The organism is Adlercreutzia sp. ZJ138 (genome assembly GCF_011038935.1).
Taxonomy (GTDB): domain Bacteria; phylum Actinomycetota; class Coriobacteriia; order Coriobacteriales; family Eggerthellaceae; genus ZJ141.
In genome coordinates this window covers 1-54,204 of record NZ_JAAKEA010000019.1, presented here as the reverse complement: position 1 = coordinate 54,204, position 54,204 = coordinate 1, and the positions used below count along the sequence as shown (strand labels likewise).

Annotated in this window: 50 protein-coding genes, 1 tRNA gene and 1 other RNA gene; 18 read left to right on the top strand and 34 right to left on the bottom strand. The window is 54.1% G+C overall.

Features of this window, described 5'->3' with window-relative positions; translation table 11 throughout:
* Positions 1-517: hypothetical protein (locus tag G7Y43_RS08455; protein WP_206215108.1), on the top strand; the 517-nt coding region annotated here is incomplete at its 5' end.
* A 302-nt stretch (positions 518-819) separates the two neighbouring features.
* Here the strand turns inward: G7Y43_RS08455 and G7Y43_RS08450 are convergent.
* Positions 820-1,038: a hypothetical protein gene (locus G7Y43_RS08450; RefSeq protein WP_165045968.1), complete on the bottom strand. Its 219-nt coding sequence runs from the start codon at positions 1,036-1,038 to the stop codon at positions 820-822.
* Between the two features lie 134 nt (positions 1,039-1,172).
* On the opposite strand from G7Y43_RS08450, the gene G7Y43_RS08445 reads away from it, so the two are divergent.
* The gene (locus G7Y43_RS08445) at positions 1,173-2,732 is read left to right on the top strand and encodes an IS1634 family transposase (RefSeq protein ID WP_165045967.1); all 1,560 of its coding nucleotides are present in this window, start codon (positions 1,173-1,175) and stop codon (positions 2,730-2,732) included.
* Here G7Y43_RS08445 and G7Y43_RS08440 read toward each other — a convergent pair.
* The 3 genes from G7Y43_RS08440 to G7Y43_RS08430 all read right to left on the bottom strand — a co-directional run bounded on the left by G7Y43_RS08440 (position 2,708) and on the right by G7Y43_RS08430 (position 6,408).
* Complete coding sequence (locus tag G7Y43_RS08440) at positions 2,708-4,303, bottom strand: FAD-binding protein (RefSeq protein WP_165045966.1); 1,596 nt, start codon at positions 4,301-4,303, stop codon at positions 2,708-2,710. The genes G7Y43_RS08445 and G7Y43_RS08440 overlap by 25 nt on opposite strands.
* A gap of 174 nt (positions 4,304-4,477) precedes the next feature.
* Positions 4,478-5,407, bottom strand: a complete 930-nt coding sequence (locus G7Y43_RS08435) for a LysR family transcriptional regulator (protein WP_165045965.1) — start codon at positions 5,405-5,407, stop codon at positions 4,478-4,480.
* A 44-nt stretch (positions 5,408-5,451) separates the two neighbouring features.
* On the bottom strand, positions 5,452-6,408 hold the full coding sequence (locus G7Y43_RS08430; RefSeq protein WP_165045964.1) for a hypothetical protein: 957 nt from the start codon (positions 6,406-6,408) through the stop codon (positions 5,452-5,454).
* Between the two features lie 862 nt (positions 6,409-7,270).
* Between G7Y43_RS08430 and G7Y43_RS08425 the strand changes: the two genes are divergently transcribed.
* Positions 7,271-7,636 carry a hypothetical protein gene (locus G7Y43_RS08425; protein ID WP_165045963.1) on the top strand — a complete coding sequence of 122 codons (366 nt, stop codon included), beginning with the start codon at positions 7,271-7,273 and terminating at the stop codon, positions 7,634-7,636.
* Positions 7,626-8,024 carry a hypothetical protein gene (locus tag G7Y43_RS08420; protein ID WP_165045962.1) on the top strand — a complete coding sequence of 133 codons (399 nt, stop codon included), beginning with the start codon at positions 7,626-7,628 and terminating at the stop codon, positions 8,022-8,024. Before G7Y43_RS08425 ends, G7Y43_RS08420 begins: the two co-directional genes overlap by 11 nt.
* A gap of 7 nt (positions 8,025-8,031) precedes the next feature.
* Here the strand turns inward: G7Y43_RS08420 and G7Y43_RS08415 are convergent, their stop codons facing one another.
* The 6 genes from G7Y43_RS08415 to def all read right to left on the bottom strand — a co-directional run bounded on the left by G7Y43_RS08415 (position 8,032) and on the right by def (position 13,534).
* Complete coding sequence (locus tag G7Y43_RS08415; protein ID WP_165045961.1) at positions 8,032-9,240, bottom strand: PD-(D/E)XK nuclease family protein; 1,209 nt, start codon at positions 9,238-9,240, stop codon at positions 8,032-8,034.
* A 296-nt stretch (positions 9,241-9,536) separates the two neighbouring features.
* Complete coding sequence (locus G7Y43_RS08410) at positions 9,537-10,007, bottom strand: PIN domain-containing protein (RefSeq protein ID WP_165045960.1); 471 nt, start codon at positions 10,005-10,007, stop codon at positions 9,537-9,539.
* Complete coding sequence (locus G7Y43_RS08405) at positions 9,988-10,287, bottom strand: AbrB/MazE/SpoVT family DNA-binding domain-containing protein (RefSeq protein WP_165045959.1); 300 nt, start codon at positions 10,285-10,287, stop codon at positions 9,988-9,990. Before G7Y43_RS08405 ends, G7Y43_RS08410 begins: the two co-directional genes overlap by 20 nt.
* Positions 10,288-10,505: 218 nt before the next feature.
* The gene (locus tag G7Y43_RS08400; RefSeq protein ID WP_165045958.1) at positions 10,506-12,065 is read right to left on the bottom strand and encodes an RsmB/NOP family class I SAM-dependent RNA methyltransferase; all 1,560 of its coding nucleotides are present in this window, start codon (positions 12,063-12,065) and stop codon (positions 10,506-10,508) included.
* Entirely contained in the window at positions 12,058-12,996 is a 939-nt protein-coding gene (gene fmt, locus G7Y43_RS08395; protein WP_165045957.1) for a methionyl-tRNA formyltransferase, read from the bottom strand. Before fmt ends, G7Y43_RS08400 begins: the two co-directional genes overlap by 8 nt.
* A gap of 1 nt (position 12,997) precedes the next feature.
* On the bottom strand, positions 12,998-13,534 hold the full coding sequence (gene def, locus G7Y43_RS08390) for a peptide deformylase (protein ID WP_165045956.1): 537 nt from the start codon (positions 13,532-13,534) through the stop codon (positions 12,998-13,000).
* A gap of 226 nt (positions 13,535-13,760) precedes the next feature.
* Here def and G7Y43_RS08385 point away from each other — a divergent pair, with 226 nt between their 5' ends.
* From G7Y43_RS08385 to G7Y43_RS08370, 4 genes are read left to right on the top strand one after another with little or no spacing between them, the layout of a single operon-like run.
* Positions 13,761-14,042 carry a hypothetical protein gene (locus G7Y43_RS08385; protein ID WP_165045955.1) on the top strand — a complete coding sequence of 94 codons (282 nt, stop codon included), beginning with the start codon at positions 13,761-13,763 and terminating at the stop codon, positions 14,040-14,042.
* The gene (locus G7Y43_RS08380; protein ID WP_165045954.1) at positions 14,042-15,124 is read left to right on the top strand and encodes a M42 family metallopeptidase; all 1,083 of its coding nucleotides are present in this window, start codon (positions 14,042-14,044) and stop codon (positions 15,122-15,124) included. Before G7Y43_RS08385 ends, G7Y43_RS08380 begins: the two co-directional genes overlap by 1 nt.
* A 4-nt stretch (positions 15,125-15,128) precedes the next feature.
* Entirely contained in the window at positions 15,129-15,593 is a 465-nt protein-coding gene (gene smpB / locus G7Y43_RS08375; protein WP_165045953.1) for an SsrA-binding protein SmpB, read from the top strand.
* A gap of 30 nt (positions 15,594-15,623) precedes the next feature.
* On the top strand, positions 15,624-16,079 hold the full coding sequence (locus tag G7Y43_RS08370) for a hypothetical protein (protein WP_165045952.1): 456 nt from the start codon (positions 15,624-15,626) through the stop codon (positions 16,077-16,079).
* A 64-nt stretch (positions 16,080-16,143) separates the two neighbouring features.
* On the opposite strand, the gene G7Y43_RS08365 is transcribed toward G7Y43_RS08370, so the two are convergent.
* The 3 genes from G7Y43_RS08365 to mfd all read right to left on the bottom strand — a co-directional run bounded on the left by G7Y43_RS08365 (position 16,144) and on the right by mfd (position 20,739).
* The gene (locus G7Y43_RS08365; RefSeq protein ID WP_165045951.1) at positions 16,144-16,545 is read right to left on the bottom strand and encodes a PaaI family thioesterase; all 402 of its coding nucleotides are present in this window, start codon (positions 16,543-16,545) and stop codon (positions 16,144-16,146) included.
* Between the two features lie 141 nt (positions 16,546-16,686).
* Positions 16,687-17,058, bottom strand: a transfer-messenger RNA (tmRNA) gene (gene ssrA / locus G7Y43_RS08360).
* Positions 17,059-17,241: 183 nt separating this feature from the next.
* Complete coding sequence (gene mfd / locus G7Y43_RS08355) at positions 17,242-20,739, bottom strand: transcription-repair coupling factor (RefSeq protein WP_165045950.1); 3,498 nt, start codon at positions 20,737-20,739, stop codon at positions 17,242-17,244.
* A 569-nt stretch (positions 20,740-21,308) separates the two neighbouring features.
* Here mfd and G7Y43_RS08350 point away from each other — a divergent pair.
* From G7Y43_RS08350 to G7Y43_RS08325, 6 genes are all read left to right on the top strand, one after another.
* Entirely contained in the window at positions 21,309-22,580 is a 1,272-nt protein-coding gene (locus G7Y43_RS08350; protein WP_165045949.1) for a double-cubane-cluster-containing anaerobic reductase, read from the top strand.
* A gap of 7 nt (positions 22,581-22,587) precedes the next feature.
* The gene (locus G7Y43_RS08345; RefSeq protein ID WP_165045948.1) at positions 22,588-22,863 is read left to right on the top strand and encodes a DUF3343 domain-containing protein; all 276 of its coding nucleotides are present in this window, start codon (positions 22,588-22,590) and stop codon (positions 22,861-22,863) included.
* Positions 22,864-22,994: 131 nt separating this feature from the next.
* Positions 22,995-23,606, top strand: a complete 612-nt coding sequence (gene yedF / locus G7Y43_RS08340; protein ID WP_165045947.1) for a sulfurtransferase-like selenium metabolism protein YedF — start codon at positions 22,995-22,997, stop codon at positions 23,604-23,606.
* 60 nt (positions 23,607-23,666) lie between these two features.
* Positions 23,667-24,800, top strand: a complete 1,134-nt coding sequence (locus G7Y43_RS08335) for an aminotransferase class V-fold PLP-dependent enzyme (protein WP_165045946.1) — start codon at positions 23,667-23,669, stop codon at positions 24,798-24,800.
* A gap of 3 nt (positions 24,801-24,803) precedes the next feature.
* On the top strand, positions 24,804-25,049 hold the full coding sequence (locus tag G7Y43_RS08330; RefSeq protein WP_241158214.1) for a DUF3343 domain-containing protein: 246 nt from the start codon (positions 24,804-24,806) through the stop codon (positions 25,047-25,049).
* Positions 25,050-25,077: 28 nt separating this feature from the next.
* Positions 25,078-25,824 carry an acyl-CoA dehydratase activase gene (locus tag G7Y43_RS08325; protein WP_165045945.1) on the top strand — a complete coding sequence of 249 codons (747 nt, stop codon included), beginning with the start codon at positions 25,078-25,080 and terminating at the stop codon, positions 25,822-25,824.
* Positions 25,825-26,072: 248 nt separating this feature from the next.
* Here the strand turns inward: G7Y43_RS08325 and G7Y43_RS08320 are convergent, their stop codons facing one another.
* The 10 genes from G7Y43_RS08320 to G7Y43_RS08275 form a co-directional block, all read right to left on the bottom strand.
* Entirely contained in the window at positions 26,073-27,227 is a 1,155-nt protein-coding gene (locus tag G7Y43_RS08320) for a double-cubane-cluster-containing anaerobic reductase (protein ID WP_165045944.1), read from the bottom strand.
* Between the two features lie 284 nt (positions 27,228-27,511).
* Positions 27,512-28,405 carry a DMT family transporter gene (locus G7Y43_RS08315; protein WP_165045943.1) on the bottom strand — a complete coding sequence of 298 codons (894 nt, stop codon included), beginning with the start codon at positions 28,403-28,405 and terminating at the stop codon, positions 27,512-27,514.
* A 218-nt stretch (positions 28,406-28,623) separates the two neighbouring features.
* Positions 28,624-29,220 (bottom strand): hydrogenase maturation protease, encoded by a 597-nt coding sequence (locus G7Y43_RS08310; RefSeq protein WP_241158213.1) that lies wholly within the window; start codon positions 29,218-29,220, stop codon positions 28,624-28,626.
* A gap of 358 nt (positions 29,221-29,578) precedes the next feature.
* Positions 29,579-30,271, bottom strand: a complete 693-nt coding sequence (locus G7Y43_RS08305; RefSeq protein ID WP_165045942.1) for a cytochrome b/b6 domain-containing protein — start codon at positions 30,269-30,271, stop codon at positions 29,579-29,581.
* A gap of 1 nt (position 30,272) precedes the next feature.
* Positions 30,273-31,919 (bottom strand): nickel-dependent hydrogenase large subunit, encoded by a 1,647-nt coding sequence (locus tag G7Y43_RS08300; protein WP_165045941.1) that lies wholly within the window; start codon positions 31,917-31,919, stop codon positions 30,273-30,275.
* Positions 31,920-31,925: 6 nt separating this feature from the next.
* On the bottom strand, positions 31,926-33,194 hold the full coding sequence (locus G7Y43_RS08295; protein ID WP_165045940.1) for a hydrogenase small subunit: 1,269 nt from the start codon (positions 33,192-33,194) through the stop codon (positions 31,926-31,928).
* A 202-nt stretch (positions 33,195-33,396) separates the two neighbouring features.
* Positions 33,397-34,275 carry a formate dehydrogenase accessory protein FdhE gene (locus G7Y43_RS08290; RefSeq protein WP_165045939.1) on the bottom strand — a complete coding sequence of 293 codons (879 nt, stop codon included), beginning with the start codon at positions 34,273-34,275 and terminating at the stop codon, positions 33,397-33,399.
* A gap of 121 nt (positions 34,276-34,396) precedes the next feature.
* Complete coding sequence (locus tag G7Y43_RS08285) at positions 34,397-35,158, bottom strand: cytochrome b/b6 domain-containing protein (protein WP_165045938.1); 762 nt, start codon at positions 35,156-35,158, stop codon at positions 34,397-34,399.
* Positions 35,151-36,086 (bottom strand): 4Fe-4S dicluster domain-containing protein, encoded by a 936-nt coding sequence (locus G7Y43_RS08280; protein ID WP_165045937.1) that lies wholly within the window; start codon positions 36,084-36,086, stop codon positions 35,151-35,153. Before G7Y43_RS08280 ends, G7Y43_RS08285 begins: the two co-directional genes overlap by 8 nt.
* Positions 36,086-39,292, bottom strand: coding sequence for a molybdopterin-dependent oxidoreductase (locus tag G7Y43_RS08275; RefSeq protein WP_370514675.1), 3,207 nt, complete (start codon positions 39,290-39,292; stop codon positions 36,086-36,088). The genes G7Y43_RS08280 and G7Y43_RS08275 overlap by 1 nt, the downstream gene beginning before the upstream one ends.
* Positions 39,293-39,773: 481 nt before the next feature.
* Between G7Y43_RS08275 and pheA the strand changes: the two genes are divergently transcribed.
* Complete coding sequence (gene pheA, locus G7Y43_RS08265; protein ID WP_165045934.1) at positions 39,774-40,625, top strand: prephenate dehydratase; 852 nt, start codon at positions 39,774-39,776, stop codon at positions 40,623-40,625.
* Between the two features lie 324 nt (positions 40,626-40,949).
* Here the strand turns inward: pheA and G7Y43_RS08260 are convergent, their stop codons facing one another.
* The 7 genes from G7Y43_RS08260 to G7Y43_RS08230 form a co-directional block, all read right to left on the bottom strand.
* A complete protein-coding gene (locus G7Y43_RS08260; protein WP_165045933.1) occupies positions 40,950-41,528 on the bottom strand; it encodes a manganese efflux pump MntP family protein in 579 nt (192 codons plus the stop codon).
* Between the two features lie 3 nt (positions 41,529-41,531).
* Positions 41,532-42,416 (bottom strand): adenine glycosylase, encoded by an 885-nt coding sequence (locus tag G7Y43_RS08255; RefSeq protein ID WP_165045932.1) that lies wholly within the window; start codon positions 42,414-42,416, stop codon positions 41,532-41,534.
* Positions 42,417-42,441: 25 nt separating this feature from the next.
* On the bottom strand, positions 42,442-42,978 hold the full coding sequence (locus G7Y43_RS08250) for an Rrf2 family transcriptional regulator (RefSeq protein WP_165045931.1): 537 nt from the start codon (positions 42,976-42,978) through the stop codon (positions 42,442-42,444).
* Positions 42,979-42,980: 2 nt separating this feature from the next.
* Positions 42,981-44,576, bottom strand: coding sequence for a ribonucleotide reductase subunit alpha (locus G7Y43_RS08245; protein ID WP_165045930.1), 1,596 nt, complete (start codon positions 44,574-44,576; stop codon positions 42,981-42,983).
* A 344-nt stretch (positions 44,577-44,920) separates the two neighbouring features.
* A complete protein-coding gene (locus G7Y43_RS08240; protein ID WP_165045929.1) occupies positions 44,921-45,601 on the bottom strand; it encodes an HAD family phosphatase in 681 nt (226 codons plus the stop codon).
* A gap of 42 nt (positions 45,602-45,643) precedes the next feature.
* The gene (locus tag G7Y43_RS08235; protein ID WP_165045927.1) at positions 45,644-47,509 is read right to left on the bottom strand and encodes an ABC transporter ATP-binding protein; all 1,866 of its coding nucleotides are present in this window, start codon (positions 47,507-47,509) and stop codon (positions 45,644-45,646) included.
* Entirely contained in the window at positions 47,506-49,701 is a 2,196-nt protein-coding gene (locus G7Y43_RS08230) for an ABC transporter ATP-binding protein (protein WP_165045926.1), read from the bottom strand. The genes G7Y43_RS08235 and G7Y43_RS08230 overlap by 4 nt, the downstream gene beginning before the upstream one ends.
* A gap of 293 nt (positions 49,702-49,994) precedes the next feature.
* On the opposite strand from G7Y43_RS08230, the gene G7Y43_RS08225 reads away from it, so the two are divergent.
* A tRNA-Asp gene (locus G7Y43_RS08225) sits at positions 49,995-50,071 on the top strand.
* Between the two features lie 478 nt (positions 50,072-50,549).
* On the opposite strand, the gene G7Y43_RS08220 is transcribed toward G7Y43_RS08225, so the two are convergent.
* The 4 genes from G7Y43_RS08220 to G7Y43_RS08205 form a co-directional block, all read right to left on the bottom strand.
* Positions 50,550-51,032, bottom strand: coding sequence for a GNAT family N-acetyltransferase (locus G7Y43_RS08220; RefSeq protein ID WP_165045924.1), 483 nt, complete (start codon positions 51,030-51,032; stop codon positions 50,550-50,552).
* Positions 51,029-51,301, bottom strand: a complete 273-nt coding sequence (locus G7Y43_RS08215) for a DUF1778 domain-containing protein (RefSeq protein ID WP_165045922.1) — start codon at positions 51,299-51,301, stop codon at positions 51,029-51,031. Before G7Y43_RS08215 ends, G7Y43_RS08220 begins: the two co-directional genes overlap by 4 nt.
* 382 nt (positions 51,302-51,683) lie before the next feature.
* Entirely contained in the window at positions 51,684-51,974 is a 291-nt protein-coding gene (locus G7Y43_RS08210; RefSeq protein WP_255464369.1) for a type II toxin-antitoxin system RelE/ParE family toxin, read from the bottom strand.
* Positions 51,940-52,176: a ribbon-helix-helix domain-containing protein gene (locus G7Y43_RS08205; protein WP_165045918.1), complete on the bottom strand. Its 237-nt coding sequence runs from the start codon at positions 52,174-52,176 to the stop codon at positions 51,940-51,942. Before G7Y43_RS08205 ends, G7Y43_RS08210 begins: the two co-directional genes overlap by 35 nt.
* Positions 52,177-52,715: 539 nt before the next feature.
* Here G7Y43_RS08205 and G7Y43_RS08200 point away from each other — a divergent pair.
* Entirely contained in the window at positions 52,716-54,062 is a 1,347-nt protein-coding gene (locus G7Y43_RS08200; protein WP_165045916.1) for an ATP/GTP-binding protein, read from the top strand.
* On the top strand, positions 54,055-54,189 hold the full coding sequence (locus G7Y43_RS10735) for a hypothetical protein (RefSeq protein WP_255464368.1): 135 nt from the start codon (positions 54,055-54,057) through the stop codon (positions 54,187-54,189). The genes G7Y43_RS08200 and G7Y43_RS10735 overlap by 8 nt, the downstream gene beginning before the upstream one ends.
* Positions 54,190-54,204 lie beyond the last annotated feature (15 nt).

Below are 54,204 nucleotides of genomic sequence, written 5' to 3'. Positions count from 1 at the left end.
TGACCGTTATCGGGGAATGCCCACTGGTCACGTAGAGGTCAATTGCAGCTTGCTTTTCCTCTTGGGTGTGATGGTGATACATGGCCATCTCCTTGTCTCAGATGTCCAAGTTTTTGTCCACACCCCCCTTGAAGAGATGTATCCTGGAAGACATTTCACGCCAGACGGTCATATGGTGGGCAGTTTAGGTGAAGCAATTACTTCGGAGTGGTATGGGCTAAGGCTATTTAAGGCTGCTTATCCTATACATGACGGTGTTGCTCCTGATGGGCGTCTTGTTCAAGTGAAAGCTACTCAAGGCAACAAGATTGGCATTAACGAGAAGCCTGATTACCTTATCGTCCTCAAAATGCACAGGGATGGTACCTTTGAGGAAATATACAATGGCCCCGGTGAGCCTGCTTGGGATGCAGCCGGAGAAGCCTTGAAAACCGGGCAAAGACCACTATCACTCACCAAGCTTCGAGGGCTGAACTCAGAGGTATTGCCGGAACAGCGCATTCCGACGCTGGACTGAAGTGTCATCCGATATTTGTCACAGATCATCTAATGGTACAGCATGTGACTCTTTATCACAGTCCCCCTTACCCGCATAGGTACAGCGTGGAGACCTGTTTCTCGCCAACTTGCTTCACATCCACGTCGAATACGCGGTGGTAAACGATACCCTTGAAACAGTGGATCGCATAGCCTAGTTCGAGATTACTACTACAGGCTTGTATCACGAGCGTTGAAAGACGAGACACAAGCCTGTTTGTACATAGTTCACTAAATCCTAAAACGATGACAAGGGCAAGGGAGATATAGCTTCTACGATTGTCAGATCTCGCCTTTCGCTAGAGCTTTTCCGGTGAGATATCCATAGGTAAAGCAGAAATACCCCATATTTGCTCCGGTGTAGAGGAATGTGTAGCGTGATTGATAAACATCACCCATCATGCTGCCTACTTCATATAATCCTTCAATCACTTCATCGTTCTTGTCTAAAACGCGTGCATTGACGTCACAGCGAGGACCCATGAATTCCCGCTTTTCCATGACGTGATTTGATTCCTGCCACATGATCTTGTGGTAATTCCTCCGATATGGGGCACTGTGCCCCATATTTTGTGCAAGAAACAACGTCATAGGATATAATTATGACATTGTTTAGGCAGTGCAGGAGACAGAAAATGGCTCAGATAAGGCAGACCGACAAGGCTACAGGCATCGTTTACGTGTATGAAGCCGAAGCAAAATGGGATCCTGTAAAGAAGCAGTCGCGCTATGGGAAGCGCAAACTGGTGGGACATGTCGACCCGCAGACCGGTGAGGTTGTGCCAAACAGGCCAACACGGGCGTCAGTTTCGTCCCCTGTATCGCGGCGCGAGTTTTTTGGTACGTGCGCGCTGCTTGATGCTGTGGCCGAGGAGTCGGGAGTTCTGCCTGCCTTAAGGTGTGCGTTGCCTCACACTTGGGATCAGGTTTTGTCGCTTGCATACTACATGATCTGCGAGGGCTCATCTCCGCTGTCGCGTTTTCCTAGATTTGCGGCAACACACACAACACCCCACGGTAAGCCCATCGTCTCGCAACGATCCTCAGAACTTTTGGCCTCAATCGGTGAGGCTGAACGTGACGCATTTAGCGAATCGCTTGCACGTCGGCATGGAGAGGGCGATAGGCTCTTCTACGACACGACATCGATCTCGTCATATTCCGAAGTGCTGTCCCAGGTCAGATGGGGACGCAACAAAGATTGCGTCCCGTTGCCCCAAATCAATCTTGCTATGCTTGTTGGACGCGAAAGCGGTGTGCCTCTTTACTACCGTAAAGTTGCAGGAAATATCGCTGATGTCACAACCGTAAAGACACTGGTGCGTGACATGGAGCCTGCTTTCACAGGCAAGGTGCGGCTTGTTATGGATCGCGGCTTTTGGTCGGCTGCCAACATCAACGCCATGATGTACGAGCACTTCAAATTCCTCATCGGTGTGCCAACATCGCTAAAACTATTCAAAGATGCCGTTGATACACACATTACAAAGCTTCGCAGCTGGGAGAACTTCGATGACGCCACAGGCTTATACGGTATGCGGCTGACTTGTCAGTGGGACTACGAAAAGACTCGCCCTCGCAAAGGGGACGTGATTAAAGAGAAGCGCCGCAGCTACGTGTATTTGTTCTTCGATGCATCACGTGCTGCCGAAGCAGAGCGCGACCTTGCCTCACTTTTGCGGGCATGCTCACGAGAGCTTAAAACAGGCAATCGCATTGAGGCTCACGAGCGCTACTACGACGAGTACTTTGACATCGTGCGTGGCAGGCCAGTAGGCAAAGACGACAGAATCGCGGCTGCGACAGCTCGTGTGGGCTACTTCGCATTGTTTTCTAACGAAGTTATGGAGCCCTTTGAAGCATTGGCAATCTATCACGATAAGGATGCCATCGAAAAGCGCTTTGGTGATGTCAAGGGGCTGCTTAACTTCCGCACACCACACGTCTCAACTGAAGAGACTCTAGCTGGCAAGCTATTTGTTGTGTTTGTGGCTTTGGTGATAGCTTCCTGGCTGCGAAAGCGCATGAAGCAGACCGGACTCGACGAGGAGTACACGCTTGAGGGTATGCTTGACGAAGTGGAGACAATCGAGCGCTACACACAGGAGGGACACCGTCCACGCATCTGCGAGATCACCGGTAAGCAGAGGGCAATCTTTGAGCGACTAGGCTACGACCTGCCCACCACGTCATAACTTGTCGGGAATTCAGGAGGACCACCAAACATTGACATCAAAGCCGGTGTGTATTTCATGACGTAATAAGGACCTTCTTCCTCAATAGGAATCAAGCGACCAGGACGTTTACCGAATTCATCATCGTAGCCTTGTGCGCATTTTTCATTGTAGGTTGTAATGGTTTTCGTGAGTTCCTCGAGAGGCAACTCAAAGTGTTCAGCTAACTCTTCAATAGTATCAAAGCGATTGCATTCTAGTGGGGTTTCGCCTACTCCCTCGGAACCTGCGTATTGATCCCACTTCGCAATCATTTCTTCGCCAGTGTACTGGTTTACCGAGAGGTCTTGATAGTATTGACCGAATAGACACCAAGGCTCAAGCGCAGTAGCGAAGTTTTTGGTCCATATGGTAAAAGCAGTCATGTCGGGTTGCTTTGTAAGCGGCGAAACGGCCATGCAGCACGATATGTCTTCGTTCATGAAACGTATCCCTGCTTTGTTGACAGCAAGCCCAGGCATCGTGTTTTGATAAGTGGGACCTGTTGATACGAAATCAAAAGTATTAGGATCCACAGCGTAGAAAAGTGGCGTATACAAAGCAGCAGCCCATGGCCAGTTCTTTTGAGGGGCTGCTCCAACCCAGAAAGCCATGCAGGTACCTTCACCACTGTTCGGCGACTGAGGAATACCATATTGAGTTACCTCGTAAGCTTCAGGCGCAAATTTCTGAAGCATCTCGGGGTTCTGTGTGATGCAGCCGGTAGCCAATATAATGCCTTTTGAAGCAACATATTTAACGTACTTTCCGTCAACTTTAGCAATGGCTGCTGTCACTCGCCCTGTATTATTGTTTTCGCGTACGAGCTGCTCAACGGTGGTATCGTAATGAATCTGGCCGCCCTTTTCCTTGATTGCATCCTCCATTACACCGAGAGCTGCCCCGACGCCTACACCAGCCATAGGAATACCGTTACCTATGAAACCGTGGGTACCAATAGGCCCCTTATATACATTGTCGGGCTCATTCGGGGCTACCTCAATGACCGTTTGGAAACCTGCTGCTTCGGTATAGCTTGAAAGCCAGTCCATCATCTCGCCACTTGCTAATGCTGCACGCATCCATTTTGCTGTATCGCCAGCGTTACTCATAAGTTTTAGCTCTTCGCGGATATCGTGCGAAATGGTCTCAACATCACATTCGTATCCAATTTCCTTACACTGCTTACTATTGACAGCATGAATAGATCCGCCAAGCGCATTAAATGAGCTTGCTTTAGATACTATAATGACATCTTTTTCACCGGCATCAAGGGCAGAAAGGGCTGAAGCAAAACCACTAGGACCAGCACCAATAACGAGAATGGAGGTTTCGCGAACTTCAGAGATATCCTCATCGGCTATGGGCGGTGGTGCAACTTCAAAAGACCATGTACTTGTTTTACTTGTTTCCGAAAGAGTCTCCGTAGAATCTGATGTCTGTATATTGCTCTGCGACCCACAACCAGTGACCATTCCGGATGCAGCAGCACCAAGCGCTACTACTGATGCTCCCGTAAGAAAACTTCTGCGTGAAACAGTTGTACCCTTCATAATTATCCTTCCTTCTACTATTGCGATGTTCTATGTGCATCGCTTAAGGCGCATTATAGGAAGAACGCTTTTCTATGATGATCACAGGTGTTAAACCAAAAGGTGTAAGTGATTCAACAAATTGTGCTTCAGCTTAGTGAATAACCATTATTATGAATTACTGGGAAGTGTGTCCTATAGAAAGATCGAAAACGTATCTCGGTCTTGAAATTGTTTTGCACTCTCAATAATGAAAGCCGCTGCTTGTTTTTCCGCTTCAGTGAGCACATACCCTTTACGATAAGAAAGACCGTATTCCCAAAGAGCAAAATTATTGCTTAAAGGGATGCAGACAGCTTCGTCTATTCTTTCTAGAAATTTACCAAGGGGCGCTACTGTAATGCCAATACTATTCTTACGTACAGATGAAGCGAAAATGCCCACCATTTCATTAAGATAACGAATGGCTGATGGTCGAACGTGATGGGAAAAAAGAGTGGTAACTATTTCTTCTGATGCTTTTGAATCACGGAGTAAAAAGAGATCTCTGTCGCGCAGATCATGTGGAGTGATGACTGCTTTACCCGCTAATTCATCGCGTGCGTTTATCCAAGCGTAGGGTATAGCCCGCCCTAAACGAAGAGTTTGTTGCTTTTTGTCAAATGGAGCAACCGTCAAAGCAAGATTGTATACACTTTCATTTAAAACTCGATCAACGATATTGTCAGGGTATTCATCAACTTTAAGACGCAATGACGAAGTCTGTTCTAGTGTCTCAAAAAAGAAAAAATCAAAAAACCACATTACACCAAAAGAAGCAGCAAGTGGAATAACTTGTCTTGAAGAATAACTAGTCTCTTCCAGTTGGGAGCTGAGTAACAACATGTCATTACGCCATTTCTCAGCATACTCATGCAGCACATTCGCTTGCTGGGTGCAGATTAGGTTTCCTTGCGAGTCTGTCTCGAATAGCGTGTAACCAATTTCGGCTTCAATTTTAGCAATAGCCTTGCGCAATCCTTGATAAGACATTGGAATCGCTTTTGCGGCATACGAGTAACTTTTGAGACGATAGACTGCTTCGAAATAATCAAGATTTGCGAGGGTAAGGGGAAATCCGCTCATGTTGACCTGTCTCTCGCTGCATAACAAAATGTATGACACCCGTTTTAGAAAACGATCTCATAAGTCATCTTCTGCCTCGACTCATCAAGAATCTGCCCTGCGAATGAGAAGTTCATTGCTGCCTTATTCTTCTTTAATGCTGCATCGATCTTCGCAGCTGCGCTTTCTGTGACAAAAGAACTCGCAGAACATTCAACTGTGATGCAATAGGAAGATGTGACGTTGAGTTTGCTTCCCGTAAGTCGCGACTCAATGAGCGAAAGGATCTCTTTGTTCTGGGAATACCAATGAAGCTCAGGTTGCTGGGGAACTGCATTACCCTCGAACTTCTGCTGAAAGAGCATTGTGCGCTTTCGGGTATGTGAATTCTCCTGATCGAAAGCAGCTTCTGCCGAGCCATCAACGCGTCCGGCATCAGTTAAGATACGAACGTTGCCCTTCGCCTTCTTATTACGTATGATGACTAACTTTGACTCTTCAACGCTCTCAAGTCGACACTCGCGAGCACCAAGTTTATGGGCAATTTGTTTGAGCTCCGACATCATCTCTTCACGCACGGTATCAAGGTAGCGATCAAGACGCAAGTAGCGATTATCATTCCCGAATCCATTGCAATAGTAGACAGCACCATACGAGGGAAGCGGACAGAATGATATACCGCTATTCTCTACCGCCACACCAAAAAGATGGAGTACTTCCATACCAGCATCTGTCGTTAACCAGCCAATCGTGCCTTCAAAGATGTCAACGCCCTTTTTCTCATCTTCATCCTCGATAACGATAAGTCGCGGGAGATCGAATTCAGGGTCAAAGAATTCCTCGGGGGAAAGTGGATTGTAGTACTTTTTACGGAGCTCGAAACTAGTCTCTTGTGCCTTGTCGGCAACGTGAAAAGCACCTTCTTTTGCTACTACAACCGCCTTTCCGCCTTGCTCCTTCGCCTTCTCAATCGCGTTGCCAGCAGCGCTTCCAAGTCTATTTCGGACCTTCCCAAAAGCCATTTTCACTTGCCCCTTTCAGAACCTTTTCCCCACAAAATAACTGACCACAAGATGACTGAATTACAAACTATCAACTCAATCGCCAGAATCATAGTAAGCACAATTGTACCCCCTCTATCCCCGCTCATAGCCTAACCGATAACCGCAAGTTCATACTATTCGCGGGCTATAGGAGCACACTACCAACCCAGCATTGCTGAGATTCCCTTAAGCCTTGTTGACGAATGCTGCGAAGGCATAGCCCAGACGAGCACACTACCCTTCGCAGCTACTTCTACAGGTTAGCCAGTCAAAACAAGCGATCATGATGTACGTGAGGGAATGTTCCTTCAACCATTGCGACAGCACACTATCCGTTGCTACCTGACGTGCAGCTTATTCGCGTAATTTGCAACTTGGTATCCCCTTAATGCATCTGGGTTCATCGTCATAAAAAGATTTCGGCTGATATGTAGTGTGTGACTCGTTGAAAGGATTACAAGGATCGGAGTTTGTTCATTCTTTCGAACATGGCACGCCCCACTTCACCGTCATTTAAGGTGTACTCGATTATTTCACCATCAACACTCCCGTTCCAACAACTAAGATCATGTGAGAAATCAGATAACTCACTCGCTGAGCTGAATGAATTGACAAAGCTCACAACTTCATCGATGAGTATAGTTTCCTCTGCATTGAAAGGCTGTGTGCTTAACTGAAGGGGAACAAGTATCTCTCCCCAACCGCATTCTCTAAAACCAATCATCCCGCGACTGACAAGTATGTATCGCACCTCGTCTTTTTGATGGGGAAATACTGATTAGATAAATACGTAGTTAACTATGTTATTATATGTGTAGATAACAGCAACGAAGGGAGCATAATGGCACCAATGGAGCTTTTGGAAAGGGCCGCTAAGGTGAGTAACCAGGTATCACGTGGCTCACGGATTAGCGTCACCGAGTTGTCCCGAGGCACCGACTGGCGCAAACGCCTCCCCGACACAGGCATTATTGAGGTGACTGATCGGGGTGATACCGCTGCATGGCTCGTCTCCGACAAGAACATGCAGGCACTCGTCGAATATTACATTTTCTTGGAGCAGGAACTCGAACGCTCGCAGATTGAAACGATTTTTAAGACGCGCGAAGATGCGAAACTAAAAACCGGGATCGAGCTGAAGCAAGCAGCTCACGCCGCTTTCGCCAAGCGCAAGCAAGAGCTTTCGGAGATCATAGATGGCGATTAGCGAAGATATCCTTCTAGCGGCAGTAGATGCCATTGCTTGTTTGGACGGGTTATCCATGGATGCCGACCACCTTGTGGAGGACGTCTACCTCCTTGCCTATGCCTTCCCAGAAGAAAGCGATTTCAAGGCCGCTGTAGCTAGCACCTGTAAAGCTGTAGCTTTCCTCGTGCGGGGGCAAGTAAGTTCAAGCTCGCTGAAATATGGGCTTAACCAGTGGTTCTCCTACCACTACCAGCACCGCGTAGCCCAAGGTGCAAAGGCCGACTGTCGTGTCATCTACCGTCCCTTAGAAAACGGGATTGAGGTAAAGGGGTTCGGACATCGCAGGATTCCCGAGGACTTCTACCGTAGGATGAGCGCGGGACGTATCCAGGGAAACACTCATTAAAACCATCCTACCGCGTGTCTTCAATAACAAGCGGTGCGATTCTCGCTTCGAACTTCATGAGCTTTTCGAGCTGCTTGTCGAGTTCTTGAAATATCTCATCCTCAGACATTTCCTCATCAACAATACAGTCAGCTGTACTGAACGGTACGTGGTAAGCCCAGTTTGCCCTGTTGGGATATGAGGAGGCGTGCTTGAACAGCGACTCAAATCTGCTCAAAAGCGCTGCATCTGCGCCTTTGTGACTCAGAGAAATCCAACTATTAAACCGCTCGCCTTCGTTGTTCACTACCTCGTAGAAGTAGTGGTTACGAGTACTCCAGGCGCTGTTTGGTTCGTTGGCGTTGGGAAGTGCCGCCGTCATGCCAGGTGTAGTGAAACGCGTATAGGTCTTATTACACTTGCTTCTGTCAAGGATGATCTGACCTGCGGAATCGCGCTGTTCGGCCCATGCACGGATGATGGCTGTAAGCGAAGATGCCTTATCGGGGCGATGTTCGTAGATCAGGTCGAGCGCCCTGCGGTGCTTGGAGTAGATTTCCTCACAAATCTGTTCAAGCCGTTCGTCGCCCACGACATCCCTCCTGATTGTCTCGATGTAATTGTCAATGAGAAGCTCCACGTCGGGGAGCAATCGGTTCTTTGTTTTTGCTACCTCTATGATATCGAGAACAACGCGGTAGCTCATAGCACACCAGTGTTGCGGGTCGCTCGGTGCAACCCCATTAGGCGATAGGTATATATAAGCATGGCGATACTGGGGGTATTGCGACTCGACAATTCTGCGATATCGGTTCAGTTGATCGTCGTGTTCACTTGTGCCAATTTTGTTTTCGATACACATAACATAACGCTCTTTAGCGGAAACGACCAAAATATCGATACTGCGCCACTCACGCCACACTGTAAAATCTTGGCAGTCTAAAAGAAGAGCATCAAATATGTCTACGCTATCGTAGCCAGCAGTGGCAATGTAGGTGAGAAACCCCCGTACAACCGCATCCCCAAGCCCATGGTTTTCATTGGGATTTAAAAGCCACCCGAGAACGTTGCTGTGTCGTATCTCGGTGCGAGCAATACCAAGAACGTCGAAGAGGTTGAAGTGATCAGCCCATTCATCAAGGGGATTGAGACAGTCAATATCGAGAAGAAACTCCTTTAAAGCACGGGTATCGTCGTTTTCAGAAACATCCTCAGAAACAGATAGTTCTTCATTCATTGCGCCCTCAGTCTGTAAAGCGTTGGTCAAGCTGCTTATCTACAATGCCGATGAAGTTCTTGCAGCTATTAAGCCATTGTATCAAAACGATAAAAATACCCCAGGGAACTCGTGCGGGTCGAATGGTAACAATAGATGCAACCCTTTGCCACTATTCACGCTTTGACACAATCAAATGAATTGCAGTTATGCTCGTTTTTTTAGCTTCACGCAGAAGTGGGCGTCGGTGACGCGTGCTGTATCCCCAAGGGTCATGCCTAATAACATGGTATTGCAGGTCTTGCTGCTGTGAGGTGCTACGTAACATTTGGTGTGATTCTACTGGGCTTAGGCGTCAAGGTCTGCGGAACTCTGAAGAAAGTCTCCAGTGCTTCTCGGGCCGTCATCTTCGGAATGAAGGATGATTTGAAGGCAGCCTTGTCGTAGCTGATAATGGCGTTAACTTGAAGCTCTTCAGCAGCAACTCGGATAAGGCCGTCCTCGTAGTCGGGTTCATCGGAATCGATGGACTCAAATACGAACAGTCCCGTAAGGTCAACAAGATCGAATGTTTCTGCTATATCGCGAATAGCGGATCGCGCATCAGGTTCACTCAGATAGTGCCGACAAAGGACGTAGTAAACATCATTAAGAGATGATGCTAAAGCATAAATACAGCCATTTGACGCGAGCGTAGACCTGAGTAGTTGCTGGACATCTTCGTGATACTGCGCAGAAGTGCAAACACTGTAGATAAGGGCGTTGGTATCAAAGAGCAAGGAATGCACGGTAGCGCTCCTCTCGCGTCTCAGCAATGAGATCTTCCGCTGTGGCTCCTTCGGGCCAAGACCGAGCGCAGCGCTCCCGTTCGATATTACGGCGCTCAAACGTTTCAAGCCGCTCTAGACGATCGTCGTCGGAGAGAACGGACGTGATAACCACCACTCCCTTCCTCGGTGAGGCAATGCGTAAGGGTGTCTCTGGTTCTATGCAGGCTTCTTGCCGCAATGCCTTGGGAAGCAGAACGGCCATACTGTTCCCAACTTTGGTGAGTGTTGCTGTAGCCATAGAGAACTCCTTTCGTTGAATGCATTATAACACGTTATAACGTCAATCCTTGGAGTCCTGAGGTAGGTGTGCGAAGAGGCGTGTTTGAATAGCGACTCGAAGTGGCTCATAAGTTCAGAATCTGCGCCTTTGTGACTCAGAGAAATCCAACTCTTGAAACCCTCACCTTCGTTGTTCACTACATCGTGACACCTTGTCACACCCAGAATGAAATGCAGTTACATGCGCTTTATCAGCTTCACGCAGAAGTGGGCGTCAGGTGAGCCCGGTGTGAGCTTTGGAGCGAACAGACCCTGTGGGGCAACATCGAACACTGAACCTTCGTCGCTTGCAAGGAAGCTCTTCACCACGTCGATGTTCTCCCGCTTAAGCACGGTGCAGGTGGCATACGCGAGCACCCCGCCGGGCTTCACATGCGAAGCAGCCGAGCGGAGCATGGCAAGCCCCACTTCAGCCATCTGCTCAGACGCTTCTGGTTTTAAGCGCCAACGAATCTCAGGATGACGACGAAGTGTTCCTACCCCCGTGCAGGGAGCATCAATAAACACCACGTCGAACACCGCTTCGCCCAAAGACTCGTCCAAACATGTCGCATCTGCAGTAAGTGCATCGGAAAGCTGCACACCACAGCGATCGGCGCGCTCGCGAACAAGCTCAGTCTTGTATTTCAAGTTATCAAGCGCCACGTACTGATCGATCTGACGGCCGTATTTCCGCTGTGCCGCACTCTGAATCAAGATGGTTTTCGTTCCCCTACCCGCACCAATCTCAAGAAAGCTTTTCGGAAGCTCGTCGGGCAACACCATGTTCGCCACTGTTTGAGACGACGCATCAGAAACGATCAGCTTACCCTGCCCGAGTATGCGATCAATGCGCCCATCAACCAGCACTCGCCCGCTCTTAATCCGGTAGCATCCAGGAATAGCCTCATCACCGAACACGACTGGTTGCGGCTCACCTTTTGCCGCAGTCAGCTCGGACACAACCTCGTCATCTTCAGTACGTGCTGCATTTACCGCAACGAAAACCGGTGCGGGTTCGTTCGACGCTGCCATGAAGTCGCGTGCGGCTTGCGGCTCAAGATCGCGAACGAGTGCTTCGGCAAGCCACAGCGGGAAAGCATGTAAGCGCGCGAACACGCTCAAGTCAGTGCGCGGATCGCCGTAAGGGAACGACCGCTTTTCAGCCACTACCTTACGTAGCACCGCATTAGCAAGCCCAGTCGCCTTTGGTTCAAAGGAGCGAACAAGCTCAACCCCCTGATCAACAGCCGTATAAGGTTCCTTCTCGAGGAAGATTATCTCGTAGGTGCTAATGCGCAAAGCATCGCGAACATCGGGCTGAATGTCCGTCGGATTGTTAAGCGCACGGTTGAGAACCTCATCGACAGTACCAACAGAACCTACCACGCCCAGCACAAGCTTCGTAGCAAACGCACGGTCTTCAATACTCATGGACGACCGGTCAATGTGCTTGGCTATTACATCCTGCGCGAATGCATCGCGTTCACGGACGATACGAAGCACCTGCAATGCTGCCTTTCGGCCTGGCGTCGCCTTACTAGCACTTGTGCCCGTCGCGCGCGTTGGGGGGTTGTTGTCTCGGTTGCCATGACGATCGTTGTGGACGCCGCGGCGTCCACGTTCACTGCGTTCACCGCGCTCATCGCGACGCCCGCGATCGTTATGACCCGATCGGTACTGCCCACGATCCTCGCGAGCCCCACGATCCCTGTTTTTGCCGTCAAAGCGCCTATTCCCCTGCACGTTCTCAGTCACGCAATGCCTCCCATGCGATTCGTCCCGATTTAATATCCTGCACGCCAGCTGCAAAGGCTCGCGCTTCCATAGTTTTCTTTCCGTCGGGTTTCAGCTCAGTGACCTCGATCGCCCCATCCGAGCAGCCCAGATATAGCCGCTTGGTCACAAACGCCACTTGTCCCAGCGACACGTCGGGTGTCTCATGTACCCGCCGCGCAATAAGCACGCGAACGCTCTTCCCGGCAATCAAGCACTTCGAAGGATGGGCGTCACTTGACGCACGCACCTTCCGCAGCGCAACCTCCGCCGAATCAGTAGGCGCGAGGTTCAGCTCGCCTGGCTCCACCTTATTCGCATATTCAAGGCCGCTATCGCCTTGGTCCTTCCAAATAACCTTATCCTGTTCAAGCAGATCCAGGGCCTCAAGCAGTGCCTGTGCGCCGAATTCCGCCATCTCACGCGTCAATTCGCAAGCTGTTTTCTCCCCCACCGGTGTTGCGCGGTGCACACAATACGGACCGGTGTCGAGCCCTTCCTCCATACGCATAATACACACGCCCGCTTGTTCGTCACCAGCGAGGATAGCCCTCTCAATTGGAGCGGCACCGCGCCAACGCGGAAGCAATGACGCATGCACGTTCACACACCCGAAGCGCGGCAGTTCAAGAATACGAGCGGGAAGAATGGCTCCGTACGCGGCAACGCACACGATATCGGGCTGAAGTTCGGCAAGTTCACGAACAGCTTCATCGCTGCGAAGCGAATTCGGCGTGAAAACCGGGATCCGCAGCTCCTGTGCCACTTTCTTCACCGGCGACGCAATAAGCGCACGGCCCCGCCCGCGCACGGCGTCGGGGCGCGTGTATACACCCACTACGTCGTGGTGAGCGGCCAGCGATTCAAGAATACACGCTGAGAACTCAGGTGTTCCCATAAACACAACGCGCATGCTAGCGTACCTTCGAAACGGAGGTTTCGCCGGGCACTGCACCCGCCGCTTTCGCCTGCTCATACTCTTTCAGCACCTGCAAGCGCACCAACGGATCGCAGCTTTCAAACAGCGTGCGCCCCTCAAGATGATCAATCTCGTGCTGAAGGCAGCGCCCCAAAAGCCCGTCGCCTTCGATCTCCCACAGCTCGCCGTCCAGATCGTAATAGCGAACGCGTGCCCACGGCTTGCGCGCGACGGGTACCGACACGCCAGGACATGACAGGCAACCTTCTTCATCGGTAACCGGCTCACCCTGAAGCTCTTCAATGGTGGGGTTCACTAACACAATGGGATTACGCTCAGTTTCTTGGTCGCAGTCAATGACGATCAGTCGCTTCAGTACGCCCACCTGAGGCGCAGCGATGCCGCAACCGTCGTTGGCATACATTGCGTACTCCATCTGCTTCGCAAGGCGTTTCAGACTCTTATCCGACAGATCACAGGGTTCGCAAACTTGGTTTAGCAGTGGATCGGGTGATTGAACAATGGAAAGCATAACCGCGCGCCTTTCATGCCACAGGAACGTTTTTCTCGAGGTGCGAGTATACCACCTCACACACATGCTTTACGCCCTTTCCTTTTACCCTCCTTCGCCTGTTCATTTCCCTGTTCATTTCCAAAGCGTTTCGAATGCGACGGGTGCGCGCGAGGTAGGCGTGCTAGAATCACGATCGATCAAGAAGCCGCAGTCCGGGAAAGTCCCGAGGAAGCTCAAACTGTTCATGCAAACGTACATCGCACACTACTCTTCCCCCAAGGCGTCGGACAACCGCGCGAAGGGCCTATTCGAATTTGAGAGCAATTCGCGGGCGGGATCAAAGGGTAACATGCGCGATGCCCGGCTTAAAATGCTCGAGCTTTACGGAAAGAAAGCGGTGTCCTACACCATCGATCGCGTGAGCCGCAAGACCACGGTGTCGAACTCGTGCAATGAACAGCTTGAACTCGATTTCCGCGCACCGGCGCCAACGCGCAAGCGCGCGCAGAGGAAGGAGTACTGGTAATGGAAAACGAACATGAAGCATATTTGGAAACGCTGCTGGAAACCCCGTCGGTAACAGGATCAGAAGTTCCTATTGCCAACATCATACGTCAATATGTCGGTCTTGCTGCTGATGAGGTTCGAACGGACACCATGGGGTCAGTTCACGCCCTGTTGCAAGGACGCGGCGCGGGACCGTCTGTGATGATGGCCGCACACATGGACGAGATTGGCCTTATGGTCACCTACATTTCAGATGAGGGCTTTCTGTCCGTTGCCGCCGTGGGAGGGGTTGACGCTGCCATTCTGCCGGGCCTTCGCATTGACGTACACACCAAGGATGGCGATTTGCGCGGCGTAGTTGGACGAAAGCCAATACACCTCATTAAGCCCGATGAACGTAAAAACGTTACTCCCATCGACCAGCTGGTTATCGACTTGGGTCTGCCCGCTGATAAGGTGAAGGCGTCGGTTCGCATTGGTGACACGGCGACGTTTGGCGTGGGCTACGAACGTATCGGCGAGAACATGGCTGTCTCGCGCGCCTTCGATGACAAGTGCGGCGTGTGGATTCTCTCTCGCGTACTTGAAGAGCTGGCCAGTGGCGACGAGCGTCAGCCGGGCGACTTCGTTATGGCGGCAACTGTGCAGGAGGAAATTGGCACCCGTGGAGCTATGACCTCGGCTTATGGGGTTGCCCCCGACGTTGCAGTTGCCTTTGATGTTACACATGCAACCGATTATCCGGGTATCGAGCAGTCAAAGTACGGCAAGGTCGTCTGCGGCTCGGGTCCGGTGATTGCCCGTGGTCCGAATATCAACCCCGTCGTGTTTGATCGCTTGGTGGCTGCTGCCGAAGCAGAAGGCATTAGCTATCAGCTTGAGGCTGAGCCAAGCGTTACGGGTACCGACGCACGTGCTATTCAGGTAACGCGCTCAGGCATTCCCACGGGGCTTGTGTCGGTACCGCTGCGCTACATGCACACCCCCACCGAGGTGGTTTGCCTTGACGACGTTGAGAACACCGTACGTTTGCTGGTGCGCTTCGTTCGCGACCTTGACAGCAATACGTGCTTCGTTCCCGGCATGAACAGCGATCGGTAACCCTATGAAACGGGAACAAAAGCTTATCGCGAAAAACAAAAAGGCGTCGTTCGAATACGAGCTGCTCGAGCGTTTTGAGGCCGGCATCGAACTCACAGGAACCGAGGTGCGCTCGCTTCGTGAGAACAACTGTCAGATAACCGACAGCTTCGCGCTCGTACGGCATGGCGAAGTGTGGTTGCATGGTGTTCACATCCCGCCGTTTTCGAACGGCAATATAGCCAACCACGACCCCGATCGCAAGCGTAAGCTACTGCTTCACCGTAGGGAAATCCGCGAATTGGAGCGAAAAACGGCCGAGAAGGGTATGGCGCTCGTTCCCACGAAGATGTACTTCAAAGAGAATTCCCTGGTAAAGGTTGAAATTGCTATTGGTCGCGGCAAGAAGCTCTACGATAAGCGCGCGGCAATGGCTGAGCGCGATGCGAAGCGCGAGATCGAGCGCGCCATGAAGATGCGCCTGCGCTAGGGAAGCCCATGAGTTAAGGAGTGCAACCCCATGACCTACGAAAACGATCAGCTTGAGCAGAATGAAATGACGAGCACGAGCATAGCAGACGAGGATGAGAACACGGTAGACGAGAACGAGAGTGCGCTCGAAGAAAACGAATGCACAATAGATGAGAGCGCGAATGAAGAAGAAACCATCGAGCTCGAGTTTGATGAGAGCGACATCGTTGGTTACATCGTTGACGAGGACGATGTAGAAATCGGTATCATCGTCATGGAAGATGGCGAAGAGGTTGAGTACTACTACGCCGAAGAAGAAGAGCCTGTGCGAGTAACAGACATCATCGACGAATACGATTTAGGAATCACACGTGAAGGTGTTGCCAGCGCCACTAAGGACATGAACGTCGTGTTCAAGGAGGGAGCCGCTGTAGCGAGTGAGTTTAAAGGCGCTTACGATGACATCATGAAAGCATTCGATTTCAAGAGTCTGCTAAAGAAGTAGCTTACAAGCGCACGTCGTGTGTATGTCATGCGGGCGGCACGTAATGCGCCGCCCGATTCCTTTTCTATCGGAAGCAAGTTGCGCTCATACGAGCTACGGCGCGGCCGGTGTCATCACGCACGTCAACCGTGTAGAATCCCAGCTTGCGGCCAGATTTATCAACTGAGCATTCGGCGATGAGCTTGGTTCCCTTACACGCACTCATGAATTCGATGGTGTTGCTCACCGACACCGTGGGTTCCTCGCCAATGTTACATGCGATCGCTAACGCGAAATCAGCCAGCGTAAAAATAGCACCGCCCATCACGCCGCCCTGCGCGTTGTAATGAACGGGTGCGAGCTCCATCTCGCAGATAGCATGTCCGCGCGACCCTTCCACCACGCGGCAACCGGCCGCCTGAGTAGCAAACTTGTCGCCACTGAAGTATTCGGAAATCTGCTCTACAGTCATGTCTTCCGAAAGCATGAGAGGCTCCTTTCGTTTCAAGACAGAGAAAGCTGCTTGAATCTCAATGTGATTACAGGTCAGATTGTCACAGTGATAGGGGAACCTCGCAGAAAAAAGACGAACTATCCTCAAATGAAAATAGTTCGTCTCATTCTCCTGTGGTGGAGGCGCGGAGGATCGAACTCCGGTCCATACTACATTCTCCATGAGGCTCTACAAGCTTAGTTTATGGTCGAGTCTCGGAGCGCCCAAGCCCACAAACAAGCGGGGCACGTCCCAGCCGGTTCTATCTTTTCCTTGGTCATACCGACTACGTACCAAGGAGCATTCCCCTTAGATGATGCCGAACTGCGAGTCGGGGACCTCCCGCAGCCGACAGCCTGGCTCGGTTATTAAGCGGCCATGGCGAGCGCAGGTGCGCTCTGAGTGTTGTTCTTGCCAATTAACTTGACGGTACCCCTGTTTAACGTGGCGAGGAGACCACGACCTGCTCCTCATCTCAAACATACCATGTCGAAACCAGTCGCCCCCATGAATCGGCGTTGTGCCGTACACGAGCGGAAACAGCGTGGCTCCACCTTGTCAACGTGCCTGTACCACGAAATAACCGGGGTACGAACATTCATTCTACCGAGGTTGCATCGCTTGTCAAGCCACGAACATGCACGTTGCCGTTTTGAAACAAACGCGATGAACCTTTGCTGACAACACCGATCAGCGTATTGCCGTACCTTCTTCACCAACCAGCTCGCACAAAAAGCGGTACACGGGGCCTAGTAGGCAATCGCCCTCTTCGAGCTTGAAATACCGTAATGGCAGCTGCAACTTGCGTTTGTCAGCCATATACCGCCCACCGCTGCGTCGCAGCGCCGTCATACGATCGCGTGGAACGTCAATTGGCTCCACCACTAAGCGCCCGGCAACAACCGATACCATGCTGATGTGCCGCTCAGCGGCAAGCGCCTTAATACGCGCTTTCGCTAGTAAGTTGCGTGCCGCTGCGGGCATGTCGGCGTGCTTGGCAGTCAAATCGCGTTCCACATCATCAACTGCAGCAAGCGTGCTCGCATACGCTAACTTGCGGTACCACAGCACGCGCTCGTCGGTGTCGGGCAGGTACTCTTCGGGAAGATACGCATGTCCCGGCACGTTTACCGTAATGTCGGAAAGCGCCGGCGGCAACCCCTCGCCTGCCTTCGGATCGCCTTCACGCGTGGCAGTAACAGCTGCCTCGAGCATCTGCGCAAACAAGTCGAAACCAACCGCCGACATGTTTCCCGATTGCTCGGCTCCTAGCAGGCTGCCTGCCCCTCGGATCTCAAGATCGCGCATGGCAATACGCATACCGCTACCCAAGTCCTGATGCTCGGAAAGTGCTGTTAAGCGAGCCGTTGCCTCTTCGGTAAGCGTCACCTTGCCTGGGAACATAAAGTAAGCGTACGCCTGCACCGATGAACGACCCACGCGCCCTTTCAGCTGGTACATCTGCGCCAATCCCAAGCGCTGCGAATCTTCTATCACCAGCGTATTCGTGCGCGGGTTGTCGATACCGCTTTCAATGATAGTGGTAGCCACCAGTACATCGAGTTCGCCAGCGGCGAAATCCTCCATCACGTGCTCCAGCTGGTCTTTTGCCATCTGGCCGTGTGCAACTCCCACACGCGCCTCGCCAGCAGCCTCTTGTACGCGACGAGCCGCTTCCTCAATAGAGCGCACACGATTGCTCACGTAGTACACTTGGCCACCTCTCGCCAGTTCGCGACGGATGGCAGCACTCACCAGGTCGGGGTCCCATTCCCCCACATGTACCTCAACAGCGCGGCGATCATCGGGCGGCGTGAGAATGAGACTCATATCACGCACACCAGAAAGCGACATTTGCATGGTACGGGGAATGGGCGTGGCCGACAGCGTAAGCACATCGACGCTTTCTCGCAGGTTTTTCAGTTGTTCTTTATGCCCCACGCCGAACCGCTGTTCCTCGTCGATGACCACCAGTCCCAAATCGTGCGGGTTCACATCGCGCGACAACAGGCGGTGTGTGCCCACGAGCACGTTCACCTCGCCGGCGGCAAACCCAACAAGCGCTGCTGCCTGCTGCTGTGGCGTGCGGAAACGAGAGAGCACTTCAACACGCACACCGAAGGGATCAAAACGGTCTTTGAAGCTTGCGAAATGCTGCTGTGCCAGAATAGTAGTCGGACAGAGCACCATCACCTGCTTGCCGTCTTGTGTGGCCTTAAACGCCGCACGCAGGGCAACTTCTGTTTTGCCAAACCCTACGTCGCCACACACCAAGCGATCCATTGGCTTTGCCGATTCCATGTCGGCCTTCACATCGGCAATGGCAGCAAGCTGATCGGGAGTTTCGCGGTAGGGAAAGGCCGATTCCATCTCGCGCTGCCACGGCGTATCGCCAGAAAAACGATAACCCTGAACGCTCGCGCGTCGCGTGTACACGTCTACCAGGTCGAACGCGAGTTTACGCGTGGCCTTACGCGCTTTTGCCAGCGCGCGTGACCAGTCGCTTGTGTTCAGCCGTGTAAGGCGCGGACTTGCACCTTCAGGTCCCACATAGCGGGTCACGCGATCGAGCTGTTCGACAGGAACAAACAACTTGTCGCTCTCGGCGTACTGAAGGTACAGGTAATCGCGCTCGGTGCCGTCAACTTCTCGGCGCACAAGCTCCTTAAACAGCGCTACACCATGGGCAGCATGTACCACATAATCACCGGGCTTGTACGGGAAGGTGATTTCGGTCATGTCAATGTGACGATGTGCGCGTGTGACGCTGCCTTGTGTGTCAGCGATGCTCACAATCCCCAAACGCGCCTTCGGAATGATGAGTCCCAAAGGAACGTCCACATCCACCACGTTCACCACGCCGCGGCGCAACCTGCGCTTCGCCGCACCCGGATCACCGGGTTCGTCCACGTTGGCAACCTCTAATATGGGAAGCTCGTGATCAACAAGTGTCAGCTTCATGTCGTGACGAGCGCGGGGGTTCGGCACACTCAGCACCACCATGTTGCCACCATCGAGCAGCGTCCGCAGCCTACCGAACAGCTTGTCAGGGTGCCTCGCCACTTCGGTGCGCTTCACCGGAAGGTCGGCATCGATTTGGCTTCCCGCCGTCATGATGCTCACGTACGTCGCACGCTGATTCGTGCCGAAACTAAGCGTTGCAGGTTGCAAGTACAGTCCATCGAGCGCGATGTGGCTGCCCCGTGCGCGCCCTTCGATGTCCTCTCTCGTATGCACTGCGTCATCAACGAGCGACCGGGGCTCGATCAGCACGGTACATGCTTCGGCAGGCAGGTAATCACCCAGCGAAACGGTACGATCATACAGGTAGGGAAGCAACACATCAGCTCCGTCGAAGCGAAGTCCGCCGTCAAGCTTCTCCAGCACGTCGCGCAATGCGGGATTAGTGCGTGCAGGATTTATCAAGCGACTCCGCGCGCGAGCAATGCCTGAGGCATCGGCTTTAAACTCACGCGTTGGATAGATATTCACGCTCGAAAGCGTCGATATCGTCTGTCCAGTTGCCGGCACGATACGGCGTATTTCCTCGAGTTCATCGCCGAAGAAGTCGAGCCGAACCGGATACACCATATTGCCCGGGAACACATCGATAGTGCCGCCACGCACACAGAAGGTACCGGGGCCGTCAAGCTCGCCTACGTTCGCGTAGCCAATAGACTCAAGGCAGTCGATTAAATCGTCGAGATCGCACACGGAAAGCGGGCCAGCATCTTCCATGCTAGCAAGCTCGCACCCTGATGCAAGTGTTATGGGTCGCCACGCCCCGGCTGCAGCTGGTGGCAACGCGCGCAGGAGTGCTCGAGCCGATGCCACTACCACAACCTTACGCCCACAGGCGAGTGCATGCATACATTCAGTTCGCATGCCAACCTGACGCATGTTTACCGGCTTCGGTGCGAAGGGGTAATCGCTGCGCTCAGGAAAACGAAGTACTCTACCCTCCCCCAAATACGCCACGACACCGCGGTAGAACGACAGCGCCGCATCCTCACCGGCAACTACCACAAGCGTCGTCTGTGGATGCGCGGCAAAGCGCGCCGCCACCATGAACGGACGCGCCGATGCGGCAACACCGATGGAAGCGTCATCACCTGCATCGAGCTTGCCCCAGAAACCCTCAAGACAACCTGATTGCTCGAGAACAAAGGAGAGCGAATCTATGAGCATGAGCGTCCTTTCATATGAGAAGCATCGGATCGCGATAAGTAGCCTCAGATAACACAGCGCAGCCCTGAATGGCACCAAATCGGCCTGCTTTAATTCCGGAGCGTATCAAGACAGCACAAAGAGCCGCACGAATGCGCGGCTTTAAGGTGTCGTATTGTACAACGAAACACACAGGAGAAGCTCTTTTCTAAAAAGGTTGCATCGAATCATCTGCGTATCACAACTTAATCAGCCTAATCAGCCACCTCTTAATCAACTGGCGCAACCATAAGCACCATGAGACACTACGAGCGTGAATGATTTCTCGTTTCGAGCGTTTCAAACCTGTACAGCACCTTTAATGCGGCTATACTGGCATGCAGCAGCAAGCTACCACCATGTCGGCAAATTCTGCGTAGTCCGGCGCGGGTGGTTGCGGTGCTGCCATTCTGCGCCGGAAGCCTCGCGTAGATACGCCTGTGCCTCCACCCTACTTTCTGCATTTCGAGACGAGACGCCCGGGGCCGCACGAAGCGGCAGTTGCAACGATGCGCAACGCCCGGCACACAACAATGAAAGAGATGAAGCTCATGACTGACTACCATCCGATGTGGGAAGAACTTGGCATGGACCTCGAAACCCACGACCTGCTGTGCGACGCGCTGCCCGTAGCATTCGGCGACACGTACCTTTCCCAGGAAAACCGGCCCGAAAACATGGCGTTCTATGATTTCGTGGTGTCTGGTATCCATGGCATTCGCCCCGCCGAGTTTATCGAGATGAAGAAAGAGGGCCGCAAGGTGTTCGGCACGTTCTGTGTGTTCGTGCCCGACGAGGTGGTTGTTGCCTGCAACGGTGCCGTCACCGGCCTGTGTGGCGGATCGCAATTCTGGGTGCCTGATGGCGAGAAGCACATTCCTTCCGATACGTGCCCGCTGATCAAGGCGTCTCTGGGCGCGCATTTCGGCAAGACCTGCCCGTACTTCATGGTATCCGACATGTACGTGGGCGAAACCACGTGTGATGGCAAGAAGAAAGCCTACGAGGTGCTGGGCGCCGACAAAGAAACCTACATCATGGACATGCCACAGATGAAACGCCCATGCGACATCGAGAAATGGAAGGAAGAAATTGCCGCTTTCGCCGCGAAGGTCGAAGAGGTAACCGGTGTTACGCTCACGGCTGAGAATCTAGCTGAAGCTATCAAGGTAATCAACGCCAAGCGTGCAGCGCTCAAGCGTGTCTACGACTGCCGCAAGGCCGATCCAGTGCCCATCAGCGGCAAAGATGCCCTGCTTATGATTCAGATCGCCTTCTTCGACGATCCGGTTCGCTGTGCCGAGATGGCCAACAAACTGGCCGACGAGCTCGAGCAGCGCATCGCCGACGGCGTAGGCGTGTTCCCGGCAGGCACCAAGCGTATCATGGTTACCGGCACACCGTTGGCCATTCCTAACTGGAAGCTGCACCACATTATCGAAACGAGCGGCGCTGTGGTGGTGTGCGAGGACATGTGCACCGGATCGCGTTACTTCGAGAACCAGGTTGATGAGTCTGGCACCATGCTCGATGAGCAGTTCATGGCGCTATCTGAGCGCTACATGAAGAATAACTGCGCATGCTTCACGCCTAATCCGGGCCGTCTTGAGGACATCGTCCGTCAGGCGAAGGAATATAATGTCGACGGCGTTATCGACTGCAACCTCAAGTTCTGCACGTTGTACAACATCGAAAAGCAAAGCGTCGCCGATCTGCTGGCCGAAGAGGGCATTCCGTGCCTGAGCCTGGAAACCGATTACGCTGACAACGACGCCGAGCAGCTGCGCACCCGCATCGGCGCATTTGTGGAGATGCTGGGGTAGAGCCGCAATGCCGCTTTCGCGAAACGTCCGCTGTTACGCGCTTCTGAAAACGCACACCGACGTGTGGGCGCTCTTCGAAGCATGCAAAGAAGCTGGTGTAGAAGCGCGCATTGCGCCCACACCACGCCAAGCAGACACGCACGCGTCATGCGGCACGTCGCTTTTGGTTCCCTGTGATACTTCCGATGCCGTGCTCGCGCTTGCAAGCGAGCGCGGCATCGCTACGAACGGGGTTGTACGCGTACAAAACGCTATCGATCCTGCAAGGGATCGTTATTGCTGATGCACTACTTGTCAAGACGTATGATTTTCCTACGTCCCGTATAAAAGCGCATACAAAAGCGCCGTACACGATAATGATGGAAACCTGGCCGCAACTATGCTGCCGCAACAAGAAGAAAGGACCTGATGATCATGGACATGACTGTTGATGCTTTGGGCGATAAGTGCCCGCTTCCCGTAGTAAAGGCGAAAAACGCCCTTGAGGTTATGGGTGAGGGAACGCTTGAGGTACTTGTCGACAACGAGACCGCCGTCACCAACCTGAAGAACTTCGCCGCAAAGAAACGCTGCACCGCCGAAAGCGAGCAGCTGGCTGAAGCCAAATACGCCGTGCGCATTACGGCAACCGCCGAATCGCTGTGCGCTCAAACAGCACCCGAGGTCGATGCCGATGCGACTGCGCCGGCAAAGAAGCCGGTTGTGGTCATCTCATCGAACCTCATGGGCTCAGGTGACGACAAGCTGGGCGCAACGCTCATGAAGGGATTCATCTTCGCTCTCACGCAGCAAGACACACTGCCGAGCGCCGTGCTGTTCTATAACAGTGGCGTCAAGCTTACGTGCGAGGGCAGCGAATCGCTCGATGACCTGCGTAGCCTCGCCGATTCCGGCGTGACTATCTTGTCGTGCGGCACCTGCCTACAAAACTTCGAGCTGTCCGACAAACTTGCTGTTGGCGAACCCACCAACATGTACGTCATCGTGGAAACCCAGATGGAAGCCGGAGCCATCATCCGTCCATAACGGATGCGCCCGCACCTATCCGTATGACGCCCTGCATCAACAAACGCACGAAAGGCACTCATGATCTACCTGGACAACGCAGCGACAACAATGCAGAAGCCGCCCGAGGTGGCCGAAGCAGTATGCGCCGCCATTAACGGATTCGGTGGCGTAGGCCGTGGAGCGCACGAGGCTTCGCTCGATGCTGGTGTCACCGTCTATCAAGCACGCGCTCGGTGCGCCGAACTCTTCGGTGCGCCAAGCGCGTCGAGCGTCGCCTTCGCATCGAACATAACTGAGGCGCTCAATATCGCCCTTTGTGGCCTTCTAGGCGCAGGCGATCATGCCATCACCACCGCAGCCTCGCACAACTCCGTCCTTCGGCCGCTCTACCGCCTGCAAGAGGAAGCTGGCGTTGAACTATCCATAGCACCCATCGCGACCGACGGAACCCTATCCTATGAGCGCTTCGAAGAGCTGTTCCAAGAAAACACGAAGCTCATTGCTGTCACCCATGCCTCAAACCTCACTGGTCAGGTCTATGACATCGCACGCTTGGCAGCTATGGCGCATGCACATGGGGCACTCTGCGTTGTGGACGCCGCTCAGACGGCTGGTAGCACACCCATCAACATGACGTCAGATGGCATTGACGTGCTGTGTTTCACCGGCCACAAAGGACTCTACGGCCCTCAGGGTACTGGTGGTTTGTGTGTTGCCGAAGGTGTGTGTATCCGCCCGCTAAAGGTTGGCGGCACCGGTGTACACAGCTACGACAAGCATCACCCCTCCAGTATGCCCGACTCGCTGGAAGCTGGCACCATTAATGCTCATGGCATTGCTGGCTTGAAAGCCGGTGTCGAATTCGTGTTGCGCGAAGGGGTTGAAGTAATCGGCGAACACACGCACGGCCTTGCTGCACGCCTGCGCGAAGCGGCTGAGACTATCGACGGCATTACCGTGTATGGCGACGGCAGCCCATCGGCCATCGTATGTTTGAACGTACGCGACTATGACTCGTCTGAAGTAGCAGACGCCCTGTCTGTCGACTACGGCATTGCCACACGTGCAGGTGCCCACTGTGCCCCACTCATGCACGAGGCACTGGGAACAAGCGACCGCGGAGCCGTTCGCTTCAGCTTCGGCTGGTTTAGCACCGACGCCGACGTCGACGCAGCCGTGTGCGCGCTGCGCGAGATTGCGGCAGAGGAATAGCTTATGGCACTGCGCAAGAAAACGCCGCATACGGTGCTTACCTTCCCCACCACACAAGCCGCTATGGCCTTCGAAGAGGCTGCCCGCAGTTACAACTTGCCCGGCAGGATGATTCCCGTTCCCTCGGCGATCTCAGCCGGATGTGGCCTGTCGTGGTGCGCGCCCACCGACAAACGCGACGAACTGCTTCGTGCATGCACTACCCACCAGCTTGATTACGAAGGTGTTCACACCGTCGATTTGTATTAACCATTCCTGCACCCCTTTGAGGAGAACCATGATTCGCATTGGTATCGATATTGGATCAACCGCCACAAAGGCGGTCGCACTCGATGGAGAAGAGCTCGCTTACACACTCGTATGCCCAACCGGCTTCAGCAGTGTCGACGCCGCCGAACGCGTGGCAGCGGATTTCGCGGACCATGGCTACGACGTGCAGGAACTACCCGTTATCGCTACTGGCTATGGCCGAGTGGCTGTTCCTTATGCCGATAAGGTGGTTACCGAAATCACCTGTCACGGTAAGGGAGCATCGTTTTTGTTCGGGGGCGACGGCGCAGTGCTCGACGTTGGTGGTCAGGACACCAAGATTATCAACTTGCGCGGCGGGCGCGTGGTGAAGTTCCTCATGAACGATAAGTGCTCGGCCGGTACGGGCAAGTTCCTGGAAATCATGGCCAACCGTATGGCCGTCACTCAAGACGAACTGTCCGCACTCGCACGCAATGGCAAGCCGACCACCATTTCGAGCATGTGTACTGTGTTTGCCGAGAGCGAGGTTATCAGCCTTATTGGGAAGGGAGCTGCACGCGAAGACATTGCCAACGGTGTTATCGAATCCGTGGTGTCGAAGGTGTGCACACTCGCTTCTCAGATTAGCGCCGAGCAGTATTTCCTCACCGGAGGCCTGTGTGAGAACAACTACATCATCGAACGGCTTTCATCGCACCTAAAAGCGCCGGTAACCACCGACCCCCGAGCTCGTTTCGCCGGTGCTATCGGCGCAGCACTCTGTGTTGAATAGGTAATGTACGAAGTACACGCTTGTTTTAGCGTTTTGCTGCCCGATATCACCTACAGAAACTATACGGACTCCGAGAGGTCGTTTAAGACTGCAACTCGGGGCCTAACTTCTGTCTATCAGCAAATTGACAACCATTTCAGGAAGCGAAGGGCCTATGGAACCCGATTATGTGGCTTCCATAGGCCCTTTTCAAACAACGCAACCCTAAATGGAATGCGGTGTAGCTAAATAAATGAGATGTCGAACCCCTACAGCATTTCGATGAACGCAGCGACGCGCGTGTTCAGTTGTCCCACATCGGAGGTCGAGTAGTCGGTTTCTATCTGCAGGTACGGCAAGCCCTTTTCCTCGTTTACGAACTTCTCAATAGACTTCGCTTCCACCGCATAGGTGTGGCATGCCGACAGCGTCATCTCCACTACGCCGTCAATGTGGTACTCATCGATGAGTCGACCCATAAGCTCATAACGGTTCGGGTTCGGCGTCATCACCGAACACCCGATATTCAGGTAACGCTCGGCGAGCGCATGGTACACATCAGGATCATCCTCGTTGACCAAACGATCGAACGACTTCGTGCCTGAGCAGTTTTCAAACGCCACCACGATGCCACCGTTGTCCTCTACGGCCTTCAAAACCTTGGTGGTCACGCCGCCCATCGGGCAGCCAGTTATGAGAATGCGCGGCTTCTTGGGCTGCATTTTGCCTTCAGCGTATTCAGCTTCAATCTTGTCGGCAATAGCATTCAGCTCAGTTGTCGATTCAGCCTTGTCAAACTTGAAGCCTACGCCATACATGACGTTAAACAAGTCGCCACCCGTGATGGGTGCCGGGTCATGCAGCATCACATCGGTTAGCTTCTTCATAGCCAGACGATTCTCGTTGTTTACGCGGATTGCCTCAGCGATCGCTTCCTCGGTGATGGTCACGTCGAACTTATGCTCGAGGTACTCCTTCATCTTCACAATCTCGGCGCGCCACAGAGCCAATGCGTCGGCATCCTGCGAGTTCGGCAGGTTCATGATGTACACGTCCTTGCCCAACTGTGCCATGAGTTCATACATCTTCTTCTTGCCGTCACAGGTAGTCTCTCCCACTACCAGGTCGCTAAAGTAGAAGAACGGGCACTTGTCGGTTTTGGCGAAACCGTAGCTCGATTTGATGAGCGGACACAGGTTTCGCGGCAGATCCTTTTCGGCGTCGGGAATGGTTTCGTCCGACACCGAGCACAAGCCAACCACCGAAGCGCCAAACGCCATGGCCAGTTCATGCGGGAAATACGTGCAGTAGATTCCCACCACGGGAACGTCTTTGTCTTTCAGGGCCTTCACTCCCAGAAACGCCTGCTGACGCGCCTCGGCAAAATCATCGAACACATCAGGCAGTGATTTTACAAGCTCCATTGCAGAACTTCCTCTCGTCTCTATGAACGTATGTGATGAAGGTGGGCGGCCATTTCGTCGCGCGCCTCAGACGGCTTCCAGCACGCATGTGCAGCTGGAAAGCGGGAGCCTTTGCAGAATCGGCCATCGCGCAGAAAACAACAGCCGAACAGCTCTCTTGCGATTATACGCGCGAAAGCCAGCCACTCTACGCAAAGATGCAGGGAATTACAGATGAAACAGGAACACACGGAAGCGAACACCCTGCGAAACGGCCAATGTTGTTGATCGTTAACGTCTACGAGCTATAGTTCTTTTGTCGCGTAAATACGAGAAATTGCCACGATAACTACCACGACACCAATAATCATCAGCGGTGTGGGTATTTCTCCAAACAACAACAGACCAAAAACCATTGCGGCGGCAGGTTCAATGAGTTCGAGTGTAGACGCTATGCCCATGTCCATCTTTGCGAGGGCCATAGCGAAAAACACGTAGGGCAGAATGGCGCACACTACGGCTTGGCTGATAAGCCAGAAACAGCTCGTGAAAGGATCTGTAGCCACATAAGAGATCACTTGATCCCAGTGGCACAAGGGCAAAAGCGAGATGGCCCCAATGGCGAAATACCAAAAGTTGATTGTCGATGCTTTCATACCCCAGCTGCTCATCGCCCGGGTCGTAGCGCCGTTCACGGCATACATCATGCCCGTCAGAATACCCATGAGAAGGCCGAACCAGGAAAACGTCGTTATTGTTCCCTGCTCGAGCACGCCACTGATTAGTACAACTCCAAATAAGGCTACAGCAGCGCAAGTTATTTTGCGCATCGTGAGCGCCTCGCCAAACAGCACACGACCGAGAAGCAACGACCAAATAGCGAACAGTCCAATCAGTACAGAGGAAAGCGACAGGTTCAAGCTCATGATCGCCACGTTGTATACGATATTCATGTAGGCGCTACCGATAACAGCACCAACGATCAGAACAGGAATGGCCCGTTTGGGAACCTTAAGGGAACTTTTGTCTTTGACAAGCATGAACGCACCGAGGATCACACTCGAAACAATCATGCGCGTACAGACGATCGTACCATTATCAAGGCCACCTGCATCGAGATAGCGAACGAACACGCCGATAGAACCCCACATAATGCCCGCAAGAATAGGCAGAGCCAGATAGGCTTTTGATGCGGGCATAGGCGCTCCTTCACTGCTATTCTATCGTGTTCTCTTGTGTGCGGGGTCGATATCCACCGCCAGGTCACTGGTATCTTGCATTGAGTGCGCGCTCTCATCAACGCATGAAACAAACGATTCTTCAGTAAACTCTCATTGATTTCCAGCGGGTTTGAGATTCACCGGAAACCAACGAGTGCTTTGACAAGGGAATACAGCAATGAAACTACCCGCGAGACTCACTGGCGCTCCAGGTAGCAACCGAGACGCGTAAGTTCGGCCGCCACCGTTTCCACCAGCAGCGGCAGTGCGGCATGAACCGCAGGCGTGAGCCCTACCGTCGCAACTTCGGGAGAAGGATTTTCTACCTGCATACCCAGGCAAAGACCACGCGCCTCGTAACCGAGCAATGCAGCAGCATCAAACAAATCAATAAGCTTCAAATCATGAAGCGATGCCGTAGCACCAGTATGCCGCGCCATGGCATCGGGCGCGAAACGTAGCACCGTACCTGCGGGGTTACCCGTACCATCTACCGCATCCACCGTAATAACCACGTCGAACTCGTCCACGACAAATATCATGTCCATACTCAGGCAACCGATGTCGTAGAGCTGCACGTTTTCGGGAACAGAATGCCGCTCACAGAACAGCTCATAAGCGGCCGGCCCCACGCCATCATCGAGCATGAGCTTGTTACCTACAAACAGCACCGCAACACGCAGATCGCGTGCAAAATCAGCATGTTCAATGCCGATTTGTTTTTCAACATCTTCGGTGACTGTATCCTGAATCATGCCCATCATATTATCGCCAGCACGTTCCCCTTGTTCCATAATGTACCCCTTTTCAAGATGTACGCTGCTAAGCTTGCGCACAAAAAAAGAAATGACCGTGCTCGTCAATATCTGGTAGCGGGGGCGACGCGCAGTTCCGCAGCGACGACAACAATCCTGTGGATTGTTGTCCAAAGCGAGGACTGCCGAGCATCGACCCTGCTGCCAGATGTTGACGAACAAAAACACATAGATTCACAGCGACGGAAATAATCCAGCGGACTGTTTCCCAAAGCGAGGACTGCCGAGCATCGACCCTGTTGCCAGATAATGACGAGCGAAGGTACTACCCTATGCTACAAGAAACGGCGGCCGCCGGTGTTCCGACGACCGCCGCACATGTCAACTACGACGTGTTTTATTCCTTGTGACCAAGATCGTCTTCGCCTACGATCACGTGACGATCGGGATCGTACACCAAGCCACCATGTTCCTTACGGATGAACATGAGTGCCGTGGGAGCAAAGCCCTCGACGTTTGCCAGGTACACGTGAATGAACATGAAGATGATGAACACGAACATCAGGAAGTAGTGGATGATACGCATGTTCATCAGGCCACCAACAAGCGTAGTACCTGCAGCGAAGATGCCAAGGTTCATCGTGGGAGCCCACAGAGCCAAGCCCGTGTAGAACATGAGCACGATAAGTATTGGAATCAGCAAGTAGCTGATCTTCTGAGGCACACCCAGTTTAGCGCCCAGCGGATGATCCTTCTTGAGGAACAGATAGTACTTCACCCACTGAATGCCCTGATGGCGGTTATCAGCCTGCGGCAGCCAGGTCTTGTAGTCGGGCACCTGCTTGCGCGTGCCACCGGTCGGTGCGGTCTTCACAAAGAAGGCCATGATCACGCGCGCTAAGCAATTCGCAAACAGAACGATGCCGCAGAAGATGTGTAGGCCGCGGCACAGTCCCATGATGCCGGGGATTACCGGATAATGGATGATAATACCCGACAAAATGAGCAGAATCATGCAGACGAGGTTGATCCAGTGCGTGACGACGAACACCAATGGATGAGCCTCGCGATAATGAGCAAGATGCGCCATGCTACTTCACCCCCCAAGGATTCGTCACGGTTTCGAAGCTCTTGCCTGTAGCCGGCTCGGTTACATGAACCGCGCAAGCGGTGCAGGGGTCGAAGCTATGCACGGTACGCAGCGCGTTGATGGGCATTTCCACATCTTCCACCGGGCAGCCAATGAGCGCCTGCTCCATGGGGCCATGCTCACCATCTTTGTTCATAGGAGCAAGGTTCCACGTAGACGGAATAATAATCTGGTAGCCCTCAATGCGGCCGTTCTTTACCTTTTCACTGTGGTAGAGCGCACCACGTGGAGCCTCCCAGAAGCCCGTACCTGAGCCGGAATCGGTTTCGGGTGCGCGGAAGTACTCGCTGTCCCCACCCTTCACAGCCTCAATCAGTTCGTCAACCCATTCCTTCATAAGTGTGGCAATGTAGAGCGTTTCCAGCTGACGCAATGCCGTACGACCAAGCGTCGATTGCGCAACAGACAAATCACCCGGAGCACCCAGCGCGCGTAGCATGTCGTCGACGCCGTCCTTGATGAAAGGCACACCGCGTTTGTAAGCTGCCAGGATACGCGCCAGACCACCCGCCTCCATGGGCTTGCCGTCGTAATTGGGGCACTTCACCCACGTGTAGCGGTCGTTCACGTCGTAGCCAGTAAACTCCGGTTCGGTGACGAAGTAAGGCGACTCGTACTCGTCGCTACCCTTGTACCAAGAGCGGCCCATGTACTCTTTGATCTTGCTCTCTTCAACATCGCTCAGATTAAGCTTCTCATCGAGCACACCCATGGGCAGATAACGGTCAGCCAGCTGCATGCTCTGATTCTCAAACACACCCCACGCAATATAGCGTCCGCAGCCCTTGCCGAACTCCAGTGCTTCCATGTAGTTTGCGCCGATAGCCAACGTATCGGGAATCATGGTGGTGGACACCCAGTTGTACACCTCGTCGACAAGCGCCTTCAGATCATCGAGCTTCTGCTCGGTGGGCACAAACGCCGTACCACCCGGCACAAGCGTCATGATGTGAGGCATCTTGCCACCCAGAAGTGCAGCGATCTCAGAAGAACGTGCCTGCATCTTCAGCGCTTCAAGATAGTGGGCAGTGCAGATGAGGTCGAGTTCAGGCGAAAGCTTGTACGCCTTGCCGCCATCAGCCTCGAACCAGTTACCCGAGAAGATAGACAGCTGGCCATTGTCGGCGAACGTCTTCAAGCGATTCTTCAGCTGGAAGAAATCGGTATTCATGGACGTTTCCGCTTCGATGGCAAGCGCCACGGCGTCCTCGGGATCGGCCTTGAGCGCGTTTAAGGGGTTCACGTAATCAAGTGCCGCCAGGTTGTAGAACCATAAGATATGGCTATGCAAGAACTGCGCGCCCTCGATGAGGTTGCGCACGATGCGAGCATTGTTGGAAATGGTGATGCCGTAGGCCTTCTCGGCGGCAATGCTGGAAGCATGCGCGTGAGACACCGGGCACACGCCACAGATGCGCTGAACAATCTGCGCGGCATCTTCCGGAGTGCGGTTCTGCACGACAAGTTCCATGCCGCGGAAGCAGCCGCCCGACACCCACGCATCGGTAACCTCGCCATGCTCGACTTCCATCTCAACGCGGAGATGGCCTTCGATACGGGTGATCGGGTCGATAACCGAACGGGTCATACCAGCTTACCTCCCCTCTTCTTCATTAGCCGCGGTACCGCCTTTGCCCTTGCGGGCAGCTGCGACAACCTCGGGATCGTACTTACCAATGGATTTGTCGGGATGCTTGGCGTCCCATGCGCGGATTTCCTCGAAGTCAGCGCCGCCATCCATACGCCCGGTCATCTTCATACCGAAGCCATGGATAACCAACGCACCAGCAACCAAACCGGTCAGCCCCAGCGCAATGGTGTCGGGGCGAATTGCCCAGTCGCCAATACGGAAATCGCGATGGCGCTTGTAGAAGGGCGTGTTCATCTCGACCCAGTTGTCGTTGATGTTAGCTGGATTAGCCTCGCAGCAACCGATGCAGGGCGCACCTGCCTGCACACACCAGCTGCGGCGGTTGTTCCACAGCGTTACGCCGCAGTTCGACTTTGTCTGCGGGCCGCGGCAGCCAAGCGGATACAGGCAGTAGCCCAACGCCTCTTCCTTGCTGCCGAACTCGTACACGAACTCGCCGTTCTCGAAGTGCCCACGACGCTCGCAGTTATCATGTACGGTCTGATCGAAAATGCCGGCGGGCTTGCCCTGCGAGTTCAGGTCGAGCTCTGCGGGCGTAAGCTTCATCAACACCACGTCAACCAGTACCGACACGAGCCATTCAGGGTTCGCCGGACATCCGGGGATGTTCACCACGGGAACATCAATGCCCACTTCTTCGAGGTACTGCTGCATGCCAAGTGCACCAGCGGAATTCGGCGTAGCGCTCATCCAACCACCGTTAACGGCGCAAGAACCCAACGCAACGACAGCGTTTGCGTTGCGAGCGGCTTCCTCCAGATGCTCGGTTCCCGGCGCGTCGGCAACGCGAAGCGCTTGGCCCTCCCAGCCCTTCAGCACGGCTCCCTCGTAAATGAGGATGTAGTTTCCAGCCTCAATGGTTTGCGCTTTTGCTTCCTCCATCGAATGACCCGCAGCCGCAGACAGCGTTTCGGAGTAGTTTAGCGAAATCATCTCCAACACGATGCTTGCCGCATCGGGCGTCTCAACCTGCGCGAACGACTCGGTGCAGCCCGTGCAAGACGCTCCCTCAATCCAAATGACAGGATAGAGGTTTCCTGACTTCGCCCCGATGACGGTGTCGGCAAGGGCACGTTCCACGTGTGGACCGGTCAAACCCGACAGGCCAGCAGCGGCAGCAACGGCTCCGCAAAGCTTCACAAAGCTGCGGCGCGATACCCCCCGCGCGGAAAGCAGATTCTGAAACTCGGAGACAGTGGCCTCTGTTTCCATGTGCACACCTCCTTTAGGTGCTCTCGTCTTCCAATTGCGAAGGTATTGTGACGCAATTTGTGAAAAAGAACGCGAAACAATGCATGAAAAGGATGGTATATTCTGTAAAAGGCACAATAATGTTACGATATCACTCACAGGTAACAAATTGGAAACGATGTCTTACGGCATGCGGATACAAGCATCCGCAACGTATCGGCCACTACCGCGCTCGTGCAAGAGCGTCGAGACGAGCCATCACTACGTCCTCAACTTCGTAGGAGCACGGCAAGAACGACCCCTCTTCGGAATAGAGCGTGCGAATGTAGCCACCGCATTCGTCGCATGTGGCAAGGCGGTGGGCATCATCGCCTGAAATACTGTAGAAGTGCAGGCGCTCTTGGCTGCGGTTTCCGCACCGTGCACAGCGAACGCGTTCGAACTCCCAGGTACAGGCGCACTGCGGACAAACCAGCACGCGTCCACGACCTGATGACGACGTGTTCGCGCCCACATGCGCAAGCGTAGGGGCACTACCGCACACAGGGCACAGAAGCGGACGTGGCTCGGCGACACCGGCTGTGCGTAATGCGACCATGGCAGCCTGGGCAGGCTGCTCAAGCTGCACTTTAAGAGCCAAACTTGCCGTCAAAGCACCAAGGAGCGCCTGATCTCCGGTCATACTACCACTGTTAAGTACAGCTGCAACCTTGGCGAGCCACGCACTTGGGTTTGAACCCGCAAGCGCACAATCGGATTGAAGCACCACAGAGTCCCACTTCACACGAGCAAACGCCGCTATCGTATCGGCGGGAAAACCGCCTGCATCGTTAAACACTTCCGCAAGCTTACCAAGCGTCGCAATGAGCGCATCGGCATCAACAGGTACCGGTGCAAGATCAAATATGGCGCGACCTTCCCTGTAGGCAACAAGAACGTCAGCCGGAGCCGGTGCCTCCCACGTAACCTGGACAGACATCTCGTCCGAACAAGCTGCCTGCACACCCCACAGCGTGCGGAAGAACGCCAATCGCGCCAGGTCAGCTGCGTCGAGCTTGTCGGCGTACGCGGCAATAGCTGCGTCGATACGTTTCAAATTCACAGGGCAGCTCCTTTATACTACGGCGCGCCACACGACCGGCAAACCACATCGTAGGCACACCACATGACAGGTACACCGCCCCGCCCGCCCCTTGCGGGAACGAGCGGGGTTGGTGCGACGTCTACTTCTCGACAACGTTCTTTCCGTTTTTCAGCTCTTTGCGAGCCCAGTGGCCCCAGTGGTATAAAGCGTCGGATTCGGACACGAGCCCATCACCGAACATAAGCTTATGGGTGCCGCGGTAGGGCTGAAAGATCCCTGCACCCAAAAAGATGTGTGCCATGCCGAACACGGCAATCAAGAAGAACCCAATGTCGTGCAGAAGCAACACGACAGCGTACGCGTCACCGCCCAAGGTAAACACAGTGGAACCTAAGAGCATCACCATGCCGGTAATACCCATGAGCGCGCCTGCAAACCACAGCATGCCGTCGGCAAAACGCTGGCCGCTCTTTATCTCACCCTGATCGGGCATGTGAATCCACTTCGCCATGAACAAGTAGGGGAAGAACAGGATCATCCATTTCTTGTCGTCGGAGTCCCACTTGGCAAAGAGGTTCTTGAATATGTGCGCCACACCCTTCGGTGCCATAATGGCACTGATAAGCGGAACTGCCACGAATACCACACCGATCACGCGGTGGCTCATACGTATTACAAACACCACATCAGCACCGACCAACTGCGTGAGAGGTGGCACAAACACGAACAAGCCCGTGACGCACAGCAACAGGCATGCGATGATAGTGACGTCATGCGTGATGCGCGCCTGCTTGGAATGGCGAACGATATAGCGCTCGGTCCCCTTCTGCTTGCGAGCTGTTAGAAACCTTTGATCACTCGCAGCTTGTTCGGGCGTAACTTGAACACGTGCGTTACTCATGGTCGCCCCCCTTCTTGCCAATAGGCAGGTTACAGGTGATGTGCTCTTTAACGGACTCGGTGTCTTGGCCGTCGCCGTGCTTTATAACCTCACCTGTCTCAAGGCTAATCGTGTCTTCGGTTTCGGCGTTGTACGCTAACTTGTCGCGCTTGTAGCCAGCGGCCAAACCGAACATGGCAGCCAAACCAATCACGGTAGCACCTGCCACCACGCCCGTGACGGGCTTCATGATGTTGGTAAGCGTGGTAATGGGGCTTACCTTCGGGTCGAGAACCTGACCGTGTGCCTCAACGCCGTACTTAAACACCTGAATGACATGCAGACCGCCTATCTCTTCGGCACCATAGATGACAGCATGTTCATACCCGCGACTTTTCAGCATCGCGAGGCGTTTCTCTGCTTCAGCCAGCATCTCGTCGCGATCGCCAAAGGAAAGTGCTTCGGGTTGACACGTGGACACACAAGCTGGAGCCATACCCTGTTCGATGCGATCAACGCAGCCCGTACACTTATTCACTTTACCCTGCATGCCGTTGTAGCGTGGCACGTCGAAGGGGCAGGCTGTAACGCAATAGTGACAGGCGACGCACTTCGAGGCATCAACGGTCACCATGCCGCTTTCTTCGTGAACATACAAGGTTCCCGACGGACAGATGGACGCACACGGCGCATCGGTACAATGCTGACAAGAACGGCGACCGAATGCCCAGGCAACCGGCTTATTCGACAGCGCACCATCCGCTTCGCTGTACGTCATAATCAGCCGTGTTGCACCATTAAGGTCGGACGGGTTTTGATGGGTTCCGCTAAACGTATTCTCGTTGAGTCCCGTCGGGGACGGCAAAACATTCCAACACTTGCACGCGATCTGGCACGCATGGCAGCCTGTGCAGCGTGATGTGTCGAATAGGATCGCTTTCTCAGCCATTACCTCTCACCTCCCGTGGCCTTCTCGATGTTAACGAGGAAGGCTTTGTACTCGGGCGTGAACGAATTAGGATCGCCCACATTCGGAGTCAGGTCATTCACGGTGGCAGCCTCAGTTCCGAACACGCCGGCCCAGCTGTAGTGGTGCGTAAGCCCCACCAGATGCTGCTGACCGCCATGTACCTGCAACGGTTTTACGCGTTTGGTGACAACTGCAGCAACCTCAACCGATCCGCGATTGTTGAACACGCGCACCTTGTCACCCGACTCGATTCCCTTCTCGGCGGCCAGTTCTTCTGATATTTCAATAAACTGTGCGGGCATAGCCTCCACAAGCGCCGGACACATGCGAGTTTGTCCTCCGCCCTGCCATTGCTCAGTCACCGAATAGGTGGTGGCCACAATCGGATAATCGGACGCATCGCCGTGATTGGTCGATTCGTATTCGGCAAACGACATGCACGGTGAAGACAAAGCGCCATTGAGCAAGTTTTCGCCTACCGGACTCTCAAAGGGTTCATAGAATTCCGGCAAGGGTCCGTCCACCATGCCATAGCTTTCCAGCCGGGCGTTTTGTTCCCACAGCATGAAGAACGACTTGTCGTCGGGGGGAACGGGTACACCGTTATTGGCGGCAACAAAGTCGGCTTGATCCACCAGATCCCACTTCTCCCCCGTCCATTCCACAAGCTTCTTGTCGGCAGCCCACGGCTTGCCATTCATGTCAGCCGAATTGCGGTTATATAGAATGCGGCGGTTTGCCGGCCAGCTGAACGCCCAATTGGAGTACAAGCCCAAACCCGATTCGTCGTTGTTGTCTCGCCGACCGATAGGCTGAGCGCTCGGGTCGAGCGGGGCGTTGTTGTTGTTCCAGAAGCCGGAATAGATCCACATAGCACACGCAGTGGAGCCATCGGCGGCCAGTTTCGAATAGCTGGGAAGCAAGTCAACCTTGCCTTCGGCGAGATTGGAATCTGAAATGCGGTAGCCATTCAGCGCCCACGCAACGGTGCGCGGGTCTATCTTGCCGTCGATGTAGTAGTCCCACTTAGTGTTGAGAATGGGGTCGGGGTTTGCGCCGTCCTCGTCCTCATAGAGCCTGCATATTTCGGTCCACAGAAGATCACACATCTCGAAGTCAGGCTTGGCTTCCTCCCATGGCTCTAACGATTGGTAGCGGTATTGCAGCCAGCGGCCGGAGTTTACGACAATACCCGGCTTCTCATAAATGAGTGCAGCCGGCAGGAAGTACACCGTGGTGTTGATGTCGGCCGGGTTCATATCGGGTGCCTTCCAGAAGGTGGCAGACTCAGTGGCAACCAGATCGGCTACCACGAGCCAATCGAGATTCGCCATAGCACGACGCACGTTGGATGCATTCGGTGCGGAATGGCACGGGTTCATACCCCAGCAAAAGAAGCCCTTGATGACATCTTGGCTCATGAGCTCGAACGTGGAAACATGTGTGTAGTCCGGATCGGTTTTCTTGGAAGGAACTTTTGGCCACCAGTCGTAGCCGTAGTCGTTGTCCACCGTGGCGGCGTCGCCAAACCATTCCTTGAGTGCCGAGATCATAAACTTGGGCTTGTTGGTGTAATAACCGTCCGAATTCGTTTGAGACTCGAGCCACTTGCGCAACGACGAGCGATCGGTGGTGTTTGCCCATTTCAGGTATCCCGGCTGCTCATTAACGAGCATGCCCATGTCGGTTGCGCCCTGAACGTTCGGTTCGCCGCGTAACGCATTCACTCCACCGCCCGGCACGCCAACGTTTCCTAACAGCAGCTGCATAACCGACATGGCGCGCGTATTCTGAGCACCATAGGTGTGCTGCGTCTGGCCGAGCGCGTACAGGATCATGCCCGCCTTGCCGGGAGCCGCCGTTGCCGAATACGTTTCGTATACAAGCTCGAGCGTTTCTTTATCCATGCCGCAAATGTTGCACACGGTGTCCAGGTCGTAACGAGCGTAGTGGTTTTTGAGCTGCTGATACACACACATCGGATCGGCAAGCGTCATATCTCGCTTGGGATGTTTAACAACAGGCGGCGTGAATTCAGGCACGCCATCGGCAACCGCCCATGCGTATGCGCCAGTTGTATCCCATTCTTCAACGGAATCGGTTTGGTAGCGCCACGAGTTGTTGGAATAGCTCTTGGTTGCCTCGTCGTAACCGGAGAACAAGCCCGATTCCACGTCGAAATCGTATTCGGGATCGAGTAAGTAGCTGGCATTGGTGTAGTTGAGCAAGTACTCAAAGTTATAGTCGGGAACTTCCTTGCCCGCCAGGTAATCGGCCAAATTGGGCTCGATGAGGCGTTCGATAATGTAGTTAAACATGCCACCGTAAAACGCGATGTCTGTACCCGATCGAATAGGGCAGTAGATATCGGCCATTTCAGCTGTGCGGGTGTAACGAGGATCGACCACGATCCACTTCGCTCCAAGCTCATGTGCCTTGTTCAGCCACTTAGAGCCAACCGGATGATTCTCGACAGAATTCGAACCGCAATGCAGGATGACGTCGGTGTTTCTAAAGTCACACCAATGACTCGTCATAGAACCACGACCAAATGATGCCGCCAGACCGGCGACAGTTGGGCCATGTCAAACACGGGCTTGATTGTCGATCGCAACGACACCAAGCGAGCGCATCATCTTCGTGATGAGGTACTCTTCCTCGGAGTTCTGCTGCGAACCGCCCAGGCTTGCAATGCCAGGGGTCCAGTTGACGGTAAGGCCGTCCTCGTTTTCTACGAAGGTGGCGTCACGCGTTTCCTTCACCTTGCGCGCGATTTCTGCGACGGCGTCATCCCAGGTGATCGGCTCCCATTCAGATGCGCCAGGGCGGCGCACCATGGGTTTAGTCACACGACCAGGGTTTTTCATCACCTCGCGCGTTTTCGGGTCGACGATGTTGCGCAGCTGGAACATCGAAGCGCCCTTCGGGCATAATCCGCCCTTGTTGACTGGATGATCTGGATCTCCTTCAACGTTGATTAGCTCGCCATCGCGCACCGAACACAAGGAACCGCATCCTCCAGCACAATAGCAGCAAACATTGGTGCGTTCTTCGGTGTTTACGAGTTTCCAATCGGATGCGGGCTCAACAGCGAGCGCGCTCGATTGCAAGCTCAGCTCAAACGCCATACTCGCAGCGAAGGCGGCACCAGTTGCTGCGAAGAAGCCCCTGCGTGTCAGGTCCATACTGTTTCTCCCTCCTCTTATTGTCGGCTTTCGCCGTATGTACGCATGGCCTCCCTCTTCCTCGGCTCATCCCCTCAAAATTCCGAAGAAAATGTTTTTCGTGAATCGAGCACGCCGTCTATACGATGCACCTGACAGAACCTGGTAGAACCTGCCAGAGCATGCGATAACGGCGACTCAACTCGCGGTAAAACACCATGCGGTCTATTTGAAATTATGCATGCTGTAAACGCAAACGACCCCAGCGGATGGCACTTCGGGACACTTCGGGCGTCATACTCGATAAACGGCCCGGCCATATTTCAGGTCAGTCCATTCACGGACACAAATTACCCACCCACAGAATGGGAAATGTTTCGCTCGCACAACGTCGAGCACACACCCGAGCGTAAAAGTGGGCTATCATAGCGCTTTGCATTCCGAACAAGCCCGCAAAGTGACGTCGGACATACCGAAAGCATCGAACAATCAAGGAGAACGCATGAGCACGCAACCGGTTTCTATCGCATACCTTGGCCCGAAAGGCACCTACTGCAACGAAGCAGCCTGCGCCTTCGCCAAACGCATGGGCCTTGAAGACGCCACGTTTGTGGAATGCGTGTCGTTCGATGACGTGTTCGATTACGTGAACCGTGGAAAATGTACCTATGGCGTGGTCGGCAAGGAAAACTCCATCGAGGGGCCAGTCACGGCCACGCTCGATAACTTCGCTTTTAACACGTCGGCAAACATCCTCGCCGAGCATGTGGTAGACATTCATCACTGCTTAGTGCTTCACCCGGATGCATGCATTGATGACGTGACTACCGTCGCATCGCATACCCAAGGACTCGCGCAGTGTCGCAAGTTCATCGCCGCAAAACTGCCAGGACGCACGACTATTTCTACGTCGTCGACTGCAGAAAGTGCACGCTTGGCTGTGAGCGACAAATGTGTTGCCGGCATAGCAAACGCGTACGCCGCTGAACTCTACGGCGCGAAGGTGGTTGAGCGCGGCATTGAAGATCACTGCGGAAACCAGACGTCGTTCGCTCTCATCGGGCAACCCGGCAGCGCACCGCAGCTTACCGGATCACGCTACAAGACCACGCTCGCGCTGTTCTTACAGCGAGACAAGGCGGGTGCGTTGCATATGATCTTGTCGGAATTCGCCTATGCGGGCATTAACTTGTCGATGATCCAGTCGCGTCCCACCAAGCAGGTGCTCGGCGACTACATGTTTTTCATCGAGTTTGAGGGCAGCGTCAATGATCTATCGGTACAAACCGCGCTAAATTGCCTGCGATTGAAACTGCGCGAAGTAAAGGTTATCGGCAGCTACCCCATGGATTAGAGCACAGGGTGGTTTACGCGCAGACGACACACCATGCATGCAGTTGTCCAGGTGAGTGGAAGCTGGGCAGCACTCAGTCGCTCAAACAGTCCTGCTCGCACGAAACGCCCACCGGGCGTTTCGGCTCGTGCGGAACTCGCTTTATGAGCACCACCCAGTTTCCACTCACCCTACCGCATGTTGTGTGCAGGCTGGTTCACGCGCAGGCGGCGTACCACGCGCAGTTCTGCAGCGACTGAAACAGCCCAGTGGCTGTTTCACAAAGCGAAGCCTGTATGAGCATGGTGTGTCGTCTGCGCGTGAACCAGCCTGTGCGCATACACCCTACAGGGTGAGCACACCTAAATGTTCGAGCAGGATTTTAACGCCAATGAGAATAAGTACTACACCGCCTGCGATGGTTGCGGGCTTCTCAAAGCGCGCACCGAACTGATTGCCAATTGCTACACCCACAAAGGAGAGCGCGAAGGTAGTCACGCCGATGAGCGCTGCAGCGGCAACAATGTTCACGCCGAGGAACGCAAACGTAATACCCACAGCGAGCGCATCAATGCTTGTAGCGATGGCAAGCATCACGAGTTCACGCAGATCGAGACGCTGCTCAGCCGGGCATTCCAGTGCTTCTTCGTCTTCATGGAACGCATCCCACAACATCTTCCCGCCAATGAAAGCGAGTAAACCAAAGGCGATCCAGTGGTCAACCGGCGTAATTAATGTAGCAAACTGCGTGCCAAGTGCCCAACCGATCACGGGCATAAGCCCCTGGAAGCCCCCAAAGAACACCGCTATCACGAGTGCGTGCGCCCAGTTGACCCGTTTCATGCACAGGCCCTTACATACCGATACGGCAAACGCGTCCATCGACAACCCGATGGCTATCAAAAACAGCTCCACGAATCCCATTGATTAACCCTCGCTTTCCGTATCGTCAACGCAAAGAACCCCGCCTTCATCGGCAAAAAAGCCTTCGGCAGTTAAATCGGCAACCAGCGATTCGAAGAGATCGGGATGAAGCGGACCGCGCCCGTGCGATCGCTCAAATTCATCCAGCGCAGCGGCAGCTTTCTCGCGCGAAACCGACTCGCCCGCAAGCACAATACGCACCAGCTCTGCACGCTTCTGGCGACGCGACCCCTCAAACGCGCTCTGCTTGGCATAATGGGCACTGCGGCGCGACGGGTTCGGCAGCGTCGCCTTCAGGTGTGCGCCATAGTCGAGCAGCGCGTAGTACCAACGCCGCGGATCATGTGTCGGGCACGTGAGCTTAACCAACGGGGCAATCTCGCGATCGGGAATCTGATCACGGTCAGGAAACACCTCATGTAGGAAAACCGCTCGCACGTTGGTTTCCACATACACGGATGGCCGATTGAAAGCGAATGCTATGACCCCCGCCGCTGTCGCTGGCCCCACGCCGGGCAACGCCAACAGTTCCCCATACGATTCGGGCAGCTTCCCGGCATAGTTCGCTGCACATAATTCGGCAGCACGTTTGAGCGCCAACGCGCGGCGGTTGTAACCAAGCCCCTGCCATTCCGCCAGCACATCAGAGGTGGCGGCGGCCGCCAACGCATCAATGGAAGGAAACACTCGCATAAAACGAGGCCAGCGCACAAGCACACGCGAAACTTGGGTTTGCTGCAGCATAACCTCAGACACAAGCACACCATACGCGTCGTCAATAAAGCGCCACGGTAGTTCTCTGAAATGGGCTTCGCCCTGCCCAAGTACGCGCTCGGCGAATTGGTCGGGTGTGAGCACACACGACGGCCACATGTCTTGTGCGGACATATGCGAGCAAGCCACCCCTTTCCGCTTATGCGCAGTCACTGTTGGTGCCATTCGGAGTACCAACCGCCATAACGTCCCCACACGAGAAATTACCAACGCCGGAACCTATGCACGCCTTAAACCCAGCCCCTGCCTTCGCACGGCGGATCGACGGATGGTCGGCCTTCAAGCAAAACAGATCGTGCAGCGTGATAGAAGCGAAGTAGGCGTTCAGCATCGCACTCGCACCTGCCCACAGCTGATTGTACGCGCAGCCATCGCTGAAGGCGCACAGATCGGCATGTGACGAACACGGCGCCACAACAACCGGACCCTGCACCGCTTCCACCACGTCGAGGAGCGTAGTGGTTCGAGGATCACACGCAAGCGAAAACCCGCCGCTCGATCCGCGGGCGGTCTTCAACAGGCCACCTTTTACTAAATCATGCTGAATGCTGCGCGCAAACGAGTACGGAATGTCCTCGGTCTTAGCTACGTCAGCCACTGACACGAGCGTACCAAGATTATCGTAGGCCGCTCTCAGCATGCGGAATGCGTAATCGGAACGCTTGGTTATATCCATTGTCAGCTAATCTCCCCGTTCATATAGCGCTCAAGCTCATCAAAGTCGTTGCGCAGAGAACCCACCACCTCATCTTCTAAACGGCGGTACTCGGGCGATTCGAGCGGCTGGTAGGCTGCAATTTTCTCAAACAGGTTACTCGCAGTGACGGGAACGTACCCACGTACCGCTAAGCTATCACGGTATGCCTCATCAACGGCTTCCTTCGCCGCCATATACAAATCGAAACGAGGAAGGTTCGCCGAATGTCGCACGAGTGCGGCGCGGTCGATGCCGCGCATAGAGGGATGTTCGCGAGCGATTTCCATCCAAATGTCGGCACGCTCCTTAGCATTAGGCAGCTCAATGTCGATGACAGTAAGCGGTTCAAGCATATCGAGGAAGAACGGGTCAACCTCGCCAATGCTCGACATCGAAGCAAGCACGTGAACACCTGGGTGCTCCACGGCCGACCGGATAAGATTCATAGCCTCGCGAGCACCACGCGACAGGCTCGCAATAAGAAGCCCACCTAAGTCCTCAGCAGGTTGTTGGTCAACAAACGGCGACACCCACAAATCGATGTCTTCGAGCAACAGCACCCCTTCGCCGTCGAAACCGTTTTTCGCAGCGTTGAGTTTTGGTTGGTTGTCAGATTGCGACATCACGCACAAGACTGGCATACCAGAAATGCCCTCTTCCATGCGCATACGAACGCCCGGCAATTCCAACTCGCCAAACGTTGCCTCCATGAAGCGGGCAGCATCTTCACGAGCAGGAGAGCTGAACAGGAGCGCGTCACAGACGGGCATGCCCTCAACGCCGTGACGCTTGTTAAGCAGCTCAACCAACTGCTGGAACTGAGGGTCTTTCTGCATGCCCACACCATGGCTGCGCATAGCCGCAATAGCGCGGTCGAACCCAACAAGGTCGCTATATCTCACGCGTTCGACAGTCGCAGCGCTTTGCGCATGCCCGCCGGTAGAGGTGGCAGCCTTGGGAACATTGATTGTGAGGGGCGTGATGCTCTTGATGACGGGTTTCGGTACCCTCTGCGCGTCTGGCGTAGACGACGCTGCAGGTACCATTGGGGACACCGCAGAAGGCACCACTGTCGTATCGCTTTCGCTTTCCTGTACAGCGGCGCGAAGAGTATCAGTTTCATCCATGCGCAGATCGACATCCTGCGCGAGAACGTCGCCTACAGCTGCGCGCGCCTCTTGCGCGATCAGATCGGTAACTCCTTGCAAATCCTCACGCGTAAGCCCGAACTCCTGTAGCTTGTCAAACGCAAGGTCTTGCAGCTGTAATGCACACGCATCTACCTCATCGGGCTTAAGGAAGTGTCCTAAGCGTTCGAATACATATTCAGCGATAGTGCGCTCACGCAATTTGCACGCAAGATCCCACGCGCTCTTCAGGCTGGCAAGCGCTGCCTCAGTAGCAGCAGGAGAGCCTCCCTCGTGCGAGAGCCGTTCGAACGCCGCCAGATACAGATGCATGCCAAGCACCTCATCGCCACTTGCACAAGCACACTCGGCTTGCATCAGATAGTCTTGGGGCGATTGCCGATATTCGTCGTTTTGGCTGGGTGACGCAGATCCGTCGTTTTCAAACATACCCAACCTCCTTTGCTTATACGCATGACTCGTATGCTTCTATCGTAACTGAAGTGTCGCAAACCAACATTGTATCCGACGCATTGCAGCAATGCGACCACTGCACAAAGACTGCAAGCGCCACTGTACGCCTACGCGGTGACCGAGCGACGTGCTACAAAAACCCTTGACACACGCAGATAATCCCTAGGGAAATGCTGATTAATTCCGTCAGCCCTGCACGTACGGGGCAGCGCCCGAAAGTCTCAAACCTCGTTTACGCACGTCAGTGCGCGCTCTCGGTTTTCGACCTTCGGGCATCCGCCCCGCCCGCGCAGGACAAGACGGCTTTAATCAGTATTTCCCTAGCGCCAGCGAAGCACCGGCCACCCACATCGACGTGCCATACGCGCAAGCGGCCGATCAGGGTTAACCGCGTAGGCGGTTTCAGCTGCCTGTAAAATACTGCGGTCGGAATGGTGGTCACCGTACGCAAAAGCCAGTTTCCAACCGTCTTCCCCGAACTGCGCATTAGCAAACTCACGCACTGCTGAAAGCTTCCGGGCGCCTTCAACCGGTAAACCTTCGACCTCGTTTGTGTACGTTTCGTCGGCAGCCACCTTCATTCGTGTTGATATCTGATACTGAAAGGAGTGGCTTTCCATAGCGCGCAAAACCAGCGGTTCGAAGGTGGCCGACACCACCACAACAACTTCACCTGCCTCGGTATGTTGATGCATTGCCTCGTCGGCTTGCGTCCGAAAGCGCCTTTCAACCGTACTGTCGTAGAAGTCGCGTAAAAACTGGTCAACCTCACGGACAGGCTTTCTCGCAAACGCGCGAAAAACCAAACAGCGCACCCAGCTCTCATTCTGCGGCAAGCGCAGCTTGTACGCCACCGCCCACAGCAGGATGCGCACGACCACACTTGGCGGAAGCATGCGCTTTCGCACAAGATGACGCACCAGCAAAACCGGGGAGTTTCCCCGGATACTGGTTCCATCGAAGTCGAATACCGCCAGACGTACCGGCGCATCGCTTATCATCAACGTAAGCCTTCCGACGTTTTCTTGTGGTTCCCCAGAGAATCAATCAGTATTTCCCTGGAACTGTGAATTGTACAATTGTGCATAGAAACCGCCAAGCGCAAGCAGCTCGTCGTGTGTGCCCTGCTCCACAATGTCGCCATTGTTGATGACCAGTATCAGATCAGCCTGCACGATGGTTGACAAACGATGCGCGATGATAAACGAGGTGCGCCCCTGCATCAGATTGTCCATGGCTTTTTGGATACGCTCTTCGGTGCGGGTGTCAACCGAGCTCGTAGCTTCATCGAGAATGAGCATACGTCGATTTGCCAGAATCGCCCGCGCAATAGTGAGCAACTGCCTCTGGCCTTGGCTAATATTCCCGGCATCTTCGCTGATGACAGTGTCGTAGCCGTCGGGCAGCGTCATAACGAAGCGGTGTACGTACGCCGCGCGTGCCGCAAGCTCCACCTGCTCGTCGGTAGCGTCAAGGTTGCCGTAACGGATGTTCTCCCGAATGGTCCCGCCGAACAGCCATGCATCTTGCAGTACCATACCAAACAACTCGCGCACGCAGCTTCGCGGAAGGTCGCGAATGTCGGTGCCGCCAATGCGGATCGCACCGGCCTGAACGTCGTAGAATCGCATGAGCAGCTTCACGAGTGTGGTTTTACCAGCGCCTGTCGGGCCCACAAGTGCCACCGTTTGCCCTTGCTTGATGTGCGCGGAAAAATCGCCGATGACAGGCTTATCCGAATCGTAGCCAAATCGCACGTGATCGAACTCAACGTCGCAGGTGAGCCCTTCGGCGCGTATGCGCGCCGCTTCAACGTCATCTGCTACACCATCGGCTTCAGGTTCGTCTAAGAATTCGAAGACACGTTCGGCGGCAGCAGCCATTTGCTGCAACATGTTCGACACCTGAGTAAGCTGGGTGATGGGCTGCGTGAAATTCTTCACGTACTGAATAAACGCCTGAATGTCGCCAACGGTCACAATACCACGAACAGCAAAGAAGCTTCCCGATATGGCAACTGCGATGTACCCTAAGTTTCCCACAAATCCCATGATCGGCTGCATCATGCCCGTAAGGAACTGCGATTTCCACGCCGACTCGCGCAAGCGCTCGTTCACCTGCTCAAACGTTTGCTCGCAAGATTTTTCGGAACCAAACGCCTTCACCACCTCGAACCCGGAGAACGTTTCTTCAACCAACCCGTTCACCTTGCCAAGCAGATTCTGCTGGCGAACGAAGTGCTTCTGAGATACTTTCACCACCACGCCTACCAGCACCGCAGAGATCGGCAGCATACCAAGCGCAATGAGTGTCATAAGCGGGTTGATAGACAGCATCATGGCCAACACGCCTACGATGGTAACGCTTGAGGTGATAAGCTGCGTGACACCTTGATTTAAGCTCTGTCCCAGCACGTCGACATCGTTCGTAATGCGCGAAAGTACATCGCCAGTAGAGGTGTCGTCGAAACGCGAAGTGGACATGCGATCGATTTTGCGTGCGATCTCACCACGCAGCTGGTAGCACGCCCGCTGCGACACGCCCGTCATCAGCCAACTTTGCGCAAACGAGCATGCCGCCGACAGCCCGTAGAGCCCGAGTGTCGCCAACAGAATGGAGCCAATAGTATCGAAATTGATACCACCCGTGCCATCAACCTTCGCTACTAAACCACTAAACAGCTCAGTCGTTGCTGTCGAAAGCACCTTCGGACCGACGATACTGAACACCGTCGACCCAATGGCAAACAGCACCGCTGCAGCAAGCGGCACCTTAAAAGCGCCGAGAAATGCAATCATGCGGGACAACGTTCGACGGAAGTCCTTGGGTTTCTCGCCGGGCATCATACCCCGCATCGGCCCGTGTCCCCTGTGGGGGCGCTGTACAGGACGCACGTTTTGCTCACTCATCGGGCGTCACCTCCCTTCGCCAGCACGACGTGCGGTTTCAATTCTTCGGGAGAAAGCTGCGACTGTGCTATTTCGCGGTACGCTTCGCACGTTTCCAGCAGCTCACGATGGGAGCCCTGCCCCACCACGCGCCCCTCGTCGAGCACAACAATGGAATCGGCATGCATGACCGACGCAATGCGCTGCGCGACAAGTACCACCGTTGCCCCACCGGTGTGCTTCGCCATTTCACGGCGCAGCGCCGACTCAGTTTTATAATCGAGTGCCGAGAAGCTATCGTCAAACACATAGGCACGCACCTTGGGGTACAGCGCGCGAGCAATGGAGAGACGCTGTCGCTGCCCACCCGACACGTTGGTGCCGCCCTGGCTGATGGGAGCCGCAATGCCACCGTCCATGCCTGACACGAAGTCAGCGGCCTGTGCAATCGAAAGCGCTTCGAGCATGCGTTGTGGGTCAAGCGCGCGGCCGCCGTCGGTATAGGCAACATTTGATTCAACGGTGCCGCTGAACAGAAAGGCTTGCTGTCCAACGTAGCCGATCTGACGGCGCAGATCGCGTTGTGACATATTGCGCACGTCAGTGCCGTCGAATAGTACCTGTCCTTCCGTCGCATCGTAGAAACGCTCAATGAGACGACAGATGGTGCTCTTTCCCGAACCGGTTGATCCGATGATGGCAGTAGTCTTGCCGGCTTCAGCCACAAAGCTCACCTGGTCGAGCGCAAGCTCGCTGCCTTCGCCGTAGCGGAAGCTCACGTCGCGAAACTCGATGCGGGCGGCTAAGGGGACTGCGGCAGACGCAGGTATGTTCGCTACCTGGGTTTCCTTTTCTGGGTCAACGATACTTCCCTGTGTGCCTAACACCTCGTCCACACGCTCGGCCGCCACATTGGCACGCGGTAGCATGATGGATATCATGCCAATGACCAAAAAACTCATGATAACCACCATAGAATAGGTGATGAAGGCAATGAGGTCACCTGTCTGGATTGTGCCGGCATCAACGTAGCTCGCACCCACCCACACGATAGCAACCGACGTGGCATTCATGATAAGCATCATGGCGGGCATCATGAACGTCATGACCCGATTCGTGAACAATTGTGTATCCATGAGCTTTCGGCTGGCCTTATCGAAACGACCTTGCTCGTGGTTTTGTCGGTTAAACGCGCGAATGACTGGCAAGCCTACAAGCATCTCGCGAGCAGTACGGTTCACCCCATCAACCAGATACTGCATGATCTTGAACTTCGGCATGGCAATACTCATCAAAAGCCCGATGATTACAAAGATGGCCACCACGGCAAGCGCGATAACCCAACCCATTGACACGTTGGTAGTTGCGATCATGACGATGCCGCCGATAGCGAGAATCGGCGCGTAGAGCACCATACGCAGTAGCATGACCTCCACCATCTGGATGAGCTGGATGTCGTTCGTTCCCCGTGTTATAAGAGATGCGGGCGAGAAGCGCGCTACCTCGGCGTGCGAAAACGATAGCACCCGCCCATACAGGCGCGCGCGAAGATTGGCGGCAATGCCAGCAGCCGTGCGAGAAGCAACGAAACCGACGCCGATTGCCGCCGACATGCCCAGAGCCGCTAAGGCCAGCATGCGCAGGCCAACGCGCCACAGATAGGCAGACTGTATTCCGGCCACATCCCATCCGAGCGCCTCGTACTCGGCCTTCGCTGCCGCCAGTGCCTGCTGATACACAAGAGCGTCGCTTCCGTCGCCCAATTCCGCAAGCATTTGGTCAACCTTGGCTTGAGCGTCTTCCCGCGATAATGTTCCCTGCTCAAAGGCTTGTTTGAGGTGGTCGATATCGGTGCTGTCAGCACGCTCGAGCATACCCACGTAAGCCATGGGCACCGACAGCGCGCGATCGAGCTCGTCTATGCGCTGACGCCCTTCGTCAGTGAGCACATAGGTTCCCTTGCCAGATTCACGATACGAGCTTTGTAGCAGCGCTTCATCGGACGCATCAACCAGCAGTGAAACAACCCGATACGTTTCTGCACGCATCTCTTCAACTGACGCATGCTCTATTCCTGACTGTTGGATACCAACATCCACGATGTCCGATGTGAATCGCGGAATAGCCAGGTCAGTGAAAGCCTGCACGATCAGCAAGGCGACGATGACAAGCACGGCTGCCACCGACCCTTTCAAGTAGCGGATCAGCCTCATTACTCACGCTCCCCTTTCGCCTGGGCACTCGATTGGAGGCACACCCGCTTCCACTTGCCCATTTCGCTCTCGCTTCGATTTCCTGCAGCATACAAAGAGTCCCGCCAACCCACAGGACTCTCAAAGCATGACTATAGTTTCTCTTATCGAGAAGGTAATGTAGCACCTAACGTGATGAGAGAATTACCGAGCTGTTCACTGTTACGCCATTGTTAAACAAGATTCTAAAAAGTTGAAGAAAAGCCTTGCGCGATACGAGCCGGATGGGTATCATGTACAAGCTGTTTGAGCACGGGGTGTTAGCTCAGTTGGTTAGAGCGCCGGCCTGTCACGTCGGAGGTCGCGAGTTCAAGTCTCGTACATCCCGCCATCGAATTCAGAAGTCCCAGAAACGGGACTTTTTCCTTATCAGGCCCGAAACGTTGGGGTTAAGTTTCACTTTTCCCGAACAGCGGCCAAAAAGGGGGTAACCGCTAATTCGTGTGGTATTTTGCACGGTTTTCACCCTCTTGAGCCTACCCACATGTTTTCCGCCTGTTTTTGCGTGGTGAGCCGTTTTATGAGTCTGCCCATGCCCCCAAGTCTTACAGTTTGAAAAACAGGACGGGTGTCATTAATCAACGTATAGAGGGACGGGATGCCTTGCCCGTCCGCAGTTCTGTTTGGGGTCTTAGGGAAACTAGCACCTCCCCCAAGACCCCTATGGCAGCCCGTACCCTCGGAAAGCAAGAGGAACATGGAGAACACAGGCAATACCACCGTAGGAGTAAAAGCGCGTCTATACGAGCGCATAGCGATTAGACTCTCGCTTAACCCTCAATACCCCGACTAGCAGCTGTTATTCTAGTTCAGCCAAACTGGAGCTTCAGTGCCATGCGGTGCGTACCTATGAGAGCAGTAAACCCGAAATGCTCGTAAAACCCACGAGCCGATTCATCGACAGGATCAACAACGAGCGCCTTTGCTCCTGCAAGCTCTGCTATCTTCATCGAGTTAAGAATGGCATCTCGAAGCAGAGCAGCACCCAAGCCGCGACCCTTGTATTCCTCGCTTACACCCATCATTCCCAGTAGCACTGCTGGAACCTGCTCAGGAGCATTTCTTGTGAACCAACCTCCACCAACACTCTCACGAGCAACACTATGAGCACTCAGGGTATAGAAACCAGCCACCTTCTCGCCACAGTATGACGCGTAGATAACCGCAGTTCCGCGTCTTCTCGCTGAAGCCGAGTATTCGGCAACCCAACGATCCACTACTTCAGAGCCACAGGTAAAATCCTTGATACCTGCCCCAACCGGCAACTGAACTGGCCTGGAAAATACTGTCATGACCAGATCTCATCGCGAGCGAGCAGGTCGCGCGTCGCCTTCGGCATAGGCTCGTCGAGCATCTTACAGAAAGAATCGAATGCCTTAGCAGCGAGCCTCGTAACGTTCGCCTCTTCAATGTCACGACGGGCAGCTTCATCCAACTTACTAGTAGACCACTGTGAAAGTGTCTGACCCTTAAGAGCGGCGGCGGTCTCGTAACTAGATCGCTGAGGCTGCGTTAGTCTCAGATCCATACGACACCGTTTTTCTTTGGTTACTGTCGCCATAATCACCCCTTTCTGCCTCAACTATCTTATCTGTAATTGTACGTATTATCCCCGTACTTTCAATACAAGATTATCATAGATTCAAGAAACGGAGATGGCACTTTCCTTCGCAGCGGTGTCTACACCGACGGCAAGAAGATGTAGCATATTCGATTATTTGGCTTTTGGTCATCTTTTTGAAGCTACTCAATGAAGGACTTGAGTTAGTGTGCCCTCTTTTTGCCCCCAAGTGATAACTTGAGGTTAGATTCTCTTTGTTTTACCTGCTCAGACATTAGATTTGGCTATTTTTCCCACACGAATTAAAACTTACCCACATTTTGACCCCAACCGCAAGAAGTACCACTGAAAAGAAGGGGCTTTTACCCCTTCTTAAAATGCATTACCTACGATGCTTGTAAACTTCTCTCCTGTGAGCAACATCGACCACAAGAATAACCATCACGCCATCTTCTATGTTGCATATAATGCGGTAGTCTCCGACATGATAGCGCCATAAGCCCGCAAGGTTTCCGTCAAGAGCCTTGCCACGACTCCTAGGGTCTTCCAGCTGCGAAATCTCCCTAAGCTCATCCCTGATGCGTCTAGCGGTTTGTTTATCCATCTTTTTCAGAGACTTTATCGCCGAATCAGAGACGCTAATCGTCCAGGCCAAGCATCTCACCAACCTCATCAAGGTTGTATGTCTTCAGCCAACCAGCTCGCCAATCTTCGACCTGCTGCAAGATTCCGTATTCGTATTCGAGCCTATCTATCGAATCAGAAAGCGCTTCTGTCATGTAGTACGTTTTTGTACGACCAGTTGCCTTTGCGAGTCGGTCATATCGTGCAGACAATTCTTCTGGCATTCTTAATGCCGCTGTTGCAGTTGCCAAACTAAATCACCTCGTTTCGCGGTGTGTTATACGTGTTATACGTGTTAAACATTCTAACATACATAATCATTCCCACCATTTATAAGTAGCTTCCTTCCATCAGGTTGCAACGATTGCAACGATTGTGGCACCTATCGGCTAGAAGCTAAATATGCAGAGGCCCGAATAGGTCAAGCGCGATGGGCTCAAGGTCTCCCCCACACAGGTCGTAACATATTCGATTTTTTGGCTTTTGGTCATCTATTTTGAAGCTACTCTATGGAGGGCTTGGGTTAGTGTGCCCTCTTTTTGCCCCCAAGTGATAACTTGAGGTTAGATTCTCTTTGTTTTACCTGTTCAGTCATTAGCTTGGGCTGTTTTTCCCACACGAATTAAGACTTAGCTCAGTTTCTCCAGAGCCGCTAACTTATCTCGTTGAAAACATTTCAGAATCCAGCTCGCAAACCTCCGTTGTTATCGTGATGCAATCTGTACAGGCTTGTAAGTTGCATTGAATGTGATATTATCACATTCAATGCAACCAAGAAAGGATGGAAAACATGCTGCTCAACTTCACGGTGGGAAACTGGATGTCGTACAGAGATGAGGTGTCGCTGAACATGGTCGCTTCCCTGGAGCGACAGCATGGGGAAACCCTCGCGAAGATCCCTAGGTTTCGCAGCAAGAAGGCCTTGCCCATAGGCGCCGTGTACGGCGGCAACGCTTCCGGCAAGACGGGGATATTCAAAGGAATCGCCGCTTTGAAGCACATGGTCACCGTCGACCCTGGAGTGGATGGCGTCCTTCCGGTCAGTCCGTTCATGCTCGAAGGCGGAACCGAGAGCAAGCCCACCGTATTTGACATCACGTTCCTTGCCGCCGACACCGTCTACCGGTACGTCGTAGAGGCTACAATAGACGGAATCTCCTACGAGTCCCTCGAAGTCTTGACCGAGAGGGGCGGAGCTGACGTATTCGAGCGCGACGAGAGCGGGGACGTCGGGGTTTACGCATTCGGCGAGGCCCTCGGGTCCGCCGACTACCTCTCCTTCGTCGGAAGGTCCACGCGCAAAAACCAGACATTTCTCGGGAATGCGTACGCGCAGAACGTGGCCGAACTAGCCGATGCCTATGAGTGGATTTCCGAGACCTTGGAACTCGTCGGCGTCGAGTCCCAGGCGTGGTCGTTCGCCACCGCAGCCGTCGGTCGCGAGGGCTTCCTCGAATACGCCGCAGCCGCCTTGTCCCGCCTAGACACGGGCATCGTCGGCCTCGTCGGCGAGGGCGTCGAGCCCGACGTCCTGCCCAAAGACGCAAAGCTGCGCCGGAGCATGGCGGAGCTTGATGGTGATGAGCTCATCACCGTCGTCATGGAGAAGGGCGCCGGCGACTACGGATTCGAAATGCTGACCGTTCACTCCGATGAGGGCGCGCCGCGGGTGGAACGCCTGCGCACCGTTCATGTGGGCCCGGATGGCAGGGAGCGCAGGTTCAGTCTCGGCATGGAGTCCTCGGGGACCCAGCGCCTCATGGGTCTTTTGCCCATGCTCTTCGATCTGCAGAACACCGACGGCTCGGCGCAGGCCAAGGTTTACGTCGTCGATGAGCTCGACCGCTGCCTGCACACCATGCTCACGAAGCGCCTGATCGAAGACTTTCTTTCGACCTGCGGCGCGAACACGCGTAAGCAGCTACTATTCACAACGCACGACTTGCTGCTCATGGACCAGTTCCTCATGCGCCGCGACGAGATGTACATAGCCCAGCGTGGTACCGACGGCTGCTCCGTACTGGTGGGGTTAGCGGAGTTCAGCGGCATCCGCTTCGACAAGGACCTGATACGCAGCTACCTCGACGGCCGCTTCGGCGGGATTCCTATGTTGGGGAAGGCGGGTGCACGTGGCTAAGAGAAAGAACGACTCAGTCATGACCACCGGCATAGCCGGTGGCTTGATTGGGCGACCCTGTAAGGGTCGCGAATGCCGGCGGCGGCAAGCCGCGATGGCCCAGCGCACTCTTGCCGGCCGCCCCTAAAGGGGATGCGTTCGC

Excerpts from the sequence above, each read along its gene's own strand:
- G7Y43_RS08450 (WP_165045968.1), bottom strand. The coding sequence starts at position 1,038 with ATGGAAAAGCGGGAATTCATGGGTCCTCGCTGTGACGTCAATGCACGC.
- G7Y43_RS08445 (WP_165045967.1), top strand. The coding sequence starts at position 1,173 with ATGGCTCAGATAAGGCAGACCGACAAGGCTACAGGCATCGTTTACGTG.
- G7Y43_RS08440 (WP_165045966.1), bottom strand. The coding sequence starts at position 4,303 with ATGAAGGGTACAACTGTTTCACGCAGAAGTTTTCTTACGGGAGCATCA.
- G7Y43_RS08435 (WP_165045965.1), bottom strand. The coding sequence starts at position 5,407 with ATGAGCGGATTTCCCCTTACCCTCGCAAATCTTGATTATTTCGAAGCA.
- G7Y43_RS08430 (WP_165045964.1), bottom strand. The coding sequence starts at position 6,408 with ATGGCTTTTGGGAAGGTCCGAAATAGACTTGGAAGCGCTGCTGGCAAC.
- G7Y43_RS08425 (WP_165045963.1), top strand. The coding sequence starts at position 7,271 with ATGGCACCAATGGAGCTTTTGGAAAGGGCCGCTAAGGTGAGTAACCAG.
- G7Y43_RS08420 (WP_165045962.1), top strand. The coding sequence starts at position 7,626 with ATGGCGATTAGCGAAGATATCCTTCTAGCGGCAGTAGATGCCATTGCT.
- G7Y43_RS08415 (WP_165045961.1), bottom strand. The coding sequence starts at position 9,240 with ATGAATGAAGAACTATCTGTTTCTGAGGATGTTTCTGAAAACGACGAT.
- G7Y43_RS08405 (WP_165045959.1), bottom strand. The coding sequence starts at position 10,287 with ATGGCTACAGCAACACTCACCAAAGTTGGGAACAGTATGGCCGTTCTG.
- fmt (WP_165045957.1), bottom strand. The coding sequence starts at position 12,996 with ATGCGCGTTGTGTTTATGGGAACACCTGAGTTCTCAGCGTGTATTCTT.
- def (WP_165045956.1), bottom strand. The coding sequence starts at position 13,534 with ATGCTTTCCATTGTTCAATCACCCGATCCACTGCTAAACCAAGTTTGC.
- G7Y43_RS08385 (WP_165045955.1), top strand. The coding sequence starts at position 13,761 with ATGCAAACGTACATCGCACACTACTCTTCCCCCAAGGCGTCGGACAAC.
- G7Y43_RS08380 (WP_165045954.1), top strand. The coding sequence starts at position 14,042 with ATGGAAAACGAACATGAAGCATATTTGGAAACGCTGCTGGAAACCCCG.
- smpB (WP_165045953.1), top strand. The coding sequence starts at position 15,129 with ATGAAACGGGAACAAAAGCTTATCGCGAAAAACAAAAAGGCGTCGTTC.
- G7Y43_RS08370 (WP_165045952.1), top strand. The coding sequence starts at position 15,624 with ATGACCTACGAAAACGATCAGCTTGAGCAGAATGAAATGACGAGCACG.
- G7Y43_RS08365 (WP_165045951.1), bottom strand. The coding sequence starts at position 16,545 with ATGCTTTCGGAAGACATGACTGTAGAGCAGATTTCCGAATACTTCAGT.
- mfd (WP_165045950.1), bottom strand. The coding sequence starts at position 20,739 with ATGCTCATAGATTCGCTCTCCTTTGTTCTCGAGCAATCAGGTTGTCTT.
- G7Y43_RS08350 (WP_165045949.1), top strand. The coding sequence starts at position 21,309 with ATGACTGACTACCATCCGATGTGGGAAGAACTTGGCATGGACCTCGAA.
- G7Y43_RS08345 (WP_165045948.1), top strand. The coding sequence starts at position 22,588 with ATGCCGCTTTCGCGAAACGTCCGCTGTTACGCGCTTCTGAAAACGCAC.
- yedF (WP_165045947.1), top strand. The coding sequence starts at position 22,995 with ATGGACATGACTGTTGATGCTTTGGGCGATAAGTGCCCGCTTCCCGTA.
- G7Y43_RS08335 (WP_165045946.1), top strand. The coding sequence starts at position 23,667 with ATGATCTACCTGGACAACGCAGCGACAACAATGCAGAAGCCGCCCGAG.
- G7Y43_RS08330 (WP_241158214.1), top strand. The coding sequence starts at position 24,804 with ATGGCACTGCGCAAGAAAACGCCGCATACGGTGCTTACCTTCCCCACC.
- G7Y43_RS08325 (WP_165045945.1), top strand. The coding sequence starts at position 25,078 with ATGATTCGCATTGGTATCGATATTGGATCAACCGCCACAAAGGCGGTC.
- G7Y43_RS08320 (WP_165045944.1), bottom strand. The coding sequence starts at position 27,227 with ATGGAGCTTGTAAAATCACTGCCTGATGTGTTCGATGATTTTGCCGAG.
- G7Y43_RS08315 (WP_165045943.1), bottom strand. The coding sequence starts at position 28,405 with ATGCCCGCATCAAAAGCCTATCTGGCTCTGCCTATTCTTGCGGGCATT.
- G7Y43_RS08310 (WP_241158213.1), bottom strand. The coding sequence starts at position 29,220 with ATGGAACAAGGGGAACGTGCTGGCGATAATATGATGGGCATGATTCAG.
- G7Y43_RS08305 (WP_165045942.1), bottom strand. The coding sequence starts at position 30,271 with ATGGCGCATCTTGCTCATTATCGCGAGGCTCATCCATTGGTGTTCGTC.
- G7Y43_RS08300 (WP_165045941.1), bottom strand. The coding sequence starts at position 31,919 with ATGACCCGTTCGGTTATCGACCCGATCACCCGTATCGAAGGCCATCTC.
- G7Y43_RS08295 (WP_165045940.1), bottom strand. The coding sequence starts at position 33,194 with ATGGAAACAGAGGCCACTGTCTCCGAGTTTCAGAATCTGCTTTCCGCG.
- G7Y43_RS08285 (WP_165045938.1), bottom strand. The coding sequence starts at position 35,158 with ATGAGTAACGCACGTGTTCAAGTTACGCCCGAACAAGCTGCGAGTGAT.
- G7Y43_RS08280 (WP_165045937.1), bottom strand. The coding sequence starts at position 36,086 with ATGGCTGAGAAAGCGATCCTATTCGACACATCACGCTGCACAGGCTGC.
- pheA (WP_165045934.1), top strand. The coding sequence starts at position 39,774 with ATGAGCACGCAACCGGTTTCTATCGCATACCTTGGCCCGAAAGGCACC.
- G7Y43_RS08260 (WP_165045933.1), bottom strand. The coding sequence starts at position 41,528 with ATGGGATTCGTGGAGCTGTTTTTGATAGCCATCGGGTTGTCGATGGAC.
- G7Y43_RS08255 (WP_165045932.1), bottom strand. The coding sequence starts at position 42,416 with ATGTCCGCACAAGACATGTGGCCGTCGTGTGTGCTCACACCCGACCAA.
- G7Y43_RS08250 (WP_165045931.1), bottom strand. The coding sequence starts at position 42,978 with ATGGATATAACCAAGCGTTCCGATTACGCATTCCGCATGCTGAGAGCG.
- G7Y43_RS08245 (WP_165045930.1), bottom strand. The coding sequence starts at position 44,576 with ATGTTTGAAAACGACGGATCTGCGTCACCCAGCCAAAACGACGAATAT.
- G7Y43_RS08240 (WP_165045929.1), bottom strand. The coding sequence starts at position 45,601 with ATGATAAGCGATGCGCCGGTACGTCTGGCGGTATTCGACTTCGATGGA.
- G7Y43_RS08235 (WP_165045927.1), bottom strand. The coding sequence starts at position 47,509 with ATGAGTGAGCAAAACGTGCGTCCTGTACAGCGCCCCCACAGGGGACAC.
- G7Y43_RS08230 (WP_165045926.1), bottom strand. The coding sequence starts at position 49,701 with ATGAGGCTGATCCGCTACTTGAAAGGGTCGGTGGCAGCCGTGCTTGTC.
- G7Y43_RS08220 (WP_165045924.1), bottom strand. The coding sequence starts at position 51,032 with ATGACAGTATTTTCCAGGCCAGTTCAGTTGCCGGTTGGGGCAGGTATC.
- G7Y43_RS08215 (WP_165045922.1), bottom strand. The coding sequence starts at position 51,301 with ATGGCGACAGTAACCAAAGAAAAACGGTGTCGTATGGATCTGAGACTA.
- G7Y43_RS08210 (WP_255464369.1), bottom strand. The coding sequence starts at position 51,974 with ATGAGGTTGGTGAGATGCTTGGCCTGGACGATTAGCGTCTCTGATTCG.
- G7Y43_RS08200 (WP_165045916.1), top strand. The coding sequence starts at position 52,716 with ATGCTGCTCAACTTCACGGTGGGAAACTGGATGTCGTACAGAGATGAG.